The sequence below is a fragment of the Salmonella bongori NCTC 12419 genome, from assembly GCF_000252995.1.
Taxonomy (GTDB): Bacteria; Pseudomonadota; Gammaproteobacteria; order Enterobacterales; family Enterobacteriaceae; genus Salmonella; species Salmonella bongori.
The window spans coordinates 4377014-4433847 of record NC_015761.1; the positions used below are offsets into that span (position 1 = coordinate 4377014).

Consider the following 56834-nt stretch of genomic DNA (forward strand, 5'->3'; position numbering starts at 1 on the left):
AAGCTTATTGCCTACAACCACATCCCGGCGAAACGAGAGCCCGGTGAGACGACAGAGACATATACTGGCGCGGTGACGCTGACCAAGCCTGTCGATGTCGCTACGCCTGAGCTCTATGAGTACTACCGTAACGGGAAGACCGTGAAAGAAGGCATACTGACGTTATGCCGTCGTGATAAGGGGGTAATGCTGCCATTTATTATTTATACGCTCACCAATGTGCGAATTTCGCGCATGAGTAATCATGCCGATGCCGGAGAATGCGCCACGGAAACCGTGGATTTGGTTTATAGCCATATTCGCTGGGATATTCCTGCACTGGTGTCAAAAAGCAAAACACGGTCGCCCCTTCGACGACAGAAGTTGTGGCGATGAGGCAAGCACACTGTGGAGAACCGCGTTTAGTGTAAGCGTCCCGTGTAACCAATCGATTGCTTAAAATCCCCCGGGTGTGTTCCTTGCAAACGTTATGATTTTTACGCATAGCCGCTAATAAAACGGCATTTTTTATAGGCACATCAAGTTGATAGTGTGTTTCTGACCTTGACGTAAATAGGCGGACAAAGCGATGAAACACACCATTGGGATACTGGGGGGGATGGGCCCCGCGGCCACGGCAGATATGCTGGAGAAATTTGTTGCACTGCGACATGCCAGTTGCGATCAACAGCACATCCCGCTCATTGTCAGCTCAATTCCGGATATTCCCGATCGTACAGCATGTTTATTATCCGGCGGACCTTCGCCATACCGGTACCTGGAGCGTTACCTGCATATGCTCGAAGACGCTGGCGCTGAATGTATCGTCATCCCGTGTAACACCGCGCATTACTGGTTTGATGATTTACAGAACGTTGCGAAAGTGCGAATGATCAGTATCCTGGACGCCACTCTGGAAGCGATTCCGCGATCGGCGCGGCGCGTTGGGTTACTGGCGACCGATGCGACGCTGGCGACCGGGTTATACCAAAAGAAAACGCTGGCGCATGGACTGACATTAATTCAGCCTGAAGGCGCGGGGCAAGAGAGGGTAATGCAGGCCATTTATGCGCTTAAACGCGGCGATAAGAGCGCAGCGCAAGCGCTATTGCTGCCGCAAATCGATAGCCTTATCGTCCGCGGCGCTCAGGCGATCATTATGGGTTGCACTGAAATTCCGCTTATCGTGGCCGGACATGAAAGCGCGATAGCGTGCCCGATAATTGATTCTACGGCGTCGCTGGTGCGGGCGGCGATTCGCTGGTATGAATCCTGGCCGGACACACGCTCCTCTTTACCCAGGGAACAGCGTCTTTCTGCCTGAAAATCTATAGCGCGGCCTGAAGTCCACGCAGGTTGCGCCAAAACGTTTCGGCTACCTGACTCATGCGGGTATTCATGCGATAGGCATAAGCCTGAATGGGAATAACCAGTTTGTCGGCATCAAGCACCATCAGGCGTCCGTCGATAATCTCCTGACGGATAGCATATTCAGGCAACCAGGCGATCCCGCAGCCGTCCATCGCAACCTGTTTTAACAATTCACTCATCGAAGAGACGAAAAAGGTACTGAAACTCAGCTCGGGATGGCGAGTCAGAGTGCGATTTATCAGCCGCCCCATATAGGAATTTGGGCTGTAATTGAGCAGCGGAAAATGCGGTTGCTCAAGCGTATAGCGCGGCGCGCCCCGGTCATTATTGGCGCAGACGGGAAACAGTCGCGACTCAAACAGTCGGATATTATCAAACGGCGCTTGTTGCAGGTTTTCATCGTGATAAGAAAAGATAAAATCGCTTTGCCCCTCACGTAACATATCTACCGCCTGGTCGACATCTATCGCCTCAACGGCGTAGGTAAACTGCGTCGGCATCTGCTTAACGATGGTCGGTAGCAGACCGAGGGAGAGCGAGTGGGCGGCGGCAATCTTAATTTTACGCAGCGTATAATCGCTGCCGCCGCGCAGTTCAGTCAGATTACTTTCCAGCTGCTGTAATAGGTGGCGAACCTGGGAATGAAAGATTTTACCCTGTTCGGAAAGCTGTAGCGGCGAGACCTGCCGGTTAAACAGTTCCACACCCACGGCATGTTCCAGAGCGCGAATGCGGCGGCTAAAGGCGGGTTGCGATACGTTGCGGATAATGGCGGCCTGAGAAAAATTACGGCACTTTTCCAGCGTCAGAAAATCATACAGCCATTTTGTCTCAATATTGTGCAAACCTGCTCCAGTGACATCCATTTATCGTTATCCTGTCAGCCGTCCGAAGGGGCATTCTACGTCCATTCGGGCGGCTGACAACCGCTTCTCCCGTTCTCTTTCACAATGCTGTGACGAGACAGCCTGAAATTAACGGGGGATCAGGTGGGCTCAAAGGTACCTTTCACGCAGGCCTTACCCTCACTGACCATGCATTTGCCGCGCGCATACACCTGCTCAATGCGTAAATCTGCAGTCAAAACGAGCAGGTCTGCATCATTTCCGGGGCGAATTTCGCCCTTTCCATCCAGACTAAGGAATGCGGCTACGCTGGTCGTCAGCGGGCGCAGCGCGTCGGTCAGGCTGAAGCCGTAGTGGTTAACCAGCGTCTGTAACGTTTCAAGTAAACTTTCGAAGCCAGCAACGCCGATGCCCGTCAGATTACCCGCAGCGTCAAACAACGGCTGACTGCCGTTGCCATCGGAACTGAGCGTAACACGGGATAGGGGAACGCCGGCTTTCACCGCTCTGGCAATACCTTCCGCTGGCGCGACGGGGTCCGGAATACTACTGGTAATGTCGATCACGCCGCCTTTAAGTGCGAACGCCAGTGCCTGTTCGAAAAGAGACTCGCTACGGTTAACATGGGTAGGTAATAGTTTACCGATCGGCACGTCACTGTTTTCCAGGATGTCATACAGCGGCTGTAACCCTTTCTTGCTGCTGCCCATATGAAAAACGCTGACGCCGGGTTTACCGCCCAGCAGGCCGCCAACGCGTGATTCGGCGGCCATGCTGGCAAGCTGATAACCGTCAGGCGCGGCAGAACGATGGTCAGAGACCGCGCATTTCACACCGATGACGCGATCGATAAGCGCCACATCTTTTTCTACCGAACCGGTAATTGTCGGCGACGGGACATGATAAGCCCCTGTTAGCATCCAGGCGGTGATCCCTTCCTCATTTAATGCTCGCGTTTTGGCAAGCAGCGAGGCGGGATGGCGGCTGACGGAGTCGGTACCCAGCAGGCCGATAACCGTTGTGATGCCGGCCTCCGTCAGACGACTCAGGACAACTTCCGGCGTTCGTGTCGTCGGTCCCGCTTCGCCGCCTCCGCCGATCAGATGAACGTGTTGGTCGATAAAACCCGGGCACAATATATAACCGCTAAGATTGATCACCGTACAGTCCGGTACGATATCGCCGGGAATGTCAGCGTCGACGGCAATAATTTTGCCATTCGCGAGCAGAACATCGCAGATGCCCCGGTCTTCTGGCGCAAACAGGTGCGCACCCTGTAACAAGGTAAACGCCGCGGCGGATAAATCAGGCATGATAACTCCTTATTAAACAATAAGCTGCATGACCCAGATCGACAGCAGCGCATTGATGGCGCAGACGGCGATAATATGGGGGTAATATTTGGCGTTGACTTCGGCAGTACCGAGGCAGCGACCGACATTCTGTACCGGGTTCCCCATCAGGTAAATGGCTGGCAGCAGCACGGTAACATCATGGCCGCTCAGCGCGCCGGCGGTAGCCAGACTGGCGGCTACGCCAACTGCGCCGCCCATACTCATCAGCGACGCCAGAAGTACAGTGGCGGCTTCTCCTGGAAGCCCCCATAGCGCCATCACGGGCTGGCAGATATGGCCTACCCAGTCGAGCAGACCGGTAATTTTCAGCGCCTGAATAATGACAAACGCCATGACCACGTTGGGTAACAGGTTGGTTGTGGCGATAGTAAAACCGCGACGCGCGCCATCGATAAACATATCCATGACATTTTTACGTACCTGAGTCGTCATGATTGGGCTCCTTGCGCAGGGTGGCGGCGTTCTTCGAGGTTAATCCAGATGCGCAAAAGGTTTGCGCCGATAAATTTAAATATCAGAATGACAACCAACGGAATGATGACTGACGTCCCCAGAAAGGCGAATACCGCGACGCCAGAGGAGAAATAGTTGGTGATGATAGCGCTGCCGCTGGTCTGCCAGGCGGCAAAAATCACTTTATCACGCTCGGTAATTTCACCTTCCTGCGCCAGCTCTTTCGTCATACCCGCTGCCGCGTCAGTATTTTGCAGATTGGCGATCAGCGCCAGCGAGCAGATACCGGGTATGCCAAGCAACGGTTTCAGGATCGGCGTCATCAATTGCTGTGCCGCCCGTAGACCGCCCAGCCCATCTGTGATCGCGATGATTCCCAATGAAAGAATAACCGACGGTGCCAGTTCTAACGCAAATAGAAAGCCGTCTTTGGCGCCGGCGCCGCCAGCGCCGCGAAAAGTTTGCGTACCGGTAACATGACCGAATGAGCCGTTGAGTACGGTGAAGTCAAAAACGCGCCACCAGCCGTCACTTCCGGAAAACATGCCGGAAAAGAAAATAATAGTGAGGAAAAACGCCAGATACCCCTTTATTCCGACTTTTTCCGTATCAAGCGGCATGGCCGCCGCGTCCACTTGTTGCGCCATAGCGATCCCCGAATTGTTTTGATGGTGTGTTGGTTGTAGCCACAGGCCAAAAAGCCCGAAACAGAAAGACCTTATCAGTCATATGGGTAATGACAAAATGCAAGTATGTATCGTGCTATGCGTTTCGTGCATAGCAGCGCAAAATATCGTCATCTGCGCATTTGCCGTAGCCGTGAGGGAGTCGCTGATGGTACAGACGAAGTGAAAAGCGAAAGGAGACAGACATTGATGCAGATTTGCGCCAGCCTCAGGAAAAAAGGCGACTAATTTGATTTTAATCAATATTACTCACTACATTAACCTCGCTAAAAAAAGAGGTTTTTTTAATCGCAATTTTACCTTTTAACGATGGTTTTCACATCTGACGTTGTATTTTACGCTCGGTCCGTGGCCACGAACTTATCACGTCGCACCGTAAAATCGTACGTTCAGGTGATCAAAAAACCACGCATTGAATTAGTTTCGCTCCGTAATTTATTGATATAATTAATAGTAAATGAAATTGAGTCGGAGGAAATATATAAAATAATATTCAGATTGATAACGCCAAAAACCATAAAGTAATAATGGGTATTAATGGTGTCTTAATATGAAATAACGCTTTGCGTATTTTTTATTAAAACAGGGCGGCATCACGCCGCGAATAGCATTAAAGATATCACCCACTGCTGATAACGCGTGTTTAATAAGCTGCTTATTCGCGAATCACAATCCGTTTTTGTTTTACCTGCTGCGCGGCGCTGATCAGGGCGGCAAAAAAGAGCGCTGCGGCGCCGTAAAGCGTGGCGTTGATCATGGCTGGCGCGCCATTGCCTGACAGACTGGCGGCGAGTGGGCCAAGAATTTGTCCGAGGCCATACATTAGCGTAACCAGGCCTAACAGATTGATATTACCTGGTGCGCTGAGCTGCCGGGCCAGCGGCATCACCAGCGAGGTTGTTCCCATAAACGTGGCGCCAAAACCAATACTGCTGAGTATCAACAGCAACAACGAGCCGCTGGCAAGAGACAGCAGTACACAGGCGCTCTGTATCAACAAATTTGCGGTCAGGCATGGCAGGACGCCCCAGCGTTTTGCCGCCCACAGCCAGCCGAAGCAGCCGGGAATAATCGCCAGGCCGACCAACGACCAAAGGTGCGCTGTGAGTAGCGGCGAACCCGCGCTTTTCGCCATCAGGGGCAAATAGGTAGCGACAATGATGTAGCCGAATCCGGCAAAACCGTAGAGTAGCGCCAGTTGCCACCATGACATCGGCTGATTTTCGATTTTTGCCAGGGGCGCAGGCGGCAGCGCATGAGCGCGGGGCGGAATCAACGTTGCCACGATTAACAGCAGTATACCGGAGAGCGCGCTCGCCCCCAGCCATAGCGAATGGGCCGAAAGCCCATAACGTAAACCACTAATGACATATTCGTTGCCCAATACAATCCCGGCTCCGACGCCGGAAAAGAGCGAGGCGATCACAAACGGATGTCGGGTGTGATGTAATACAATCATCGACCCGAAAATCATCATTCCGGCGCTCGCGATGCCTGCCAGAAAGCGCACTAATATGATGACTACGGGCTGGGTAAATATTGCCATGGCCAGAATAAGGATAGCGGTTGTGATTGCAGAGGCCAGCAGCATGGGGCGTACGCGTGAGGGGAGGTGAAAAACGCCGAAGGAAAACAGTAAGCTTCCGGCCAGGTATCCTGCATAATTCGCGCTGGCAATCCACGAGAGTTGATTAAACGTTAGCTGGTTTTCCGCCAGCATTACCGGCAACATGGGGGTGTACAAAAAGCGCCCAATTCCCATTCCAAGCGTCAATACCATCATACCGAAAAGCGCCGTAAAAAGTGGATGACGAGGTGGAGTGCTTTGATCATGAACCATGGTTTTCTCTCTGCTAAAGTAAGGCAGGAAGCCGGATTATTGTTGTAAATGATAATGAAAAGTAAAATTAATGTTTAAGCTTTGCAAGAAGAGAAAGTGAAGCGTGCAGAGCGAATAACGGATTGAGAAGAGACGCATCCGGGGTAATGGCATTAAATGGATGCTTCTCGCGTGCGGGATTTGGCGGTTAATCTGAACGAGAATTGCGCCTTCCCTCTTTAAATACTGAGCAGGGTGGGTAGTTGTGACAGCAAATATAACGCCAGCCCAATCGCGCCGCCGACCAGCGTGCCGTTCACACGGATAAACTGCAAATCTTTACCGATATTAAGCTCAATCTGCTGCGACATATCGCGCGCATCCCAGCCTTTTACGGTATCGCTGATATGACGGGTCAGGAAAGCAGCGAATTCCGGCGCGACCCGGTGCGCGGCCTGTTCCAGATGACCGTTAAGCGATGCGCGTAACGCATCGTCGGCGATTAGCGTCTCGCCAAACCATTGTCCGGCATGAGCGATGCGTTGCTTCACCTTCGAGTCTTCGGCGTTGATATCTGTCTTTAACCACTGGCGTAGATCCGCCCAGATCTCGCCAAGATAACGGTTAAACGCCTCATCTTCTTTCAGGTAACTTTTAATGTTTTCTGCCCGGGCGGCCATGTCCGGATCATGTTTAAGTTTATCGATCAGCTTATACGTGGCGCGATCGAAAGCATGGCGGATCTGGTGCGTGCGGTCATGACTGATATCATCCAGCAGAGAATTGACCGCGTCGGAGACCAGTTCAGCGCTGTGTTCTCCCAACCATTCGGTCGGTAGTATTTTGGCTTTCAGAGGATGCTCGGTTTCCAGCCAGCGTACGATCTGCCTGGCGATAAACGTCCGGGAACTTTCACGTTGTAACAGAGTAATGAGCTGGGCGATTAGCGTATCAAGCAACACCTGGTGACGATCGTTTTTGGTCATACTTTCCAGCATCAGGGCACTGGTGCCGGAAAGATCCACTTTATCGATCGCTTTATGCACTGCTCGTTTGAGCAGCCGCTGAATACGGGCGTCGTCAGTCAGTTCGAGAAAGCCGCTCATAATTTGCAGCAGATGCTGCCCAACCCGGCTGGCGTTGTCCGGCTGGCTGAACCAGTTTCCGATCAGTAGTGCAGGTTCATGACGGCGGATCAGCGCGATCAGCGACTGTGTATCAAGGAACTTCTCCTGTACGAATTGCCCAAGATTTTCGCCGATTCGATCTTTATTACGGGGAATAATCGCTGTATGTCTGGAAATAAACGGAATAGGAATACGGCGAAATAAGGCCACCACGGCAAACCAGTCCGCCAACGCACCAACCATCGCCGCCTCGGCAATGGCTTTTACGCCCAGCACCCAAAAATTGGGCGGCAGGAAAAGTGTGGTCACAAACGTCGCGGCAGCTATCAGCAACAGTGAGAGCGCCAGTCGTTTGGCGCGTTTGAGTTCAGTGATTTTATTCATAGCGTTAAGGATAGAGCCAGACGGGAAGATCGTGCAAAAAACATCATATTATTGTAAGCCGGATAAGCATCATGAACCGCCCCTCAGAAGTGAGACGGGGTCCAACATTTGGCGCGAGGTTCATCCGCGCTATCCGGCTCATTTCTATTTCTCGGTGGCCAGCTCTGCCGCCTCATGCTGACGTACGCGCTTTAATAATTTTGCCAGGGTAAAGACCACAATGATACCAGCAACGGCGGCCAGCAGGTGAAAGGGCACTCTCCCGCCGTGAAACCACAGCCAGCGACCGATTTCGACCGACACTGCCATCACCGTCAGAATCACCATGTTCAGCGAGGCTGAAACGGTACCTTTTGGCAAATTGTTGGTGAAAAGCGTGAAGCGAAACAGCGTCGGAAAAATCATCCCAATGCCGAACGCGTACAGGCTGGTCCCCAGCACAGACCAAAGCCAGACGTGCGGTAGCAGCAGATTACCAAGGATTAATGTCGCCAGCCCGCTTAACTGGATTGGAACGGCGCGCCAGATAAAGCGCGGGCAGGTCGGATCTTTTACCAGGCGCACCACCATCATATTGGCCACGATCACCGCGCCGAATACGGGCACCTGCGCCCAGGCGAATTGCGACGTACTCATCCCCCCGGCATCGATCAGGATCACTGGCGACACCGCTACCCAGCTCATCATTGGGATGTAACTCAACGACAGCGTCGCTGCCCCGGTGAGAAAAACCGGGTTGCGAAACACATGACGGAAATCGCGCAGGACGCTCACCACGCTGAATGGCGCGGCGCCGCGTTGCACCGTTTCCGGCATCGCCAGCAGCAGGCCGCACAGCGCCAGTAGCCCCATCACTGCAATAATGCCGAACAGCACCTTCCAGTGAACGAAGTGCATCAATGCGGCGCCGGAGAGCGGGCCGATAACCGGGGCGACCAGTACAATGGAAGTAATAATCGCCATCAGCTTAATGGCTTTGGTTTGACCGAAGGCCTCCTGCACCGTGACATAGCCGACCGTCGCGATAAAGCAAATGCTGGTCCCCTGTACAAAGCGGGCAACCAGAAACTGCGTCATTGAGGTCGTCAACAGCGTTGCCGCGCAGGCAAGCGTAAAAATTAACGCGCCTGCAATCAGCACTGGCCGGCGGCCAATCCGGTCAGATAGCGGCCCGAGAAGCCATTGTAACGCCATTCCGCCCGCCAGATAGAGACTGACCGAGGCCGGCGCAAGGCTGACGTCAGCATTAAAATCGCGCACGACGTTAATGATGCCTGGCTGAATCAGATCCGTCGTCAGATAGGCGGCAAAATCGTACAAAATCAGCGCCATCGGGAAAAATAACGTTGTAGCGCGTTGTGAGAAAAACTGAAGAATCCGTTGCATAAAAAATGCGCTCCGTGTCGGAGAAGCCCATGATGGGAACAGTGAAACTCAATACCGTCATCGTGACGTCAGGCAGGCGATGGGAACAGCGGCTGCGGATGTACTGAATTTCATGTAATCAAAAACGCTGCCGGTGAAAACACAGACAGGAAGAGACGCGTTCTGAATCTTGTCAGAACGTGTGGCGATTACAGATAACAATCAGCACATCACACCTCGGGAAATTTACGTTGCACGGAAAATATACACATTAAGTGTAATTAAATTTTGATGTTAATCAAAAGAGTTTACCAGGTTAATAAAGATAAAGGCAGGACGTGCAGGCTACTGTTTTGCGTGTTCAGTTCCGAAAATGCATGTGCATTACAGATAACAGGATTTATCTTCCGTCGCGCCTCGCAATGCTGAAAAGGTACGGATGAGAAAGGAATTTTCAGGAGGTAGAGTCGCAGCATCCTGGTTTGAGGTGACGGAGCGCCATGAAAAAATCGACGACCTCAACACCGCATGATGCGGTGTTTAAAACCTTTTTGCGCCACCCGGAAACCGCCCGCGATTTTATGGAGATTCATCTGCCAGTGTCGTTACGCCTGCTTTGTGACCTGCGGACGTTAAAGCTGGAGCCCGGCAGTTTTATTGAAAAAAATCTGCGAGCCTATTATTCCGATGTGCTTTGGTCGCTGAAAACGCGCGAGGGCGACGGTTATATCTACGTCGTGATTGAACATCAGAGCACGCCGGATGCGCATATGGCGTTTCGGCTGATGCGGTATGCGATGGCGGCAATGCAACAGCATCTGGATGCAGGGCATAAGCATCTTCCGCTGGTGGTGCCGATGCTGTTTTATCACGGTGTTGATAGCCCGTATCCTTTTTCGCTGTGCTGGCTGGATGAGTTTGCGAACCCGGAAGTGGCAAGAAGACTCTATGCCACTGCCTTTCCGCTGGTCGATATTACGGTGGTATCGGATGATGACATTATGCAGCATCGCCGCATTGCGCTGCTGGAGCTCATCCAAAAACATATCCGCCAGCGCGACCTGCTGGGACTGGTTGAACGGATTGCTTCGCTGTTAGTTACTGGTTGCGCTAATGACAGGCAGCTTAAAGCGCTGTTTAATTATCTTATGATTCAGCACGGACACACGCCTCGTTTCACCACGTTTATTCGTGATGTGGTAGGGCATGTCCCGCACACTAAGGAGAGACTGATGACGCTGATAGAGAGGATCCGCGCAGCGGATCGCAGAAAAGGGGAACGGCAAGGAAGACAGGTCGGTCTGGAGGAAGGATTAGAAAAAGGTCTGGAAAAAGGGCAGCACGTTGCCGCATTGCGTATCGCCAGACAGATGCTGGCGGACGGACTTGACTGCGAGACTGTCCAGCGGTTCACCGGCCTTACGGCTGAAGAGCTTCAGGATGTTAGCCATTAACGCGGTTCCAGTCTGAATGTTGCAGGCCCGGTGACCGCCGGGCAACGCTCTCTATAATTATCGCTGATAACCGCACGAATATACCGAACTTTACCGATAGCCCCAGCCATCTCTACTACCCTTAATTGTTCTGAGCGGCATTTACGGCTGCCTTAATGACGATAACAAGGAGACATGTGATATGGCTTACCAGACAGTGAATCCTGCCAACAATCAGCTCATTAAAGAGTATCCTCCGCACACTGACGCGGATATTGAAGCCGCGCTGCAAAAAGCTGACGCGCTCTACCATTCCGACTGGTCCAAAGGAGATATTGACCAACGTCTGCCGGTACTGCATAAGCTGGCTGACTTGATCGACAGCCGTGTCGAGGAACTGGCGAAAATCGCCAGCCAGGAGATGGGCAAGCTCATCGGGCAGAGCCGTGGCGAAGTTAAACTGTGCGCGCAGATCGCTCGCTATTATGCGGATAACGCGAAACAGTTTCTTGCTCCGGTGCCTTATAAGACCGAGTTTGGCGACGCGTGGGTTGAGCATCATCCGATTGGCGTCATCATGGCCGTTGAACCGTGGAACTTTCCGTACTATCAGCTAATGCGCGTGCTGGCGCCGAACCTGGCCGCCGGTAATCCGGTGCTGGCGAAACATGCCAGCATCGTGCCGCACTGCGCCGGGACGTTTGCCCATCTGGTGCGTGAAGCCGGCGCGCCTGAGGGAGCGTGGACCAACCTGTTTATTTCCTCCGATCAGGTGGCGAACATCATCGCCGACCCGCGCGTGCAGGGCGCGGCGCTGACCGGGTCTGAAAACGCGGGGAGCGCCGTGGCGGCACAAGCGGCGAAGCACATTAAAAAAGCGACGCTGGAACTGGGCGGGAACGATGTGTTCATCGTGCTGGACGATGCCGATCTTGAGAAAGCGGTGAAAATTGGCGTGCAGGCACGGCTCACTAATGCGGGGCAGGTATGTACGGCGGCGAAGCGCTTTATCCTGCATGAGAAAATCGCCGATCAATTCCTCAGCCAGTTCACCGAGGCGTTCAGTAAGGTGAAGGTGGGCGATCAGATGGACGCGTCTACCGAACTGGGGCCGCTGTCGTCGAAAGATGCGCTGGAAACATTGACCAGACAGGTCGAGGAAGCGGTGAAAAATGGCGCGACACTGCACGTTGGCGGCAAGCCGCTGGAGCGCGAGGGCAACTTCTTTGAGCCGACCATTCTGACCCACATAACCCGTGACAACCCGGCGTACTTTGAAGAGTTCTTCGGCCCGGTGGCGCAGATTTATGTGGTGAAAGACGATGACGAGGCGGTAAAACTCGCCAACGATTCCCACTACGGCCTGGGCGGCGCGGTGTTCAGTCAGGATATCGAACGCGCTAAACGCATGGCCTCCCGGATTGAAACCGGGATGGTTTATATCAACTGGCTGACCGACACCGCAGCGGAACTGCCGTTTGGCGGCGTTAAGCGTTCAGGCTTCGGACGCGAGCTATCGGATCTGGGGATTAAGGAGTTTGTAAACCAGAAACTGGTGGTGGTGCGCCGCTAATCCCTGTCGCCCCTCTACGGGAGGGGCCTGCTTTTTTGCAGCGAAGGATGTGGATGTTAAATCAAAACAAAATCAGCGAACAAGACACCCTAAATCGCCCTCCTTATTTATCCCCGTTGTACTAACCGTGCTTGTTAACCCGATATTATTTGTGCATACATCATGATGTCCGCATTTTCTGTTCTATGCGGAGGCTGGTATGGAATTTTATGAGAACCGCGCCAGACAACCGTTTATTGGTTTTGTGCAGCTCAGACGAGCGCTAAGAAGATGGTGGCTACGAAGGATTGCCCGCCAGGCGCTGCGAAGAATGAGTGACGAGCAGTTAAACGATATCGGATTGAAAAGGGAGGATGTGGAATAACAAATAAGCGCCAGTAAAACGGGAAAGGCTGGATAATGTTATCCTACACTCTCCAGTAGGCTGATATCTTGTAACGTTAATTTTCCTGATATGCTTTCTCGACCAGCAACTTGGCTTTATCCAGATCGTGCTCGTTACGTACAATTAATTCGACATCGCCGGTTCCCCAGTGGCCAATATGGGTGACGTCCCGACTGAACCCTTCCTCAAACTGGATATGCTGTGGATTGATTTTCAGCCACAGGCGTAGGTGTGGGTCGGTCACGGGATAAACGGCTACGCACAGAAAGTTACGAATGAGGCGGAAGGCGTCATAGAGCTTAAGCTGTTTAAACTGAACCTCATCACTGAGTGAGAGCACATAGCTTTTTAGTTGTTCGTATAATGAAAGTAGCGCGGGAGAGGTCGAGGCGAGCTGTTCACGCTGCGTGCGGATATGGCGTTTACCGTTACCGCTGGCCGGGCCGTCCGCAATGACGTGCTGAGGGCTATTTTCGACCACGGCGTTAACCAGTTCCAGCATTAACAGGTCGTCGGCAAAAAGCTTATAGCGAATCAGGCTGATATTGCGGTTGATTTGCTGAACGGCATGTTCGTCGTATTTATTAAAATCGGCGGCAATACAGATTAACCGTGTGCCGGACCAGTCAATGGCTTTGGCCGCGGTTTTACTTATTGTCTCCATCACCAGCAACTGAAATTCCGCTTTATGGTCGAGCAGCCAATCCAGGTAGAATAATCCCTGATTAATCACGTTTTCATTGCTGTGGCGCTTATATTCAATAATCACCGGGCAGTTATTTTCATCGAGACCGAGGGAATCAATTCGCCCACGGTGCGTTTTGCCCGTGCGGTATTCAGTGTCGAGAAAGCGGACGCCGAGGAAGACTTCCATATGGGATTCGATCAGCGTTTGCAGATCTTTTTCAATGGCCGCCGCTTTGCCCGGCAGCTCTTGTACTTTCCCGGCGCCGAGGCGGAAAAGCTGGATATCGCTCATGGATCCCTCCTGAATTTTTTGCGCACTATCATACGTTATGTGAAAAGAGATAAAAGCGGAAATCGGGCTTTTGGAGGTGAGGAATATTGCAAGCCCGACAGCGGGGAGGCTGCCGGGCGGCGGGCCGTAGGTCGGATAAGCGTTAGCGCCATCCGACACGCTGTTACAGCAGTTTACGCGTCTTACCTGCCATTACGTTAATAAACTCCTGCACCTGCTTTTGCTTGCGTGCCGACAGCTTACTCGCCCGACGCAGCGACTGTAGTAATGCGGGCTCTTCCTGCTCCGGCTGCTTCGCGGTAATCACGATACAGCCTTCCATCACTTTGATATCGATTTTGGTGCCGGTGGCAAAACCGGCGGCTTCCAGCCACTGGCCTTTCATGATAATCGCCGGAATATGCTGGTGATCTTCAAAGCGGCTCGCATAACTGACGGTGCCTTTACGGTTATTTGCCGGGGAGACTTCTGGATCGGTGAATTCTGCAATACAATGCGGGGTAGTCATGATCTCTATTCCTATTCCAATAGGGGTTGTGGTTAGCGATGTCGCCGTGCGCCAACACGACGGCATCGCGCTAAATACCTGTATATATCATCAGTAAATAAAAGAAAAGTCTAGCTGAAAATGAATGAAAATAACGGCGGGGATGTGAGGATGGATTATTTCTGGTGATGGGAATAAAGCGGCTATTTAGCCGCTTTATTGATTTCTGGGGGGCGGGTTAATTGATGGCGGCGTCGGCATTATAAGAAGGAAAGGGTTCGAATGATGTAGACCCTATTCATCTGCCCGGGCAACGTTGACCACCGTATAAAGCTGCCCCTTATCGATTTAACTTGTGATGAACTGCCACACAATCCAGCCGCCAAAGGTGATCAGAATGCCGCCGGCGGCGCGTTCAATTTTCCAGACAAGTTTACCCAGACGACGTTGAATTTGCGGCAGGGCGATAAGCGTTATTAGCAGCAGATCCCAGAGTAACACTACGCTGGTCATCCAGATTCCACATATGGCCTGCTGTGTTACGGTCACGTTTGGGCCCAGCAGGGCGGTCATTAGCGCCAGATAAAACAGCGCATTTTTCGGATTCAACAGCGATGAACCTAGCCCCAGTAATAGTTGTTTTGCCAGTGACGGACATGCCGATGTGGCGTACCGCCACTCCAGCGGCCCGGCGCGGCTTTTCAACAGTTGATGGCCCACCCATAGCAGGTAGGCGGCACCCAATAGTTCGATGATGGTAAAGAGCAGCGGCGTTTGACGTAATAGCCCTGACCCAAGCACCACCAGCAGAATATAGAGCCCATTTCCCGCCGCAATGCCGAGGCACAGCCCGACGCTGCCGCGCAACCGATAGCGTACGGCGTAACCGACCAGCAAAAAGAAATCCGGACCCGGGCTGAGCAGCGCCATAAAATGCGCCAGCGCCAGTGCGGGAAACGCCGGGGGAAAGAACGCTGTAACCTGTTCCATAGTAACCTCAGTGATGATACTGAGGCCAGCCTATACCCGCGGATGCGCTATTTATTGTTGAATATTGATCTGTTCTGCGCGTACTGACGCGGTGTTGCCGCCGTGAAGCTGACGAAGGTCTTGTGGAAATGACTTTGATCGGCGAAACCGGTCTGATAGGCGACATCGGCAATACCGTCCCCGGCGCGCAATCGGTGCCGGGCATATTCAATACGGGCCATATTGATAAAGCTGACAGGAGTCAGGCCAGTATCCTGCTTAAAGGTGCGAATCAGGGTCTCCTTACGGAGGGCAAACTCCTGCGCCAGCGTGTCCAGCGTCGGCGGTTCCTGAAGGTTGCTGACTAAGCGGGCAACCAACTGGCGGCTGATGGCGCATGGCGGTTCGGTGTCGGCGCTTTGTAGCGGCAGGGCGCGCAACAGGTGGATAATAAGCGCCGGAAGTCCGGCGGTTTGCTGCTGAGTAATAGACGTCACAATCTGTTGATAAAGCTGGAAAAGCTGCGGGTCCTGCAACTGTGGCAGCGTGGTATGCAGGCGGCTATCCGCCGACAAATGGGGAAGCTGCGTCAGGCACCAGTCCGCATCGAGATACAGCATATGATAGCTGCGTGGTTGCTCGTGGAACGGGTTACAACTGTGTGGAGATTGCGGGGGGATCAGGATCAGCTCGCCGGGGCGTAGCAGATACTCTTGCCCGTTACTGATGCAGAGGGTTTCTCCGGCGATGATCGCGCCCAGTGACAGTTGCGGGTGGCTGTGGCGCTTATAGGCCTGACGGCTTTCACTGGTGGTACGTAGCTCCAGCCACGGCAGTTGTGGCAGACGCCAGAAGCGTTGGTGAATATCTCGGATAAGGGACATACAATCTCCTGTGCGGTCCCGGCTTTTCTGCGCCCGTTTATTTCTTCAATCCCGCAAACGCCGCTCTGATCTCGTCTTCCGGCAACTGAATCCCAATAAACACCAGTGTGCTGTGCGGCTTTTCATCTCCCCAGGGTCTGTCCCAGTCGGCGCTATAGAGACGCTGTACGCCCTGGAACAGCAGGCGGTTGGGTTCGCCGTCAATCCACAGCATCCCCTTGTAGCGCAACAGTTTGTCAGCGGACTCCAGCAGCAGATTCTCCATCACCCGCGAAACCTCGCTGATATCTACCGGGTAATCCAGCTCTACCACAATTGACGAAATATCGTTCTGCTTGTCGGCGATAAAATGGAAACGCGGTTTGGCACTGACGACGTTCTCTTCGAGCATAAAGCCGTTGGTGTCAAACAGCAGAGCGAGGTCGATGTCACCGTGGGTCACGGTATAAACTGGCGCGCGGGCGTTGATGCGCGCCAGCCGCTCGCGCAGCTTTTCGCTTTCTCCTGCGACGTCGGTTTTGGTCAGCAGAATACGATCGGCGTAACCTACCTGTGACTGGGCGATGGTGAACTGATTCATCTGTTCATCGGCGTGTACCGCATCGACCAGCGCTATCACGCCGTCCAACAGGTAACGCTGGCAAATCACGTCATGAGAGAAAAAGGTCTGGATAATCGGGCCAGGATCGGCCATGCCGGTGCACTCAATCACCAGGCGATCAAAGCTGATGTTGCCTTTATCCAGATTGTCGAGCAGGTCGAGCAGCGCGTCTTCCAGCTCATTCGAGCGGGTGCAGCAGATACAGCCGTTAGTCAGGGTTTTGATCTGGGTGGCGCGATCGCCAATCAGTTGGTCGTCGACAGACACTTCGCCGAACTCGTTTTCAATCACGGCGATTTTATAGCCGTGTTCTTCATTGAGGATATGGCGCAGCAGGGTGGTTTTGCCCGCACCCAAAAAACCGGTGAGTAGGGTAACTGCAATCGGGGTCATAGTCTCTCCATTAACAACAGCGCATACCGCCTTTGCCATTGCCGCCGTAGCGTGCTTGCTGGCGTTCGCGAAAGAACTCTTCATAGGTCATGTACGGCTTGTCGGGATGGTTGGTTTGCATATGCCCGACGTAATTGTCGTAGTCGGGAATACCAATCAACATCTTCGCCGCCTGACCAAGGTATTTTTTTGCCTGACCTAAGTTACCAAACATTGCCTTCTACCTGTAATGAATAAAGCCGGATGGCGACAAGCGCCTTATCCGGCCTACGAAATGAGAACCTGTAGGCCGGATAAGCCTGGCGCCATCCGGCAAAGGGTTAGTGGTGCGAAGAGGTCTTCACGCCGCCTTCAGGAACCGGCACGTACGGTGTCTCTTTATCGGTGCGTTTATCAACGTTGCGCACCTTCAGCCAGGTTTTAAAGCCGTAGAAGATGATGCTGTACACCACCACCAGGAACAGAATACTCAGACCCGCGTTGGTGTAGTTGTTGATAACAATATGGTTCATGTTGGCAATTTGCTGTGCCGTGAGTTCACCACCGTTGGCGATCTTCTCTTTATACACGTTTGCCATGTAGAAGAAGCCTTCCATCTGCGGGTTGTCGCTGAACAGTTTCAGACCCAGTGCCCAGGTGGTGCAGATCAGCAGCCATACCGCCGGGACTACCGTCACCCAGATGTATTTAGTGCGCTTCATTTTGATCAATACTACGGTGCCCAGAACCAGCGCTACGGCGGCCAGCATCTGGTTAGAGATACCGAACAGCGGCCACAGGCTCTTCACGCCGCCCAGTGGGTCAACCACGCCCTGATAGAGCAGATAACCCCACAGGCCGACACAGCCTGCCGTACCGATAATACCGGCAACCAGAGAGTCGGTTTTTTTCAGGAACGGGACAAAGTTGCCCAGCAGATCTTGCAGCATAAAGCGACCGGAACGGGTACCGGCATCCAGCGCGGTCAGGATGAACAGCGCTTCAAACAGAATACCGAAGTGATACCAGAAGCCCATGTCCGCCATCGGCAGGACTTTGTGGAACACGTGCGCGATACCCACCGCCAGCGTCGGTGCGCCACCTGCGCGGTTCAGTACGGACGGTTCACCGATGTCTTTCGCGGTTTGCAGGATCTGCTCAGGCGAAATCACGAAGCCCCAGGAACTGACGGTCGCCGCCGCATGTGCGGTAACGTCCTTCAGTTGCGCCATAATCAGCGGCGCGTTCTCTCCGCCCATTTCATGCAGGTTCGGCATAGTGATGCCAAGTCCCGCCGGCGGCGTGTTCATTGCGAAGTACAGACCCGGTTCAATGATCGAGGCCGCCACCAGCGCCATAATCGCCACGAAAGACTCCATCAGCATCGCGCCGTAGCCGATGAAACGCGCGTCGGTTTCACAGGCCAGCAGTTTCGGCGTAGTGCCGGAAGAGATGAGCGCGTGGAAGCCAGATACCGCGCCACAGGCGATGGTGATAAACAGGAACGGGAACAGAGCGCCTTTCCACAGTGGACCGGTACCGTCAATATACTGGGTCATGGCCGGCATTTTCAGTTCCGGGTTGAGGATCACAATCCCCAGCGCCAGGCCGACAATAACGCCGATTTTCAGGAAGGTGGCCAGATAGTCGCGCGGGGCGAGGATCAGCCATACCGGCAGCAGCGCGGAAACAAACGCATAGCCAATCAGCGCGAAGGTAATCGTGGTGTCTTTAAAGGTTAGCGCCGGGCCCCAGTAAGGGTCGTGGGCAATCACACCGCCGAAATAAATAGACGCTACCAGCAGCACGATACCAATCACCGACACTTCACCGACCCGGCCCGGGCGGATAAAGCGCATGTAAATACCCATGAACAGCGCAATCGGCACCGTTGAGCAGACGGTAAAGACACCCCACGGACTTTCAGCCAGCGCTTTTACCACGATCAGCGCCAGTACCGCGAGGATGATGATCATGATTAAGAAGCAGCCAAATAGCGCGATGGTACCCGGTACGGTGCCCATCTCTTCTTTGATCATCTCACCGAGAGACGCGCCGTTACGGCGAGATGAGATAAACAGTACCATGAAGTCCTGCACCGCGCCGGCCAGCACCACGCCCGCCAGCAGCCACAGGGTACCCGGCAGGTAACCCATTTGCGCAGCCAGAACCGGCCCTACCAGCGGGCCTGCGCCAGCAATCGCCGCGAAGTGGTGACCAAACAGCACGTAGCGGTTGGTCGGCACATAGTTCAGGCCGTCGTTATTAATGACCGCCGGCGTGGCGCGCGTCGGGTCGAGTTTCATGACCTTTTGCGCGATATACAGACTGTAGTAGCGGTAAGCCACCAGATACACCGACACGGAAGCGACCACGATCCACAGGGCGCTGACGTGCTCACCCCGACGTAGGGCGACGACCGAGAGGCAGAATGCCCCGATGATTCCAAGAATCACCCAGGGTATGTGCTTGAATATCTTTTTCGTATCCATAGTAAAACCTGGTTGTAAGTTTAATTATCAGCCGAAGCTGGGTGGACATTGAGTTCGTGTTTGAGGAGGTGGATTGACTACTATGCTGGAGGGATCTTGCCAGATCGTCGCGCGCGTAAAGTTCGGTAAATCAGTGAGTGGTTGTATGGCGGTTTAAGCGGTCAGCAGCCCCGGTAAGCGGTTTCGCGGCTCGCGGCGTGGGTGATTTTATGTGATTGAGATCACGATATAAAATGAGAGATTCCTCTTGGCGCGGCACGCAATCATCATGCAGCTGAGCTAATAGTGATATTAATGCTGCAAATCCCATAAAGTTTTCCTTTTCCGGGCCGAAAATTCTGTATCTGTCTAGCGGAAAGAGAAAACATGTTAAAGCGAATTAAAATTGTCACCAGCTTACTGCTGGTATTGGCGTTATTTGGCCTTTTACAACTGACATCAGGCGGGTTGTTCTTCAACTCGCTGAAAAACGACAAAGAAAACTTCACTGTACTGCAAACCATTCGCCAGCAGCAGTCTGCCCTGAATGCAACCTGGGTGGAGCTATTGCAAACGCGTAATACCCTGAACCGCGCGGGCATTCGCTGGATGATGGATCAGAGCAATATTGGCAGCGGCGCAACGGTCGCTGAACTGATGCAGGGGGCAAAAAATGCTCTGAAGCTGACGGAAAAAAACTGGGCGCAGTATGAGGCGTTACCGCGCGATCCACGTCAGAGTGAAGCGGCTTTCCTTGAGATCAAACGAACCTATGATATCTATCACGGCGCGTTAGCGGAGCTGATTCAACTGCTGGGTGCGGGTAAGATCAATGAGTTCTTCGATCAGCCAACCCAAAGCTATCAGGACGCTTTTGAGAAACAGTACATGGCTTATATGCAGCAAAACGATCGTCTGTACGATATTGCTGTTGAGGACAATAACAGTTCTTACAACCAGGCCATGTGGGTACTGGTCAGTGTGCTGATAGCGGTTCTGGTCGTTATTGTCGCCGTCTGGTTCGGCATCAAACTGTCGCTTATCGCGCCGATGAATCGTCTGATCGAAAGCATTCGCCATATTGCCAGCGGCGATCTGGTGAAACGCATTGATGTGGAAGGCTCTAACGAAATGGGGCAACTGGCGGACAATCTGCGTCATATGCAGAGCGAACTGGTGCGTACCGTGGGCGATGTGCGCAATGGCGCGAACGCAATTTACAGCGGTGCCAGCGAGATTGCGATGGGCAACAACGATCTCTCTTCCCGTACTGAACAGCAGGCCGCGTCTCTGGAAGAGACCGCCGCCAGCATGGAGCAACTGACCGCGACCGTGAAGCAGAACGCCGAAAACGCGCGTCAGGCCAGTCATCTGGCGTTGAGTGCGTCAGAAACCGCGCAGAAAGGTGGTAAAGTAGTGGATAACGTGGTGCAGACCATGCGTGACATCGCCTCCAGTTCTCAGAAAATCGCGGATATTATCAGTGTTATTGACGGTATTGCTTTCCAGACTAATATCCTGGCGCTCAATGCGGCGGTAGAAGCGGCGCGTGCGGGCGAGCAGGGGCGCGGATTTGCGGTAGTCGCGGGGGAAGTCCGTAACCTGGCCCAACGTAGCGCCCAGGCGGCGCGTGAGATTAAGAGCCTGATCGAAGACTCCGTGAGCCGCGTTGATGTGGGTTCCACGCTGGTCGAAAGCGCCGGTGAAACCATGGATGAAATCGTTAACGCCGTCACCCGCGTGACCGATATCATGGGTGAGATTGCGTCGGCGTCTGACGAGCAGAGCCGTGGTATCGACCAGGTGGGCCTGGCGGTAGCGGAGATGGATCGCGTAACACAGCAGAACGCCTCGCTGGTGGAAGAGTCCGCCGCTGCGGCGGCGGCGCTGGAAGAACAGGCCAGCCGTTTGACCCAGGCCGTCGCGGTGTTCCGTATTCAACAGGAGCAGCAGCGCGCACGTGAGGTTGCCGCGATAAAAACTACGGCAGCCGTACAGCCGCGCAAAGCCGCCGTGGCCGACGGCAGCGATAATTGGGAAACGTTTTAACAGCGTATTGACGAATACCGGCCTACAGGCGATCGTAGGTCGGATAAAACGTTCATGCCGTCATCCGGTGTTGTTTGGCCTGGTGGCGCAGCGCTTATCAGGCCCGGCAGTCCGCGCATGCCGATTTTAAACCAGCGTCAGGCGCATGGCGCAGCGTGATTCATACGCCAGGCCGTGCGTCACTTCTTCCTCTCTTTTCTGATATCGCGCGCTAATCCAACGTTGAGTGAAGGTGTGCGGTGATCCACAAAAAACGAATAAAGCGAGAGATTGCACGACAGGAGAGTCTTGTTTCGCGGCATCATAATTGCTGATGTGATAATCGTGAGAGGATACGATGCGCAAAGAGGCCCTGCTTGCTTTCCTGATGAATCAAACGGATTTTTTTGATCCGGAAAATATCAGCGAGGTGTTTACCGCGCGCTATCTGGCGCAGCGTTTTCATATGCAGCGCAACACCGCCAGCCACTACCTGAACCAATTGGTGGCGCAGGGTGTACTTTGCAAAATCAACACGCGTCCCGTCTATTTCCTGCATAAGCAGGCATTTAGCCAACAGTTTTTTACCCTTTCGCGTAATGAATACGCCAGCGTCGCGGAGTTGTTAGCGCACGGGGAACAGGAGGGCGTGGCGGACGATCACTTTTCTCTGCTGATTGGCCATAACGAAAGCCTGAAACGCCCGATTGAGCAACTGAAAACCGCGTTGTTTTATCCCGATGGCGGGCTGCCTTTGCTAATAACCGGGGAAAGCGGCACCGGGAAAAGTTATCTGGCGCAACTCATGCATGAATATGCCATTACCCAGGCGCTCTTGCCGCCGGATGCGCCGTTTGTCAGTTTTAACTGCGCCCAGTATGCGAGCAACCCTGAACTGCTGGCGGCGAATCTTTTTGGTTATGTGAAGGGCGCGTTTACCGGTGCACAAAGTGACCGGCCGGGCGCGTTCGAGTCGGCTCACGGCGGTATGTTATTTCTGGATGAAGTCCACCGGCTGAGCGCTGAAGGGCAGGAGAAGCTCTTTACCTGGCTCGATCGCGGTGAAATTTATCGCGTGGGCGATACCGCGCAGGGACATCCGGTTTCTGTCCGTCTGGTCTTTGCGACGACCGAAGAGATACACAGTACCTTTTTAACGACCTTTTTGCGGCGCATCCCGATTCAGGTCAACCTGCCGGATCTCCAGCATCGCAGCCGTCAGGAAAAAGAGGCGCTGATCTTATTGTTTTTCTGGACGGAGGCGAAAAAACTCTCGGCCACGCTTAACCTCAGGCCGCGTTTGTTGCAGATCCTCAATCAGTATGTTTATCGCGGCAACATCGGCGAACTGAAAAATGTGGTGAAGTATGCGGTGGCGACGGCCTGGGCGAAAAAGCCTGGGCAGGAGACCGTTATCGTGTCTCTGCACGATCTGCCGGATACCATGCTGTCAGCATTACCGTCGCTGAATGAACCACTGGCGGATGAGGCGCCGGTGAGCATTACACCCGATACGAACCTCACCTGGCTATTACACACCCGCGACGAGATGCAGGGCATGATCCATGATACACAGTGTCATGTGCTGGCGCTGTACGAGTTGGTGCGTAGCGGAAAGGAGGAGTGGGAGACAGTACAAAAAAGAATGGGCGATGATATCGAAACCCTCTTCGATCGCCTGATTTTCACCGGCGACGATAATGTGCATTCACAGCGCTTGCTGCTGATTACAAGTCAGGTGCGTGAAGAATTTTACCGCCTGGAGAAGCGCTTTAATATGCAGCTTAACGGCAATTGCATTTACGCGCTTAGCCATTATTTAATCCATCGCACCGTACAGGCACCTTCTCGTCTCAATAGCGAGCAGATCCGTCAACTGGATGCCTTTCTCGCTCAACAATATCCGTTACTGTACAGTTTTTGTTTACAGATCCTTGAGACGCTGAGCCAGAAGCTGGATCTGGAGCCGAAACGAATCGATATTCTGCTGCTGGTGCTATGGCTGCATAAACAGGGCATTAAAAGCCAAAAACAGGTGACGCATGCGGTGATTCTGGCGCATGGCTATGCCACCGCCAGCAGTATCGCCAACGTCGCGAACCGGTTACTGAAAAATACGATTTTTGAATCGTTCGATATGCCGCTGGACGTCACGCCGGAGGCAATAGCGCAACAGGTGATGCGCTATCTGGAAGGGCATCCACTCGCCTCCGGCCTGATGATTCTGGTGGATATGGGATCGCTCAAGGCCATTCATCAGCATTTTGACCGTGTGCTTTCCACGCCGGTGACGATTATTAACAACGTCTCGACCAGCATGGCGCTGTATGTGGGCGAGCGCATTTTACAGGGGCATTTTATTGAAGAGATTGCCCGCGACATCGCCCGTGACGTGCCGGTTGAGTACCAGCTTTATTGGCCGAAAAGCAACAAACCGCGCGCGATCCTGACCACCTGCGCGACCGGGATCGGCGTGGCGACCAACCTTTGTTCATTGCTGAGCGCCAGTATTCCGCAGGCGCTGGAGATTGACGTTGTCGCTTGTGATTATGCGATGCTGGCGAGCAATAAAATTCAGGAGCCGGTTTTTATTCGCTATGACGTACTGGCGATTGTCGGTACGCTGGACCCGCACATCGCCAGTGTGCCGTGGATTTCGCTCGACTCGCTGATTTCCGGCGAGGGGAACCAGTACCTGATGCGGCTGTTTGGTTCGCTGACTACGCCGGAACAGGTAGCGGAAATCAATAATCTGCTATTAAAAAACTTCTCGTTGCGACGGGTGATCGAATCCGTCACCATCCTCGATACCAACAAAGTTATCAACCACGTTGAGCAATTTCTGTTGTATTACGAACATCTGGCGGGCGTTACTGTCTCGAATGAAAGAAAGGTGGCGCTCTATGTGCATATTAGTTGCCTGATTGAGCGTCTGATCCGTCATGCGTGCATTACGACTTATAGTGGGCAACAGTGTCCGGAACAGGAACTGAATCGGCTACGGCAGGCGTTTAGTGTCATTGAGAGTAACTACAGTGTCAAAATCCCCACAGCCGAGCTCGGCTATATCCATAATATCCTGACCTTCGAAACAGAATTTATCGAACAAGATCAACAGTTTTAGCCGCTTCCCCCTGGTAATCCCTTTCATTTTTCGGCGCGCCACTTTTTCTGGCACGCCGCTTGCTTTCTTTTATCACAGTGGAATGTGGTTTAGAGGTCAGGATGAAGAGACATTATATATTTGCCAGCCACGGCACGCTGGCCAGCGGGATTTTAAACTCTGTGGAACTGATTTTAGGCAAACGGCCACATGTATGGACGCTGTGCGCTTATGTTGAAGAGGGCGTGGATTTAAGCCAGCAGGTGGATACGTTACTCGCGCAGATCCCGCCGGAAGATGAAATTATTGCGCTGACCGATATCTTTGCCGGCAGTGTAAATAATGAATTCATCCGTTATTTATCCCGCGCCAATTTTCATCTGTTGGCGGGTATTAACCTGCCGCTAATTATCGAACTCTTTATGGCGGAAAATGATGGCGCTACAACGCATACCATTATTACGGCGCTGGAGGATTCAAAAGAAAATATTCAGTACTGCAATCGAACTATCACCAGCGCTATGCACAGCGATAAAGATTTTTAAGGGGAGGGAGCGTTATGATTGTTTTTTTACGGGTGGATCACCGTTTATTACATGGCCAGGTCGCCTTTTCCTGGACGCAGTACGTTGGCGCAGACTGTATTTTAATTGCCAACGACAGCGTACCTAATGATGACCTGCGTAAAACCACCATTAAAATGGCGAAGCCGCCCGCGGTAAAGCTGGTTATTAAAAATATTGACGACTCGATTGAAGCAATAAAAAGCGGTGTGACCGATAAGTACAAGCTTTTTATTGTCGTTGAATCCGTGGCGGATGCGTATCGCCTGGCGCGCGAATTACCCGAGATTAAAAGTATTAATTTAGGCGGTACAAAGGTTCGGGAAGGTAGCCAGAATATCGCTAAAGCCATCAATCTGTTAGCAGATGAAATGACTCAACTTCGGGAGCTGGCGGCTGGCGGAGTAGAGATAGAAATTCGGCTGGTGCCTAACGATCGTAAACAACTTTTTGCCTGAGCGGATACCCTCCTGAGGACATATTATGGTAGAGGCGCTTTTACTTGGACTGGTGGCGTTTATCGCCCAGTCTGAATATGCATTAGGGACGTCGCTGATTTCCAGACCTATCGTGACCGGACTCTTAACCGGGTTGGTGTTGGGTGACATGGAAACGGGAATTGTGATGGGCGCGACGCTGGAGCTGGCGTTTATTGGTTCCTTTTCGGTGGGGGCATCACTGCCGCCGGATGTGGTTACCGGCGGTATTTTAGGCGTGGCGTTTGCGATTAATTCCGGTGCCGGGACAGAAACGGCGCTGTTATTAGGTTTGCCTATCGCGACACTGGCGTTAATTGTGAAAAATATCTATAACGGAATGTTTATTCCGTTGCTCTGTCATAAAGCCGATGCTTACGCTGAGGTGGGGGATACCCGGGGCATTGAGCGTATGCATTTAATCTCCGGCATTGGGCTGTCGCTGACGCTGGGGATTATCGTCACGGTCTCTTATTTAGCGGGCGTGAATATGGTTAAAGGTTTTCTGGATGCCATTCCGGAATTTATTAAACATGGATTAAGCGTTGCCACCGGTATTATTCCCGCGCTGGGTTTTGCCATGCTGGCACGCTTATTAATTAATAAAAAGGTCGCCCCCTATTTTTTCCTCGGCTTTGTGTTAATGGCGTATTTAAAAATTCCGGTGACGGGTATTGCGATTCTCGGTGCGATCGTCGCCGTCGTGATGGTCAATATGCCGAAATTTGCGGCTTCGCAACCGGCACCCGCACAAGGAGCGTCTCATGACGATGAAGATGATTTCTGATAAAGACCGCCAGCAGGCGGAAACCACAGGCCAGGTTACGGCGCGTGATTTACGGCGTGTCTTCTGGCGGTCATTTCAGATGGAGTTTTCCTGGAACTATGAGCGGCAAATGAATCTGGCATTCGTCTATACGCTTATCCCGGTACTAAAGAAACTGTATAGCCGAAAAGAAGATCTTGCCGAAGCGTTAAAACGCCATCTGGCTTTCTTTAATACCACGCCGCACATTGTGACGTTGATCCTCGGTATTACCGTGGCGATGGAGGAAAAAAACAGCCAGCAGAAAGAGATGGACGCCAGTTCTATCGATAACGTCAAAGCGTCGTTAATGGGGCCGCTGGCGGGTATTGGCGACTCTTTTTTCTGGGGGACGTTGCGTCTGATCGCCACCGGCATCGGTACCAGCCTGGCGCTGAAAGGCAATATCCTGGGGCCGATTTTATTTCTGCTGGTGTTTAACGTTCCGCATATTCTGGCCCGCTGGTTCTTTACTCGCTGGGGCTATGTGCTGGGAACCGGCGTGCTACAACGCATTCAACAGAGTGGAATGATGGAGAGCTTGACCTATGGCGCATCGATTATCGGTCTGATGGTGGTTGGTGCGATGACTGCCTCGATGATTGATATCACCATTCCCATTACGTTTGGTACGGGAGAGGCGAAAACGCACGTTCAGGACATTATTAACGACATCATGCCTTGTCTGCTGCCGTTAATGAGTTTCGCCATTGTGTACTGGCTGTTAGGGAAAAAAGTGAAACCGTTAACCATTATTGGCGGTATTGCGCTGGTGGGTATTTTCGGCTCCTGGGTAGGGTTATTTTAAGAGGGATAAAGAATGTCACCAACCATGCTGACTTATATCAACGAAGAGTCTGACGTCCTGGCGACGATTATTCGCCGCCATCACCAGTCACTGGAAGCGGTATCCCGATTCGCCAGTCAAAAACCGTTGCGGCGAATCCTGATATTAGCCACCGGCTCGTCGTTAAATGCCGCCTTTTGCGCGCGCTATTTTTTTGAACACTGCGGCATCATTATCAATATTAAAGAGCCATACACTTTTAGCCAGTATGAAAATATCGACCCGCAAGCCGATATGGTGATCGCTATTTCCCAGAGCGGGAAAAGTGCTTCCACCCTGGAGGCGATGCGTAAAGTTCAGGCGCAGGGACGTCCGGTATTTGCTCTGACGTCCGATCCGCAGAGCCCGCTTGGCAAGGCCAGCGATTATCCGCTGGATATCCTGACCGGGATTGAGTCCGTCGGGTTTGTTACCCGTGGATTTAGTGCGACAGTACTCAATCTGTTGCTTATCGCGTTGCTCATTGCCCGCCCGCAGCAGCGACTGACGGAATCGCAGGCCGGGGCGTATTTGACGCAGCTTCAGCGCATTGCGGCGGCACTCCCGCAGGTTATCGAGCGTACGGAAGCGTTTATTCGCCAGCACCAGTCCGTTTTACAAAACGGGACGCGTTTTGTGGCGACAGGCTACGGCGCGCTGGTCGGCGTGGCAAAAGAGTTTGAAACCAAATTTACCGAGACGGTACGCGTTCCCTCAAGCGGATTTGAGCTGGAAGCCTATATGCACGGCCCGTATCTGGAGGCCAGTGCAGAACATGTGATGTTCTTCTTCGAGGACCAGCCCGATGCGCGTTCCAGGGCGCTTCGGGAGTACATGACGCCAGCGGTCGCCAGAACCTTTACCCTCACGCTGGCGAAGGCGGCGCAGGATGACCAGACGCTCGCGCTGGACGTGGCAGTTGATCACCATTTGTCGCCATTGCTGTTGATTGTGCCGGTACAGCTTATGGCGTTTCGCATCGCCTCACTGAAAGGTATCGATCTTTCCGTGCGTATTTTTGACGATTTCGATCGCGTTTTAAAAAGTAAAATCTGAACAATCAGGAGAAAAATATGTTGGGTTTTAATCAGGACGAGTACCTGACGAGTGCTCGTGAGATCATTGCTGCGCGCCAGACGGCAGAACAGGTTGCTGACGAGATTTATCAGGACGGGTTCAGTTCTTTATTTTTCGCCTCTGTTGGCGGTTCACTGGCGCCAATGATGGCAATTAATGAATTTGCCAAAGAATTAACGACGTTGCCGGTTTATGTTGAGCAGGCGGCAGAGCTCATTCATAAAGGAAATAAGCGGCTGAATAAAGACTCCGTGGTTGTTACGCTGTCTAAATCCGGCGATACCAAAGAATCGGTGGCGATCGCCGAGTGGTGTAAAGCGCAGGGAATACGCGTGGTCGCAATGACCAAAAATGCGGATTCTCCGCTGGCGCAGGCGGCGACCTGGCATATTCCGATGCGCCACAAAAATGGCGTGGAATATGAATATATGCTGCTGTACTGGCTGTTTTTCCGCGTGCTGTCGCGCAATAACGAATTTGCCCGGTATGATCATTTTGCCAGCCAGCTGGAAACGCTGCCAGCGAGTCTGCTTAACGCCAAACAAAAATTCGACCCGCACGCGGACGCTATCGCCAGCCGTTATTTCAATAGCGACTATATGATGTGGGTTGGCGGCGCGGAGATGTGGGGTGAAGTCTATCTGTTCTCCATGTGCATTCTGGAAGAAATGCAGTGGAAGCGTACGCGTCCCGTCAGTTCTGCGGAGTTTTTCCACGGCGCTCTGGAGCTGCTGGAAAAAGACGTCCCGCTCATTCTGGTTAAAGGTGAAGGGAGATGCCGCGCGCTGGATGAACGCGTTGAGCGTTTTGCCAGTAAAATTACCGAAAATCTGGTGGTGATAGACCCACAAGCGTACGCGCTGGACGGCGTTGATGAAGAATTCCGCTGGATTATGGCGCCGTGTGTGGTGTCGACGTTGCTCGTTGATCGGCTGGCGGCGCACTTCGAGAAATATACCGGCCATAGTCTGGATATTCGCCGTTACTACCGGCAGTTTGAGTATTAACCACTGTGCCGGATGGCGGCTACGCCTTATCCGGCCTACGTTTGTAGGCATGATAAGATGCGTCAGTGTCGCCATCAGGCGTTGGCACTGGCTTACGCGGTTTAACTTTCCGCGTTCACGACTTTGATTTCCACCATGCCGATACCGAGTTTACGCGGTGAGTGTCCGAGGATGTTACCCTCGTTGGTCGCTATCGGCTCTGGCGGTACTATCACCAGCGTGTCGGCATTGCCGGGGTTTTCGAAGTGCAGTGTGGTGGTACTAACATCATTTCCTAACACCAGCGTTTGCTCCTCGTTACCGACGCGAACGGGGATCGGCTTGTTGGCGTTATCACCGTAGGCTTTGGCGGTGATCACCAGATCAAACTTTTTCGGCAACGGCGCTTTATATTCGATTTTGACTTCATCGCCTAACTGCGCGTTTGACCAGCGTCCCCACGATTCCGGGCGCGATATGCCGCTAAATTGTTTGACCTCTTCCGGCGCGCCTGCCACGTTAAAAATGAAGCTGTCAGCTTTGTAACGGATGTCGTTATCAACAATTTTCAGCGTATCGACGTTGCCTTTGTAGCGCTGCATATCAATTATCGTATCTTTAAACGCGGTTTTGCCTTTCCACTGCGCTTTATCAACGTGCTGAACGATCTGTTGCCCACCAAGCTGCCCCTGTGAAACGCACCAATCGGTGGACAGCGCCAGTGCGGGCGCCCATAGCTGCGCCATCTTATAGCAGCGATCGATCCAGACAAAATTATCGCGCGGGGCGAAATCGGCAAGCTGGAAGCGAAGCGGGGCGGAGTACTCACTTTCCGGCAATGGTTCGACGCGTTTATCCGAAACGCGCAGTAGCAGCGGCAGGCGGAAGTGGCTGCCGGAAAACGCGATCATGTTCTTGTCCCGATCGATAGTGAACGCTTTCATCTCTTTCGGGAAATTCCACAGCCGGATGATATCCGGTTTCATCGCCAGTATCTTCTCTTTGCTGTTCAGGAATACTTCCGACAGCGACTGTCCGGAAAGGCTACTGCGTCCCAGACCGATAAAATTATCGCCGCCGAGGATATCCAGCACTGTTGCGCCGTTATCCATCGTGTTGCGTTTGACCGCCAGCGTCTCCTGCTGCGGTTTATCGCCGCGCAGAATAAAAAAGAGGTTGTTGCGATCCTGCTTATTCAGGTATTTCCAGGCCGTATTATTCATTGCCAGATGGTCGGAAGAGACCACGATGACAGTCTCTTTAAACCACGGCGACGCTTTGATTTTATTGATAAACTCAGCGATGTTTTCCTGGCTACAGCTTACGGCGCTAAAAGACTGGTTAGGCTTGCCGTCGTAATCGTAACGTTTACGGTTGCAGGTGCGCGAGATAAACCCATCCGGATGGTGAGTATCCACGGTTAGCGTAAACAGCGAGAACCGCTGACCGGAGCGGGAAAGTTCTTCAAATTTCTTCCATGCCTCGTTGAGCACCGTATCGTCGTAGAAGCCCCAGTCATTTCGATAAGACGGGTCTGCTACCACCGTTTTTAACTCGTCGGCACCGTAGAGATGATCAAACCCGTGCGATTTCAGGAACACGTCTTTCCCGGCGAACCGCAGATTAGCACCCTGCACGAAATAGTTCTGGTAGCCGGAATTTTTCAGTATGTCACCCAGACAGATATTCTGCGGGAAGAAACTGGACACCGACGCTGAAGCATTGCCTTCAAATGGCGCAAACAACGGAATACCGCACTGGGAAGCCACCATCCCCGCAATGGTATAGTCTGTTCCCGGCAGTTGCATGGTATGGCTGAAATCGAGTCCCGTGTTTTTCAGCGCACCCAATTCCGGCGTGAGATTGGGGAAGGTTTCATTATCAAAATAGGTTCGCTCCAGACTCTCGCCGTAGATATAGACCAGATTGAGCTTCGGATTAGGAATGGTTTTTGCCGGTTCTTTATAATAGGTAGCAAAATCCGGATCGCCATCGCGCGTTTGTGATTTTACCAGCTCTGTTATCTGGCGAAACGCAGGACTGGCATCAACCGAACCTAACGCCAGCAGTAACGCTAGAAGACTATAACCGACATGATGAGGATGGTGACGGCGGCGACGTAGTATCCATCCCAGCGCGCCGAACACGGCGACTAACGCAAGGACAATACCGACTCCCGGCAGAATATATTTGCCGATTCCCGCTCCCGTCAGGCTATTGGTGAGCGTATAAAGCACCGCGTCGTTGATACCGTCCCCGGTAAAATAGTCGCTGGCATAGAGAGTGATATTCAGAATGACAAAAAGCCCCAGCACCGTGAGCGTGGCGGCAAACCACCAGGTGTTACGGCCCGCCTTCCAGGCATATATCAGCACAGAAGCGAGAAACAGAGCGACGGAGAGTAACTCGGACAACTGACGATCCTCAATAAACCAGGTTTATGACTGGCAGGAAAAATTTTTTTAACAATGTAATAGCGATGTCACATTGCTGCAATTCTAATGACATTACACGGGGCTGTGATTCAGAATTAGTTTAGAATGTTGATTTTTTGATCGGCATCACTTCCCGACACAGCGGCTAATAACAGGAAAAAGCGGTGGGAAAAGCCGGATTAATGCCGCGCTGGCTGGCAAAGGGCCAAAACACGGCTTTTATCTGGGCGTCTCGTCGTTGTTCACGGACAGAAAAGCGCCGTCAGGAGAGGAAATTTAGCCCCTGCTGCAACACAAGATCACAGGCTTTGGTTTTCACCTTTTCCGCCAGCGGCGTACTGCCGATATTATTAAGGTTCAACTGCTGGCCGTCTTTCGTTTTGAGCAGCCCTTGCAGGCCGTCCAGGTAGTTAGTGTCCTGCTTCTGTTGCGCGGTATCTAACCCCAGCTTATTCAGAATCTGATCCTTAACATTCTCCGCATTGGTGGCGGACGCCAGTTTTTGTTTGGCGCAGTACTGCAAAATACCCGCAGCATTATTCATATTATCGGCGCTGAGCGACTGGGTGCCGCCGTTAAGCAGGCTGGTTAACGAAGAAAGCGACGTTCCACCCTGCTGAGCGCTTAACTGGCTCGCGGCGCTGGAAAGCGAATCCTGCCAGGAGGCGGCGATGCCGCTGGTGGAAATCAGTGCACTGGCGATTGCCGCGCCGCACAGAAAATATTTTGTTGTTTTCATGGTCATCCACCTGTGTTGTGCCAGTCAATCGCAGTATAGCTATAGCACTGGAATGCGCTGGAATTTAATATTCTTTACCCGTAACCCGACTGCGATAACTTTCCCAGGTAAAATTAACCCATAAGCTGTTACCGAGACGCATACGATCCATCACACGTTCGCCGAGCATTTTCGTCATCTCTTCCATATTGCTGTTCGTCAACATGCCTGTGGGGCGTTTTGACGAAGAACGACGATCGACGATCTGATTGATGATCACTTTTTCATAGCGGGATTCGGTCTGCACGCCGATCTCGTCGATCACCAACAGATCAACGTTACTAAGATCGTTAAGCAACTGCTCTTCGCTGGTTTCCCGGTTGCTGAATGTGTTTTTCATCGCAGACATAATATCCGCCACGGTGATAATCAGCACCGATTTTCCGCGCAGCAGCAGCTCATTACAGATCGCTGCGGCGAGATGATTTTTACCGGTTCCCGGTTTTCCGGAAAAGACAAAACTGGCGATATTCCCGTCAAATTCATCGACATATTGCCGGGCCTTGCTCAACGCGTTCATTTGCCCGTCACACTCAACCCGATAGTTATCAAATGAACAGTTCTGATGTAATGGCCGAATGCCGGAACGGTTAAAGGTGCGCTGCATTTTCATCGCCCGGTTTTCCCGCGCCAGAGCCGCCGCCCGGATCTCACCTTGCTCTTTTTGCCACGCCAACAACTCTTCGCCTGTTTTGAATGCCGGCGTAATATGTGCAGGCATCATTTTTTGCAGACGCTGCATCAGGTCACCAACATTTTTCATTATTACCCCCTGAAACCTGGTGGAATGTGATTGTCAGGTTCGCTGACGCTATTGATGTCGCGTTGCGGCATCCCGCCATTACTGGAACGGCTAATTTGTACGCTGCGTGCAAGCTTTTGCTGCCACTGGATATGGTGAAAAACCTTTCCTTCCGCCTGCCAGTAGGCGATAAACGCCGCCAGCTCTTCCGCAGTGACTGGCTCCCGAAGCGCGACGCCCCAAAGAGCAGCCTGGCGCTGAAAGTCCGCATCGGGTTGCCAGGCGGGATACATGGCGAATTTCCCGCAGGGAATCGCAACAGGGACGGCTTCAGGTTCCTCGTAAAATTGTGCGTCTAGCGCCACATCGCTTCCCGGGCGTGATAACTTTTCTTCAAGCGCCAACAGTTCAGCCATGCGTGCGGGGGTCACGGCATAAAACGCAGGCGTATTGTTAGCGAAAACCGCCACCGCACCACCCGTTGATTTCGCCAGCACGGCATGATGATCGTGTAAAAGAGCGTCAATACCGATGACGTCCGACGTTAAAATTCTGGAAGACATAATATTTCTCAATATGGAACAACAACCGAGAAGAGCGACTGTTTTTATAGTACCACACAGACCAGTAAGAACAGCAGGTGACCTTCAAGGGATGGGCAGAACCAGTGAGCGGGTGTTATCACATTTGTCCCGAAGCAGCTTTATCATCGTCCCTGGCGCTTATTATTGACAATGGCTCCCTGGTCCAGTTCTCCCGGCCAGCTGTAAGCAATGAAGGGCAGGGAAGTGCAGGGAAGTGCAGTTTGCCTTGAGCCCAATGGTGCTATCTGGATACTGTCAGACATCAATGTAGTTCCCCGGAAAAAGCTAATTTTTTGCGTGATACTCAGGCAGATAAAGCCTGAATCGACAGTGACCGTCGAGGGAGAAAGCAGGGGAGAAATAATATCGAATGTAAGCAGGGCACCAAAGTGACCTGCTTGACGGTCTGCTATGTGCCAGCATCTGACCTTGCCGGGTGTTTGCTTTGTTTAAGCAAACAAAACAATAACGTGAGTTGTTTTTTGAAAGTATAATTTTTAATAATTAGCATATCATATCCATTCTGGCTCAATATTGATTTTTACTGGATATAAATTGGAAAATAAATGAAACTCCCCATATCATCAGTTGATCGTAAATTACCAATAACTACTACACATGAAGATAATAAAAAAATAGCCGATGGCGTATTTCCAAATATAAAAAACATATTTAATTCATCAGAAGAAATGGACAGGAAACCAGGCGTATTCAGTCATAATGGTGTAAGCATTAGCCAGACAGGTCATGCGAAACAACTGGTTATTATAGCACATGGTGGCTGGAAAGAACTTGAAAGAAACACAACGCTATTTAGCCGTCAAACCGGAGATGGGTGGACATCAGTTCCTCATGGGACACGTATAGATTTTTATAGCAAAGATCAGGATGTTGTAAAAGGCTTAAGTGTTCTTTCAGAAGTCAATAAACGCCCCCATGAGGCTCTTAATGGGTTAGAACCATGCATAGATTTAAGTGATAGCGACATAGCGTTATTGGCCCAAAGTCGTAATATACCCGCCGCTGACGTTAAAAATGAAATGATGAAATTGGCTATATACAGAAATGAATATATCAGTGGTGGCGATGTAGTTAAAAATTACGCACTGTATTATCATGATCAAACAGATTTTCTGCTAGAAAAGCATCAGAGTGAATCTGATAACAAAGAGATAGATATTGCAGTCGTCACTGACAAAAAACATAAAAAGCATTTATCTGATATTTTCGACGTGATAAAGAGAATGGGAGTAACATACGACGTTATCCACTTTGGTGCTTGTCGGGTTGACCGAAGCGGCCATGCAATCCCAGGTTTAGACAACCATGCTTCTAAAAAATAATCGCTCACCGTTTATTGAACTGATTCTGCCGTAAACTCTCGCCCAGTGCAGGCGGGGATTTACGGCGGTTTTCGCTAAATCAGCGTAGCGTTTGCTGTATAACTACAAACCTGACAGACACATTTACGCTGCGACAGGCGTTTCACTGATTAGACGCGGGGGCGTTTGCGGTATAGCCATAATCCCGGTACAGAGAGACCAATGGAGAGCGCGCCAACGATGGAAGAAGCTTTCAGGAAATTTGTCAGCAGGGTAATCATCATCGGTTCGCTGTAGCCCAGGTGACTGATTTTGACCGCAGAAATCATCGCCGTATAGGCGGAAATACCTGGGAACATCGGGATCACGGCGGCGACGGTAAAAACTTTAGGGTGAGCGAGATACCAACGTGACCATTGAATACCGATACTCCCGACTAACAGCGAGGCCATAAACGTCGACCATTCGATATTAAAACCTGCGCTCATCATGAGCGTACGTGAGCCATGGCCCAGAGCCCCCAGTAGCGCGCACCAGGGAAGCGCCCGGTGAGGAACGTTAAATACCATAGCAAAACCGACGGCAGGGATTGCCGACAGAATCATGTCCTGTATCAGCGCCAGTAAAAAGTCGATTATACCCATCCGCGTAGCCCCCATACGGTCATGGACATCACAACACCTACACAGGTAGCCAGAGTCAGTAAGCTGGCGATAGCCCAACGTGCAAGCCCGGTATTAATATGTCCTTTAAACATATCTGCGACAGAATTAATCAGGGGAAAGCCCGGTACCAGCAGAAGTACACTTGCCGCCATGGCGACTGTCGGTGTCTTGCTAAAGGCAGGAAGAGTGAGCATTAACCCGGAAATTGTCGTGGCGACGAAGGCGGTAATGCAAAAAGTGATCTGTGGATGTAAATGCCGGAGCGCCAGTATCTGACGAATATACATGGCCACCATGCTGGCGAAAAAGGTGATGAGCGCGCCATCCCAGCCGCCATTATTCAGCTTACAAAAACAGGCGCAGGAGAGGCCAACCATAAATGCCACCAGCCAGCGGGGATAACGAAGTGGCCGGAGCTGACTAAAGCGTTTTTCCACACCTTTGTAATCCAGCAGGCGATGTTCCGCGAGGATGACGATATGCTGAACCTCCGTGACGACATGCATATTAATGCCGCGATCCTGGTTTTTACGTGTCGATGTCAGGCATTGACCATTTTTGATGGTGGTCAGCACAATGGCGTTAGAAGAGATCGCGCTTTCAACGCTATCCATGCCGAGCGCTAAACCGAGGCGGGTGGAAAGCTCATCAACCAGTGCGCTTTCCGCGCCGTGTTGCAATAAAAAAAGTCCGCATTGAATACATAACCGTGTTACTGCTCGTTGAATTGACTGTTCTTCTTGCATGACTCGTCCTGTCTGAAAAGACATCTTATGCACCATCAATATGACGGAGGTTTCTTTTTAACACGAAGTACCGACGTGATGGCGTTGGTTAAGATCAAGTTTATGATGATAAAATCGTCAACCGCCAGGGGTTACAGGTCATTGCGGTGAGTTCGCCTCACAGACTGAACACCCACAGCGCCAGCTGTCCTCACAGGTCCGTTTCCAGAATAGAAACATAATGCCAGCCTGCTCGTTCTTTTTCGAATTAATTATCCGGTGAATTTTATCAGCGCCATACATTAATCGTTTAGCAAAGATGGTATGAGTAGTGGGCATAAAAATAGTTATGATATAGTTTAATTTCCAGATATAGCGCGGGTTCCCTGTGGTACTGGCAGTATTGTTGAAGATGTTATTCAGAGATTCTGTAATATCAATAAAGAGTGAATCCATATTTTAAATTTATTAATATGTTCAACTTTGCGTTAGAATTACTAATATACAAATTTAGTTAATTTAATTGTATTGTGCCTGTTTTTATGAGTAACTATGCGATAGGGATTTTATGTTTTTGCACTATGTGAATAGCCGTGCAATCAATAGTTTTTTTCTAAAAGTAAAACAAGGATAAAATTCACCCGACCAATATTTCGTGCTCATTGTTAATGGCATTTCTATTAATAGGGCAATGAATGAGAGGACGCGTGGGTTCGGAGGAATTATGCTGCCAGGATGCTGCAAAAATGGACTTATTATCAGTAAAACGCCTCTTATTCAAGAAGGTCTTAAAGGGGCTATAACGGGTCATTTCCAGGATTATAAACTGGCGTACTGCCGCACGATAGAAGAACTGACGCTGTTACAGCTACGCCGGAGCAATTTAATTATTGCTGATTTAACGGTTAACAATACTTCTCCCCGTGCTATTTGCGACTATTTTTATAGCTTATTGTCGCAATACCGTGAAATACATTGGGTATTCCTGGTTCCTAAACCCTGTTATCCACATGCGGTTGAGCTTTTGATGGGCCCCGGTAGCACATTGCTTTCAGATGAAGAGCCGATCGAGAGCCTTATTAGTGTTATCCGGGCGGGAAATACGCATTCTGAAAGAATAAGCAAAACGTTATTATCGCCTCAGGTGCCGTCTGAAATTCAGGAGCCTGTTAGTAGGCCTATTGTTCTTACGTTGTCTGAGCGAAAAGTATTACGCCTTTTAGGAAAAGGCTGGGGCATTAACCAAATTGCGGCCTTGCTTAAAAAAAGTAATAAAACAATCAGCGCCCAAAAAAATAGCGCCATGCGACGCTTATCAATACACAGTAATGCAGAGATGTATGCATGGATAAACAGTTCTCAGGGAGCCAGAGAATTGAACTTACCTTCGGTATATGGAGAAACCATGGAATGGAAAACAGAATCAGTAAGAGAAATGTTGCGCTCGTAGAAAAATGTGCGATGAGCAATATTGGTATTAAAGAATTATTTGATGCAACACCAGATTGCCAGCATACGCTGCATATTTTTTCAAAACCATCCGTGTTTCATAAAGCTGCGCTAAAGACGTCTTTTTCTGCCGTTATTTTTTCTCTTTCAGCCTTACGGACTGAACGCCGGACTGGATTAACCTGTCTGATGGAGATGGCGATAAATTATCCTCATATACGGCGTCTGGTGATTGCCGATGATGATGTTGAAGCTCGTTTAATCAGTGCGCTATCGCCTCTGCCACTGGATGGGGTGATCAGTAAGTCATCGCCGTTGGATGTCTTGCAGGATGCCTTATTCACGGCGCTTAATGGCACCCGGCGGATGCCAGAACGCACAGATAATCTTTGGGAACTTCACCAGAACTGTATGCTGAGTCCAACTGAGCGGGAGATCCTGCGTTTTATGTCGAACGGCTATTCGATGCCGCAAATCGCTGTCCAGTTAGAACGTAATATTAAGACTATCCGGGCGCACAAGTTTAATGTGATGTCCAAACTTGGCGTAAGTTCTGATGCGGGGTTACTCGATGCGGCGGATATTCTGTTATATCTTCGCGCCGGAGATTCTACCACGCTCCAGCATAGCGCATAGCGTATACCCGATGTGTCATGCTTGTCCGGGGCTCCGGGCATAAAGGCACATTATTGGCACACGTCTACCCAGGTCGCAGATGTCAGTTCAGCCATTCTTTCCGGAGTGATACGCACCGCGCTATGCGTGGCGCCAGCGGCAGGCAATACCTCGCTATATTCTTTCAGAGAGACATCGCAGTAAACGGGCAGTGGGTGTTCCAGCCCGAAAGGGCATACGCCGCCGACAGGATGTCCGGTTGCATTAACCACTTCATCGCTGCTCAGCATACGGGCTTTCGCGCCGAAGGTGGCTTTGAGCTTCTTATTATCCAGTCGGGCATCGCCTTTAGCGACCACCAGGATGATGGTATCTTTTACTTTAAGCGAGAGCGTCTTAGCTATCTGTCCTGGCTCAACATTATGCGCTTTTGCTGCCAGTTCGACGGTTGCGGTACTTTGATTTAATTCAATAATTTCAATATCGGGAGCATGCCCGGCCAGAAATTGCCGTACAGATTGCAGACTCATTTTCTCTCCTGAGACCCTGTTGATAATTACGGTAGATCCAAAAATAACAAAACGTAATTTGTCATAAGGAGAGCGTTGCTGTAAATATAATAGTGTTACAGGTCAGCAACAATAATCGGTGGCAGGAATAGCCGCGATCGTTGAGGGTAGAGTAATGCGGTTTACTTCAGTGTACAGTCGCCGCACTGCTGGACGTCAGGTAAGCGGTAACGCTGGCAACAGGTCCTGCGTACCAGAAGACCATCGCGCATTACGACGGTACGCCATAGCGGGTTATCCTGTCCGCCGGACAGCTGTTTTTCAAAAAAACAGCGCTGGCGTAACGCTGTAACCAGGGCTTCGCCAAGCAGGGGCTTCATCTCCGTCAGATACCAGCTGATCAAATAACCGGTATTGCTCCAGATAAGTTTAGCGTTAATGTCACCGGTTGCTTCCAGCGCCTGAACCACTGGCTGCAGTGCGGAGACGATTAACGTTTCTATCCGTTCTTCCGGAGAACGCATTGTCGCCAGATTATCCTGATAAACCTCAAGCCAGAAACACGCTGCGCGCCCGGTTTCATGAAATTCTACATGGAGATGTTCTGCAGACACGTTGATTGCACGCGCTTGCGTCAATAATGCCAGCATCAACGGCGGCGTCATCAGCCCGATATACCATTGCGCCCACAGAGAGAGTAATGGTTTATTTTCACGTGGAAGGCCAGGCTTGTTCCGATAGATATGATCGGAATAGGTGGCCAATAATGAACGGAAGGTCGCGGGGCGTGTCCACTGTGCAAGCGTCATGGCAGCAGGCGGCGGTGTTTCATCCAGCCGGATGAAATCCAACAAGTGCTCACGGGTATTGGCGATCGTTGCGCGCACCGCTTCGGCCAGCGAGGCGTCTTCCGGTTGGACGGCGGCTCGCCAGATAATATCGTCAGCAATCGGTGCGGAACGGTAGGCCATAGCGCAATTTAATGATGTTAATCTAAATGATAATGATTGCTAATCCTATCGATAGAGATAAACGATGGCAAGCGGTTTATGGTTAACGTGGTTGGCGTAGCACGATAATACCAACGCAATTCACACTGCACGCAGGTCGTCGCTGACCAGAATATGGTTACGTCCAAGATGCTTGGCTTCGTAAAGTGCTTTATCCGCTTTTTCGATTGCATCCCCGATACTCCGATCCGCCAAAGGCGCGATGCCGATACTGACGGTGACATTGGTCGCGACATTTTCGTTAAACATATGCGGGATTTTAAGATCGTATACTTTCTGGCGGATATGTTCTGCGGTAGCGCAGGCTTGCTGTGGTTCCGCTGCGGTCAGCAACACCAGAAACTCTTCACCACCAAAACGGCAGACAATATCACGCGATCGCACCGCGTCCCGGATCGCCGCTGAGACGCGGATTAACGCCTGATCGCCCATCATATGACCGTAGTGATCGTTATACGCTTTGAAATAATCGATATCCAACAACAGAACGTAATGCTTATGGCTGTCCAACGCCTGTAACGTATCCAGTCGGCTTTGCAGGCCACGGCGGTTATATAAGCCGGTTAATGGATCAAGCATACTCAGGCCATTGAGTGTTTCCCGTTCGGCCAGTAGCGTAAACATCAGTTGCTGGGCAAAGTTATCGTAGCGTTTCTGAATCACATGCTGGATAGCAATTCCCACCATCGGCAAGGCCAACAAATAGACTATTCGTAACCCCTGCTCATGGCCGTTTAGCCACAGACAGACTGCTACTGACGGCAGTGAATAGAGTGTAAACGCGACGATATTGGCGGCAAAGGCAATTGAGCCGATAAACAGTACGCTAAGAAGTGAAATCACTAAAAAAGAAAAATCATAATGGCCTAACGCTGGGTACTTTAGCGCAATATGCGTTGCCCATAGCGCCCCGAAGAGCAGAGAGATAAAGGGAAGACTAACGCTTTTTTCCTGATATTTCCCATGCCATAACAATAGCAATATGCTCAGAACCGCTATTCCTGTTACTGGTGCGCAAAACACATTGATCTGATAAAGAGGAAAAATAAGGGTAAACAACGCCGATACGGCGTTGAGGAACAAAAAAAGACGTAAAGAAAACTGATACTTCTTAATACGAAGCAATCGCCAGGATGGTGTTGTCATGTTTAATTGTCGTTATTTATCGGTGATATACACAGAATCAGGCGCCAGCATGAAAATAACGTGCGAGAAAAGATCGCATAAAGTGAGATTTTTTGTTTTTACGTTAACCGTCGGACAATTTATCACCTTACTGAATGCGTGTCATCAACCGTTAAGTAAAACTCATCTATCCAGGGGGGCTTCTTGGGCTGACAAATGAGAAAATGTATCATATGATATTGGTTATCATTATCAATTCCAGAGGTAAAACCATGTTGCAGCGTACGTTAGGCAGCGGATGGGGCGTATTATTACCTGGATTTATTATCGTCGGGCTGGCATTTAGCGGCCTGTCAGCGGCAGTGCTGAAACTGTTGATCATATCAGGCTTACTACTGTCTGCGTTGATGCTGTATCACAAGCAATTACGGCATTTTGTATTGCTGCCATCATGTACGGCGCTTATTGGGGGCATGATGCTGGCAATGATAAACTGGAATCAGGGATGATCATGAAGTCAAACTGAGAGAGGATAAGATAATTGGTGCGAGGGGGGGGACTTGAACCCCCACGTCCGTAAGGACACTAACACCTGAAGCTAGCGCGTCTACCAATTCCGCCACCTTCGCACAGTTATCTTACTTTTTGATATCGCCTCGTTGGTGCGAGGGGGGGGACTTGAACCCCCACGTCCGTAAGAACACTAACACCTGAAGCTAGCGCGTCTACCAATTCCGCCACCTTCGCCCAGTGCGAGCAATATCAACGTGGTTTTGGTGCGAGGGGGGGGACTTGAACCCCCACGTCCGTAAGGACACTAACACCTGAAGCTAGCGCGTCTACCAATTCCGCCACCTTCGCATACCATCGATTCTTGAAAAGAATCACGACCACGGAGGCGCATTCTAGTGGTTTTCAGCTATTCGTCAATAGTTAATTGCATGGGATAGATTGATTGCTGTAAAAATGGGCGCCAGCCACTGGCCGGATACGTTGTGCCGTATATACTGCCTGATGGCGCTACGCTTGCCCTACCGATACCGCCACGGTAGGGCGGATAAGCGTTGGCGCGTTATTTCTTCGCCTGACGTGTCATGATGGTGCGATATACTTTAAAACGCCCGGTTTGCGCAATCACCTCATGGAAGCCAAACGTTTCATCCAGCACCTGCGGGTAGGGCAGGAAAGCATTCGCCACGATGCGTAATTCACCGCCGCTATTAAGATGGCGCACTGCGCCGCGAATGAGCGTTTGTGCCGCATCAAGGCTGGTTTGCATTCCGTCGTGAAAAGGCGGATTGGAGATGATCATGTCAAAACGGCCTTTAACTTCCGAAAAGACGTTGCTGGCGAACACCTCGCCTTCAAGACCGTTGGCGGCAAGCGTGGCACGGCTGGCCTCTACCGCCGGGGCGCTTACGTCACATAGTGTAAGCCGCACTTTCGGCGAATGGCTGGACAGCACCGCAGAAAGCACGCCAGCACCGCAGCCGACATCCAGCACTTTGCCTTTCGTGTGCGGTGTCAGCGTAGAAAGTAACAGTTGGCTGCCGACATCCAGTCCGTCGCGGCTGAATACGCCCGGCAGCGTTTTAATGGTCAGATCACCGATACTGTATTCGTCCCAATATTTTTCGAGACTGAACAGCGGCTGCTTTTCCAGACGCCCGTGATACAGGCCGCAACGTCGCGCACTGTCCACTTTGTTCAGCGGCGCGTAGTCCGCTAACATCTGCTCGGCGCTACGCACGCCGCTACGGTTTTCCCCCACGACAAAAATATCGCAACCGATCGGCATCAGCGACAAAATATTCATCAACTGGAACTGCGCTTCAGGTTTGTTTTTCGGCCAGTAGTAGATCAGCGTATCGCAATCCACCGCATCGCTGGCTTCCGCTACCAGGCTAAAACGGGCGTTATCACCCATCTGGCGGCTTAAAACCTGCCAGTGGTGAAACTGTTGCGTATGTGCGCGGCTGGCGGCGCATTCAAAGCGCGCGGGCAGGTCATCCTGCAAATCTCCGGCAAACAGAATACGGCTTTGTTCGAAATCATCACTGTGGCGCAGCAAGACTTCACTTGCCGGGGTGAAAGCAGACATGGGGGGCTCCTTTATTCAGACTGGCGGCGATTATAGTAGTTTGATGGCGCAGATTCGACAGATTTGCTATATTTGCGGCCCTGATTACAGGAGCGTTTCGCTATGACATCCCGACGAGACTGGCAGTTACAACAACTGGGCATTACCCAGTGGTCGCTGCGTCGCCCCGGCGCATTACAGGGGGAGATTGCCATTTCCCTGCCGGCGCACGTTCGTCTGGTTGTGGTCGCAGAGGAGTTACCGGCGCTGAGCGAGCCGCTGATGCGCGATGTTTTACGCGCGTTGACCGTGAGTCCCGATCAGGTTTTACCACTGACTCCTGAGCGTGTCGCTATGCTGCCGCAGGGTGGCCGTTGTAACAGCTGGCGGTTAGGAACCGACGCGCCGCTGCAACTTGAAGGCGCCCAGGTCACAACGCCGGCATTTAATGAACTCCGGGCAAACCCGACGGCACTCGCCGCATTATGGCAACAAATCTGCGAACATGAACACGATTTCTTTCCTCAATCCGACTGATTTACCCGCTGCTTTTCTGATTGAAAAACGCGCCCATGCTTTTCCATGGAGTGAAAGCACGTTCGCCAGCAATCAGGGCGAACGCTATTTGAACTATCAGTTGACGGTAGATGGAAGTATGGCCGCGTTTGCCATTACGCAGGTGGTGCTGGATGAAGCGACGCTGTTCAATATTGCCGTTGATCCGGATTTTCAGCGCCGCGGGCTGGGGCGTATGCTGCTTGAGCATCTGATTGATGAACTGGAAAAACGCGACGTCGCGACGCTGTGGCTGGAGGTTCGGGCCTCAAATGTTGCTGCTATCGCCCTGTATGAAAGTCTGGGTTTTAACGAGGCGACGATTCGCCGCAATTACTATCCAACCGCCGATGGACACGAAGACGCTATTATTATGGCGCTCCCCATCAGCATGTAATAAATAAAGGCAAGGTATAATGATGAAGTGGGACTGGATTTTCTTTGACGCCGATGAAACGCTGTTTACGTTTGATTCATTCACCGGCTTACAGCGGATGTTTCTTGACTATAGCGTCACGTTTACCGCTGAGGATTTCCAGGATTACCAGGCCGTCAATAAGCCGCTGTGGGTGGATTACCAGAACGGCGCGATTACCTCATTACAATTGCAGCATGCGCGTTTTCAAAGCTGGGCGGAGCGGCTGAAGGTGCAGCCGGGTCAGCTTAACGACGCTTTTATTAATGCGATGGCGGAGATTTGCTCCCCGCTGCCAGGCGCCGTTTCGCTGCTGAATGCCCTTCGTGGGAAGACTAAAATTGGTATTATTACAAACGGTTTTACCGCGCTGCAGCAAATTCGACTGGAGCGAACCGGACTGCGCGATTACTTTGATCTGTTAGTCATTTCCGAGCAGGTTGGCGTCGCAAAGCCCGATCCAAAGATCTTTAATTATGCCCTGGAGCAGGCGGGCAGTCCTGACCGCTCGCGCGTATTAATGGTTGGTGATACCGCGGAATCCGATATTCTTGGCGGCATTAACGCCGGACTGTCGACCTGCTGGCTCAACGCGCATCATCGCGAGCAGCCCGCAGGTATTCATCCAACCTGGACGGTGGCGTCACTCAGCGAACTGGAGCAACTCCTGTGTAAACACTGATTGCCTCCCCCCTGTTGATGGGTAAAATAGCCGCATTTTCGTATTCAACATGCGTGGCCGAACGCTGCGCTTACTCAAGAAGATTTGACTATGACGTTGTCTCCTTATTTGCAAGAGGTGGCCAAGCGCCGCACGTTTGCCATTATTTCTCACCCGGATGCCGGTAAAACGACCATTACCGAAAAGGTGCTGTTATTCGGACAGGCGATTCAGACCGCTGGTACGGTTAAAGGCCGTGGTTCCAGCCAGCACGCGAAATCGGACTGGATGGAAATGGAAAAACAGCGTGGGATCTCGATTACCACCTCCGTGATGCAGTTCCCGTATCATGACTGCCTGGTTAACCTGCTGGACACCCCTGGGCACGAGGACTTCTCGGAAGACACCTACCGTACCCTGACGGCGGTGGACTGCTGCCTGATGGTTATCGATGCCGCGAAAGGCGTCGAGGACCGGACCCGCAAGCTGATGGAAGTTACCCGTCTGCGCGACACGCCGATCCTGACCTTTATGAACAAACTTGACCGTGACATCCGCGATCCAATGGAGTTGTTGGATGAAGTTGAGAATGAATTAAAAATCGGCTGTGCGCCGATCACCTGGCCGATTGGCTGCGGCAAGCTGTTCAAAGGTGTGTACCACCTTTATAAAGACGAAACCTACCTCTACCAGACCGGTAAGGGCCATACCATTCAGGAAGTGCGCATTGTTAAAGGGCTGAATAACCCGGATCTGGATGCCGCCGTGGGCGAGGATCTGGCGCAGCAGTTGCGTGACGAGCTGGAACTGGTACAGGGCGCGTCTAATGAGTTCGATAAAGATCTGTTCCTGGCGGGGGAAATCACCCCGGTCTTCTTCGGAACCGCGCTGGGTAACTTTGGCGTCGATCATATGCTGGACGGCCTGGTGGAGTGGGCGCCCGCGCCGATGCCGCGTAAAACAGACACCCGCACCGTGGAAGCCTCGGAAGAGAAATTTACCGGTTTTGTCTTTAAAATTCAGGCTAATATGGACCCGAAACACCGCGACCGCGTGGCGTTTATGCGCGTGGTTTCCGGTAAGTATGAGAAGGGCATGAAGCTACGACAGGTACGTACCGGGAAAGACGTGGTGATTTCTGATGCGTTGACCTTTATGGCTGGCGACCGTTCGCACGTTGAAGAAGCATACCCGGGCGATATTCTGGGGCTGCATAACCACGGCACCATTCAGATCGGTGATACCTTCACCCAGGGTGAAATGATGAAGTTTACCGGTATCCCGAATTTTGCGCCGGAACTGTTCCGTCGTATTCGCCTGAAAGATCCCCTCAAGCAGAAACAGCTGCTGAAAGGACTGGTGCAGCTTTCTGAGGAAGGCGCGGTTCAGGTATTCCGCCCTATTTCTAACAACGATCTGATTGTCGGCGCCGTGGGTGTTCTGCAGTTTGATGTCGTCGTTGCTCGCCTGAAAAGCGAATATAACGTGGAAGCGATTTATGAGTCTGTCAACGTAGCGACGGCGCGCTGGGTTGAAAGCGCTGATGCGAAGAAATTCGAAGAGTTTAAGCGTAAGAATGAAACGCAACTGGCGCTGGATGGCGGTGATAATCTCACCTATATCGCCCCCACGATGGTTAACCTGAACCTGACCCAGGAACGCTACCCTGACGTTCAGTTCCGTAAAACGCGCGAACACTGATCCCTTTCCGGGCGCGGCATCCGCCGCGCCTTCGTACTTTCCCTGCCTTTTTAACCGCTTACGGAATGTTCTTAAATCCCGCCTTTTTTCTTTGATCTGCCTGTTTTTTATACGCAACGACAAGCGATTTCAAAATTGTGATCTATATTTAACAAAGTGATGACATAAATGTCGGCTTTAATGCCTGTTCAATGCGTGAATATGAGAGCTTAAAGCTGAGATTTGTTTCAGTCACGATATTAATAACTGAAACGGAAGGGTGTCAGGCGACGCGTCGTTACAAATTTACGAATGTGACGCCAGTCATTGACTTCAGAAACCGGTGAGTTTCACCGCATTCAGCAATGCAACCTCGTGTTGCCTGAGCTCAAATTATGAGCAAACTATACAGGACAAAATCGATGACTACGACAAGACTGAAGATTTCTAAAACTCTGCTGGCCGTAATGTTGACCTCTGCTGTTGCGACAGGTTCTGCCTTTGCAGAAAACGCAACAACGGACAAGGCGCAAAACGGAACTGAAACTGCGGGGCAAAAAGTCGATAACTCTATGAATAAAGTCGGTAACTTCATGGATGACAGCGCTATCACTGCGAAAGTAAAAGCCGCACTGGTGGACCACGACAACATTAAAAGCACCGATATTTCTGTCGAAACTAACAACAAAGTCGTCACCCTGAGCGGCTTTGTAGAAAGCCAGGCGCAGGCTGAAGCTGCTGTAAAAGTGGCGAAAGGCGTAGAAGGCGTTACCTCCGTTAGCGACAAACTTCACGTTCGGGACAGTAAAGAAAGTTCTGTGAAAGGCTATGCTGGTGATACGGCCACCACCAGTGAAGTCAAAGCCAAGTTGCTGGCGGACGATCTCGTCCCTTCCCGTAAAGTGAAAGTGGAAACGACCGATGGCGTCGTACAGCTCTCCGGTACCGTTGAAACTCAGGAACAAAGCAACCGCGCTGAAAGCATCGCGAAAGCCGTTGATGGCGTAAAAAGTGTTAAAAACGATCTGAAAGTTCAGTAATTCGTCGTAATTCGCTCTCCCGGCGTTTGTCGGGAGACGTAATGTGCACCACACTAAAAATATCGCGAATGAGTAGCCTGAGTGCTCATATTTAGCGGTCGACATTAACTATGGTAAAGGAGAGGCTTATGTTTCGTTGGGGCATTATATTTCTGGTTATCGCGTTAATTGCCGCCGCATTGGGTTTTGGTGGACTTGCTGGTACGGCTGCCGGCGCGGCGAAAATCGTTTTCGTCGTCGGGATCGTGCTCTTCCTGGTCAGCCTGTTTATGGGCCGTAAACGACCCTAGCAGGCATCTGTAAAGATATATTGCTACCAAGCCAGTCCAGCGGACTGGCTTTTCCAGTTTTAGCCGCCTACGTTTTGCGTTACCTTGTCCTCCTGAAAAAAATAAAAAACAGGAAGGCAGAGGTGGGACAGCGAATACCCGTTACGCTCGGTAATATTGCGCCGTTATCTTTACGCCCGTTCCGGCCAGGCCGTATGGCACTGGTGTGCGAGGGTGGAGGGCAGCGGGGCATCTTTACCGCAGGCGTGCTGGATGAGTTTATGCGTGCGCAATTTAATCCTTTTGATCTCTACTTCGGCACTTCTGCCGGTGCGCAAAATCTCTCGGCGTATCTCTGCAACCAGCCCGGCTACGGGCGTAAAGTGATTATGCGCTATACCACAAGGCGCGAATTTTTTGATCCACTGCGATTTGTACGCGGTGGAAATCTTATCGATCTTGACTGGCTGGTAGAGTCTACCGCCGCCCGGATGCCGCTACAGATGGATACCGCGGCGCGCCTGTTCGACACCGGAAAAACCTTTTATATGTGCGCCTGTCGTGGCGATAATTACACGCCAGGCTATTTCTCGCCGACCAAACAAAACTGGCTCGATATTATCCGCGCCTCAAGCGCGATACCCGGTTTCTATCGTACCGGCGTTGCGTTAGAGGGCATCAACTATCTGGATGGCGGAATTAGTGACGCCATTCCGGTGCAGGAAGCGGCAAAACGAGGCGCAAAAACCATTGTGGTGATCCGCACCGTACCGTCGCAAATGTATTACACGCCGCAGTGGTTTAAACGAATGGAGCGCTGGCTGGGAGAGAGCAGCTTGCAGCCGCTGGTCAATCTGGTGCAGCATCATGAAACGACCTACAGTGCTATCCAGCAATTTATTGAAAAACCACCGGGTAAGCTGCGGATCATTGAAATTTACCCACCGAAACCGCTGCACAGCATGGCGCTGGGCAGCCGTATTCCGGCGCTGCGTGAAGATTACAAAACCGGGCGATTATGTGGACGCTATTTCCTTGCCACTGTCGGTAAATTACTCGCTGCCACGCCGCCTCTGCTGCGCCATACATCGAGGATTACTGTTCCGGAAACTGTGGTGGTGCCTCCGGCGCCGGTGGCCAATGATGCGCATGTGGCGAAGGTGAGCAGCGCGCCGCAGGCAAACGACACCACCTTTAACGATGAGGATTTGGCATGAGCTGGCGCTTTATCGATACACACTGCCATTTTGACTTCCCGCCTTTTACAGGTGATGAGAGCGCCAGCATTCAGCGCGCCTTTGCTGCAGGCGTTGAAAAAATCATTGTGCCGGCAACCCAGGCGATTCACTTTCCCCGCGTGCTGGCGCTGGCAGCGCGTTTCTCATCACTTTATGCTGCCCTGGGATTGCATCCCATAGTGATTGAACGCCATGCCGATGACGACCCCGATAAGCTGCAACAAGCGCTGGCGCAACAACAGAACGTCGTGGCGGTAGGCGAGATCGGTCTCGATCTTTATCGCGATGAGCCACTGTTCGCCCGGCAAGAGCAATTTCTGGATGCGCAATTGCAACTGGCAAAGCGTTACGATCTACCGGTTATTCTGCATTCGCGGCGCACGCATGACAAACTGGCGATGCACTTAAAACGGCAGGAATTGCCGCGTACTGGCGTGGTACATGGTTTTGCCGGTAGCCTGCAACAGGCTGAACGCTTTGTTCAGTTGGGCTATAAAATTGGCGTCGGCGGGACTATCACCTATCCGCGCGCCAGCAAAACACGTGACGTTATGGCGCGGCTACCGCTGGATGCTCTGTTGCTGGAGACCGATGCGCCGGATATGCCGCTAAAGGGGTTTCAGGGGCAGCCGAATCGTCCGGAGCAGGCGGCGAGAGTGTTTGATGCACTTTGTGAATTACGCCCGGAGCCCGCAGACGTGATAGCCGATGCGCTGTATCGCAATACCATTACCTTGTTTCGGCTCTGATGTTACTACAGCCGCCATCCGGCAAGGGATATCTACAAATACAACGCCGGCAAAATCAGCTTCGCCACCCCGCCTTTTTGTAATCTGTCAGCCAGCTGCTCCACCTCTTGCCGCGTTGCGCCTGGCCAGGCTTTCGCTTCGCCATAGACGCCATGCGCATGAAAGGCGTTCAGGCGTACCACAACATCGCCCAGTGATGTAATAAATGCCGCCAGTGCATCAATATTCTGCAAATAGTCCACCTGGCCTGGGATAACCAGCAACCGCAGTTCCGCCAGTTTTCCTTGCCCGGCAAGAAAGCAGATACTGTGCTTAATACGTGCGTTATCCTGCCCGGTCAGACGGCGATGACGCTCGCTCTCCCAGGCTTTCAGATCGAGCATTACGCCGTCGCAAACCGGCAGCAGTTTTTGCCAACCTGTCTCGCTTAACTGACCATTACTGTCCACCAGGCAGGTCAGTCGTTGTAATTGCGGATCGGCTTTGATCGCCGTAAACAGCGCCACAATAAATGGTAATTGCGTGGTCGCTTCTCCGCCGCTGACGGTAATACCTTCAATAAACAGCGATGCTTTACGGATATGACGCAGCACGTCGTCAATGCTCATGGTCTGCGCCATTGGCGTTGCCTGCTGTGGGCACATTTGCAGACAAGTGTCGCATTGCGCGCAGATGTCCGGCCGCCATACCACTTTCCCGCCGTTAACGCTGAGTGCGTGGTGCGGACACTGGGTTACACATTCCCCGCAGTTATTACAACGTCCCATCGTCCACGGATTATGGCAATTCTTGCAGCGCAGATTACAGCCCTGTAGGAACAGGGCCAGACGACTGCCGGGTCCGTCGACGCAGGAAAAAGGAATAATTTTACTGACTAAAGCGCATCTGTTGTTCATGACTTATTACGCGAGCCTGTCTTTCAAGAATATGCGTATTGCGCGCCGCCTCTTCTCCCAGCCAGGTGGTATTCATACGTGAGCCTTCGGCACGATATTTTTCCAGATCCGACAGACGCACCATATAACCGGTGACACGCACCAGAGAGTTGCCGCTTACATTGGCGGTAAATTCCCGCATTCCGGCCTTAAACGCGCCAAGACAAAGCTGAGCCAGCGCCTGCGGATTACGCTTGATAGTTTCATCCAGCGTCAGAATGTCGCTGATCCCGGCATGATAAAAGGCGTGATGCGGCGCAACGGCTCGCAAATGCGTAATAGGGTCCGGTTCGTCGCCATACGGTAGACGCGCGCCCGGCGTGGTACCGATATCGGAACTGATGCCTGATTGGGCATGAAGTAGCGCCCGCTGATTCCAGCCATACTTCACTGGCGTATTTTCGACGAAATCCGCCAACTGAGCGCTGATGCGGTAGCCCACATCGTTTGCCGTTTTATTTTTACCGTAATGGATGTTCAACCCCGCTTTGTCACACAGCAGGTTAACGGCCTCCGCGAGCCCATACATGCCGAACATTGGCGCAAAACGCGCAGGATCGATCAACTTTTCCCGTACAAGAAAGCTATTCTCAAAGAAATGTGACTTTTCATAAAGGAATTCACATCGTGAATTAATGATGGCGATCTGTTGCTGACAGTAATGCGGTAGCGTGCGTGAAAAGAAGTCATCGACAGACGTGCTGCGTTCTGCCACGGCTTTCAGATTGAGACGGACCAGCGTGCTGCCGCCGCCGGCAAGCGGTAATGAGTTATAACAGCTGACAACGCCATACTGGCCTTTTGTGAAAATTTTATCATTTACAGGGCCATTGGAAATGTGTGGCTTACTGCATTCACAAATATTTTTAGCCACTTCCAGTAGAAGTGTATCCGGCGTGATGTCTGGATCGTAGATAAACGTCAGATTAGGCGCTACCTGCTTTAATTCGGCATCGGCGCGCAAAATCGCCCGTGTGATGGGGGTATCGGCAGGCCCAATATTGGCATGCATAAATGCGTCTGGCAGGGTTCTGTCGAGATAACGCCAGAAACGTTTTATTCGAATATCGATCGCATCTTGTGTTAGAATTCTAACATACGGTTGTAGCAGCGTATCAAGCTGGCCGAGATAAACCGGCATGGACGTCACGGAAGGGACATGATGATACAAAATAGTCAGTAAGGATAACGCGTCATCCAGATCTTTCGCGCCTTCCAGCTCCAGCCACTGTGAACCGTTAGCCAGAAAACGGGCGTAATCGGGCAAGACGTAGCGTGGCTTGAAGGGCGCATGGCCCTCAAACATATCGCAAATGACACCTTCATCCAGTGCACGGCGAGCCTCTTCCGGCAGGGTAGGATAAAGCAGGGCGTTTTCCGCTTCCAGAGCCAGAAAATGGCGTTTTTGCGCAGGGCTAAGCACCGGGCTGGTTACAATTTGCTGGCAACGCTGTTGTAGCGCAGTTTCGCATGAGGTTGGCATTTTCGTTTCCTTTTTATGCCGGGACGATGCGCTATTGTAGAAAATGGCGTCGGACTGACTTTGATCCTGATGCGCCTGCCATACGGAGAACGGGCAAGAAGGGATGAATAACTTGATTCAGATCTCATTATAGTAATGCAAATTTGTATGTAGTTTTCATTAACTGTGATGTATATCGAAGTGTAATCGCGAGTGAATGTTAGAATACTAACAGACTCGCAAGGTGAAATTTTATACGGCAATGCCGTTGGAGAATGTCATGACTGATTTAAAAGCAAGCAGCCTGCGTGCGCTCAAACTGATGGATCTGACCACTCTGAACGATGATGACACGAATGAAAAAGTGGTAGCGTTGTGTCATCAGGCAAAAACCCCGGTCGGCAACACCGCCGCTGTCTGTATCTATCCGCGTTTTATTCCGATTGCGCGTAAGACCCTGAAAGAGCAGGGCACGCCGGAAATCCGTATTGCAACGGTGACGAACTTCCCGCATGGCAATGACGATATCGATATTGCGCTGGCGGAAACCCGCGCGGCCATCGCTTATGGCGCTGACGAAGTTGACGTGGTTTTCCCGTACCGTGCGTTGATGGCGGGTAATGAACAGGTCGGCTTTGATCTGGTTAAAGCCTGTAAAGACGCGTGTGCCGCGGCGAATGTGTTACTGAAAGTGATCATTGAAACCGGTGAGCTGAAAGAAGAGGCGCTGATTCGTAAAGCCTCCGAAATTTCAATCAAAGCAGGTGCTGATTTCATCAAAACGTCTACCGGTAAAGTGCCGGTCAACGCCACCCCGGAAAGCGCCCGCATCATGATGGAAGTGATCCGCGATATGGGTGTGGAAAAAACCGTAGGTTTCAAACCGGCAGGTGGTGTTCGTACGGCGGAAGACGCGCAGAAATTCCTCGCGATTGCCGACGAACTGTTTGGCGCTGACTGGGCAGATTCTCGTCACTACCGCTTTGGCGCATCCAGCCTGTTGGCGAGCCTGCTGAAAGCTCTGGGGCACGGGGACGGTAAGAGCGCCAGCAGCTACTAAGCTCTGATTTGCCGGATGGCGCTGCGCTTATCCGGCCTACAAATCCAGGCCTGTAGGCCGGATAAGGCGGTAGCCGCCATCCGGCGATGTAAGCTTGATGGCGCTTCGCTTATCAGGCCTACGGCCAGCCTTCTACTCTTTTCCCTCAGGAGGGTACCGTGTTTCTCGCACAAGAAATTATTCGTAAAAAGCGTGATGGTCATGCGTTGAGTGACGAAGAAATTCGTTTCTTTATCAATGGCATTCGTGACAATACTATCTCAGAAGGACAGATTGCCGCCCTGGCGATGACCATTTTCTTCCACGATATGACCATGCCGGAGCGTGTTTCGCTGACCATGGCGATGCGGGATTCCGGTACTGTTCTTGACTGGAAAAGCCTGAATCTCAATGGCCCGATTGTCGATAAGCATTCGACCGGCGGCGTGGGGGACGTGACGTCTCTGATGTTGGGGCCAATGGTAGCCGCCTGCGGCGGTTATGTGCCGATGATCTCCGGTCGTGGCCTCGGTCACACCGGTGGTACGCTCGATAAACTGGAGGCGATCCCGGGGTTTGATATCTTCCCGGACGACAACCGTTTCCGCGAAATTATTAAAGACGTAGGTGTGGCGATTATTGGGCAAACCAGTTCGCTTGCACCGGCAGATAAACGTTTTTACGCCACCCGTGATATTACCGCGACGGTGGACTCTATCCCGCTGATTACCGGCTCCATCCTCGCCAAAAAACTGGCCGAAGGGCTGGATGCGCTGGTGATGGACGTAAAAGTCGGCAGCGGCGCGTTTATGCCGACCTATGAACTTTCTGAAGCCCTTGCTGAAGCCATTGTCGGCGTGGCAAACGGCGCGGGAGTTCGCACTACGGCGTTGTTAACCGATATGAACCAGGTGCTGGCTTCGAGCGCCGGTAACGCGGTGGAAGTGCGTGAAGCCGTGCAGTTCCTGACCGGTGAATACCGCAATCCGCGCCTGTTTGACGTCACCATGGCCCTGTGTGTGGAGATGCTGATCTCCGGCAATCTGGCGAAAGATGACGCCGAAGCCCGCGCGAAATTGCAGGCGGTGCTGGATAACGGTAAAGCGGCAGAAGTCTTTGGTCGTATGGTGGCCGCGCAGAAAGGGCCGAGCGATTTCGTTGAGAACTACGATAAATACCTGCCGACCGCCATGTTGAGCAAAGCAGTATATGCTGATACTGAAGGGTTTATCAGCGCAATGGATACCCGTGCGTTAGGCATGGCTGTTGTGTCGATGGGCGGCGGTCGTCGTCAGGCGTCGGACACTATTGATTACAGCGTCGGCTTTACCGATATGGCGCGTCTGGGCGACAGCATTGATGGACAGCGTCCGCTGGCGGTGATCCACGCTAAAGACGAAGCCAGCTGGCAGGAGGCGGCGAAAGCTGTTAAAGCGGCAATTATCCTTGACGATAAAGCACCAGCAAGCACACCTTCGGTCTATCGTCGTATTACTGAATAGTTGTATACTGATCTGATCAATTATTTTTGAAGCACTAAGTACGGAGAAGATATGAAACGTGCATTTATTATGGTGCTGGACTCATTCGGCATCGGCGCTACTGAAGATGCGGATCGTTTTGGCGACGTGGGTGCGGATACCCTCGGCCATATCGCGGAAGCCTGTGCGAAAGGCGAAGCTGACAACGGTCGTAAAGGCCCGCTGAATCTGCCTAACCTGACTCGTCTGGGGTTGGTGAAAGCCCACGAAGGTTCTACCGGGAAAATTGCTGCCGGTATGGACGGCAACGCGGAAGTGATTGGCGCATACGCCTGGGCGCACGAGCTTTCTTCCGGTAAAGACACGCCGTCTGGTCACTGGGAAATCGCCGGTGTGCCGGTGCTGTTCGACTGGGGCTATTTCTCCGATCACGAAAACAGCTTCCCGCAGGAACTGCTGGACAAGCTGGTGAAACGCGCCAACCTGCCGGGTTACCTCGGTAACTGCCACTCTTCCGGGACCGTGATTCTGGATCAACTGGGCGAAGAGCATATGAAGACGGGTAAGCCGATTTTCTATACCTCCGCGGATTCCGTGTTCCAGATTGCCTGCCACGAAGAGACGTTTGGTCTGGACAAACTTTATGAGCTGTGTGAAATCGCCCGTGAAGAACTGACCGAAGGCGGCTACAACATTGGTCGCGTTATCGCGCGTCCGTTCATCGGCGATAAAGCCGGTAACTTCCAGCGTACTGGCAACCGTCACGATCTGGCTGTTGAACCGCCAGCACCGACCATTCTGCAGAAATTGGTTGATGAAAAAGACGGCCATGTGGTTTCCGTGGGTAAGATTGCGGACATCTATGCCAACTGCGGCATCACTAAAAAAGTGAAAGCCACCGGCCTGGACGCGCTGTTTGACGCCACCCTCAAAGAGATGAAAGAGGCGGGCGATAAGACCATCGTGTTCACTAACTTTGTTGATTTTGACTCCTCCTGGGGCCACCGTCGCGATGTGGCAGGTTATGCAGCGGGTCTGGAACTGTTTGACCGCCGTCTGCCGGAGTTGATGGAACAGGTGGGAGAGGATGACATTCTGATCCTGACCGCCGACCACGGCTGCGACCCGACCTGGACCGGTACTGACCACACCCGTGAGCATATTCCGGTGCTGATCTATGGCCCGAAAGTGAAACCGGGCTCGCTGGGGCACCGTGAAACGTTTGCCGATATCGGCCAGACGTTAGCGACGTACTTCGGTACGTCGCCGATGGAATACGGCAAAAATATGCTGTGATACCCGTTGTCTTTCGCGCTGTAGATGCGTTGACTTCATTCGCTCACCCCGGTCACATAGTTAATCGGGGATTCACGAATTCGTCGCCTTCCTACAACGCGAAATCCTTAGGGTATTTCACTGTTTTTTGAATTCGTTTTGTCGGTCGGGTGAGGCATCATCGCTACCCGGCAATAACAACAAATTTAAAGGGAACTGAAGATGGCAACTCCACACATTAACGCAGAAATGGGCGATTTCGCTGACGTTGTTTTGATGCCGGGCGACCCGCTGCGTGCGAAGCACATTGCTGAAACTTTCCTCGAAGACGTGCGTGAAGTGAACAATGTTCGCGGCATGCTCGGTTTTACCGGTACTTACAAAGGCCGTAAGATCTCTGTGATGGGCCACGGTATGGGGATCCCATCCTGCTCCATCTACACCAAAGAGCTGATCACCGATTTCGGCGTGAAGAAAATCATCCGTGTAGGTTCCTGCGGCGCGGTGCGCATGGACGTTAAACTGCGCGACGTGGTGATCGGTATGGGCGCCTGCACCGACTCCAAGGTGAACCGTATTCGTTTTAAAGATCAT

Annotated in this window: 55 protein-coding genes, 3 tRNA genes and 1 pseudogene (2 of these 59 running past the window's edge); 29 read left to right on the forward strand and 30 right to left on the reverse strand. The window is 51.8% G+C overall.

What is annotated here, in order from left to right:
• Positions 1 to 375: the 3' portion of an Hcp family type VI secretion system effector gene (locus tag SBG_RS20580; protein WP_015703122.1), read on the forward strand. It extends 156 nt beyond the left edge of the window; only the last 375 of its 531 coding nucleotides appear in the window; its start codon lies off the left edge, out of view; its stop codon occupies positions 373 to 375.
• A gap of 193 nt (positions 376 to 568) precedes the next feature.
• The gene (cuyB, locus tag SBG_RS20585; RefSeq protein WP_000683242.1) at positions 569 to 1303 is read left to right on the forward strand and encodes a cysteate racemase; all 735 of its coding nucleotides are present in this window, start codon (positions 569 to 571) and stop codon (positions 1301 to 1303) included.
• Between the two features lie 4 nt (positions 1304 to 1307).
• Here the strand turns inward: cuyB and hypT are convergent, their stop codons facing one another.
• From hypT to mdtM, 7 genes are all read right to left on the reverse strand, one after another.
• A complete protein-coding gene (gene hypT, locus SBG_RS20590) occupies positions 1308 to 2216 on the reverse strand; it encodes a hypochlorite stress DNA-binding transcriptional regulator HypT (protein WP_000383506.1) in 909 nt (302 codons plus the stop codon).
• 119 nt (positions 2217 to 2335) lie between these two features.
• Positions 2336 to 3508, reverse strand: coding sequence for a beta-aspartyl-peptidase (gene iadA / locus SBG_RS20595; protein WP_001113045.1), 1173 nt, complete (start codon positions 3506 to 3508; stop codon positions 2336 to 2338).
• Positions 3509 to 3520: 12 nt separating this feature from the next.
• Complete coding sequence (locus SBG_RS20600; protein ID WP_000211979.1) at positions 3521 to 3982, reverse strand: YjiG family protein; 462 nt, start codon at positions 3980 to 3982, stop codon at positions 3521 to 3523.
• The gene (locus SBG_RS20605; RefSeq protein ID WP_000068745.1) at positions 3979 to 4650 is read right to left on the reverse strand and encodes a nucleoside recognition domain-containing protein; all 672 of its coding nucleotides are present in this window, start codon (positions 4648 to 4650) and stop codon (positions 3979 to 3981) included. Before SBG_RS20605 ends, SBG_RS20600 begins: the two co-directional genes overlap by 4 nt.
• 694 nt (positions 4651 to 5344) lie before the next feature.
• Complete coding sequence (locus SBG_RS20610; RefSeq protein WP_000233297.1) at positions 5345 to 6529, reverse strand: MFS transporter; 1185 nt, start codon at positions 6527 to 6529, stop codon at positions 5345 to 5347.
• A gap of 218 nt (positions 6530 to 6747) precedes the next feature.
• Positions 6748 to 8019 (reverse strand): DUF445 domain-containing protein, encoded by a 1272-nt coding sequence (locus tag SBG_RS20615; protein ID WP_001033928.1) that lies wholly within the window; start codon positions 8017 to 8019, stop codon positions 6748 to 6750.
• A gap of 144 nt (positions 8020 to 8163) precedes the next feature.
• Entirely contained in the window at positions 8164 to 9405 is a 1242-nt protein-coding gene (gene mdtM, locus SBG_RS20620; RefSeq protein ID WP_001188947.1) for a multidrug efflux MFS transporter MdtM, read from the reverse strand.
• A gap of 479 nt (positions 9406 to 9884) precedes the next feature.
• On the opposite strand from mdtM, the gene SBG_RS20625 reads away from it, so the two are divergent.
• Together SBG_RS20625 and SBG_RS20630 are read left to right on the forward strand one after the other, a co-directional pair.
• Positions 9885 to 10838: an Rpn family recombination-promoting nuclease/putative transposase gene (locus SBG_RS20625; protein ID WP_000749980.1), complete on the forward strand. Its 954-nt coding sequence runs from the start codon at positions 9885 to 9887 to the stop codon at positions 10836 to 10838.
• A 181-nt stretch (positions 10839 to 11019) separates the two neighbouring features.
• A complete protein-coding gene (locus SBG_RS20630) occupies positions 11020 to 12390 on the forward strand; it encodes an NAD-dependent succinate-semialdehyde dehydrogenase (RefSeq protein ID WP_000331409.1) in 1371 nt (456 codons plus the stop codon).
• Positions 12391 to 12462: 72 nt separating this feature from the next.
• On the opposite strand, the pseudogene SBG_RS20635 reads toward SBG_RS20630, so the two are convergent.
• A pseudogene (locus tag SBG_RS20635) lies at positions 12463 to 12596 on the reverse strand (hypothetical protein).
• On the opposite strand from SBG_RS20635, the gene yjiS reads away from it, so the two are divergent.
• On the forward strand, positions 12590 to 12754 hold the full coding sequence (gene yjiS, locus SBG_RS20640) for a DUF1127 domain-containing protein YjiS (protein ID WP_000397913.1): 165 nt from the start codon (positions 12590 to 12592) through the stop codon (positions 12752 to 12754). The pseudogene SBG_RS20635 and the gene yjiS sit on opposite strands and share 7 nt — an antisense overlap.
• 76 nt (positions 12755 to 12830) lie before the next feature.
• Here the strand turns inward: yjiS and SBG_RS20645 are convergent, their stop codons facing one another.
• The 7 genes from SBG_RS20645 to btsT form a co-directional block, all read right to left on the reverse strand.
• A complete protein-coding gene (locus tag SBG_RS20645) occupies positions 12831 to 13754 on the reverse strand; it encodes a DUF5655 domain-containing protein (protein ID WP_001280237.1) in 924 nt (307 codons plus the stop codon).
• A gap of 163 nt (positions 13755 to 13917) precedes the next feature.
• On the reverse strand, positions 13918 to 14262 hold the full coding sequence (symE, locus tag SBG_RS20650; protein ID WP_015703123.1) for an endoribonuclease SymE: 345 nt from the start codon (positions 14260 to 14262) through the stop codon (positions 13918 to 13920).
• A 327-nt stretch (positions 14263 to 14589) separates the two neighbouring features.
• Positions 14590 to 15231: a LysE family translocator gene (locus SBG_RS20655; RefSeq protein ID WP_000438683.1), complete on the reverse strand. Its 642-nt coding sequence runs from the start codon at positions 15229 to 15231 to the stop codon at positions 14590 to 14592.
• Positions 15232 to 15278: 47 nt separating this feature from the next.
• Positions 15279 to 16094 carry an AraC family transcriptional regulator gene (locus SBG_RS20660; protein WP_000052855.1) on the reverse strand — a complete coding sequence of 272 codons (816 nt, stop codon included), beginning with the start codon at positions 16092 to 16094 and terminating at the stop codon, positions 15279 to 15281.
• 37 nt (positions 16095 to 16131) lie between these two features.
• The gene (gene yjiA, locus SBG_RS20665; RefSeq protein WP_000187831.1) at positions 16132 to 17088 is read right to left on the reverse strand and encodes a GTPase; all 957 of its coding nucleotides are present in this window, start codon (positions 17086 to 17088) and stop codon (positions 16132 to 16134) included.
• Positions 17089 to 17098: 10 nt separating this feature from the next.
• A complete protein-coding gene (locus SBG_RS20670; RefSeq protein WP_000467862.1) occupies positions 17099 to 17302 on the reverse strand; it encodes a YbdD/YjiX family protein in 204 nt (67 codons plus the stop codon).
• Positions 17303 to 17408: 106 nt separating this feature from the next.
• Positions 17409 to 19559, reverse strand: coding sequence for a pyruvate/proton symporter BtsT (btsT, locus tag SBG_RS20675; protein WP_000379925.1), 2151 nt, complete (start codon positions 19557 to 19559; stop codon positions 17409 to 17411).
• Between the two features lie 366 nt (positions 19560 to 19925).
• Here btsT and tsr point away from each other — a divergent pair, with 366 nt between their 5' ends.
• The 8 genes from tsr (at position 19926) to SBG_RS20715 (ending at position 29423) form a co-directional block, all read left to right on the forward strand.
• Positions 19926 to 21587: a methyl-accepting chemotaxis protein gene (tsr, locus tag SBG_RS20680; protein ID WP_000919504.1), complete on the forward strand. Its 1662-nt coding sequence runs from the start codon at positions 19926 to 19928 to the stop codon at positions 21585 to 21587.
• Positions 21588 to 21924: 337 nt separating this feature from the next.
• Entirely contained in the window at positions 21925 to 24690 is a 2766-nt protein-coding gene (locus SBG_RS20685; RefSeq protein WP_001224312.1) for a sigma 54-interacting transcriptional regulator, read from the forward strand.
• 101 nt (positions 24691 to 24791) lie between these two features.
• Positions 24792 to 25214 carry a PTS sugar transporter subunit IIA gene (locus SBG_RS20690; RefSeq protein ID WP_000820686.1) on the forward strand — a complete coding sequence of 141 codons (423 nt, stop codon included), beginning with the start codon at positions 24792 to 24794 and terminating at the stop codon, positions 25212 to 25214.
• Positions 25215 to 25228: 14 nt separating this feature from the next.
• Complete coding sequence (locus SBG_RS20695) at positions 25229 to 25690, forward strand: PTS sugar transporter subunit IIB (RefSeq protein WP_000634731.1); 462 nt, start codon at positions 25229 to 25231, stop codon at positions 25688 to 25690.
• A 25-nt stretch (positions 25691 to 25715) separates the two neighbouring features.
• On the forward strand, positions 25716 to 26495 hold the full coding sequence (locus tag SBG_RS20700) for a PTS mannose/fructose/sorbose/N-acetylgalactosamine transporter subunit IIC (protein WP_000228868.1): 780 nt from the start codon (positions 25716 to 25718) through the stop codon (positions 26493 to 26495).
• The gene (locus SBG_RS20705; RefSeq protein WP_000178068.1) at positions 26473 to 27321 is read left to right on the forward strand and encodes a PTS system mannose/fructose/sorbose family transporter subunit IID; all 849 of its coding nucleotides are present in this window, start codon (positions 26473 to 26475) and stop codon (positions 27319 to 27321) included. The genes SBG_RS20700 and SBG_RS20705 overlap by 23 nt, the downstream gene beginning before the upstream one ends.
• Positions 27322 to 27333: 12 nt before the next feature.
• Positions 27334 to 28395: an SIS domain-containing protein gene (locus SBG_RS20710; RefSeq protein WP_000075432.1), complete on the forward strand. Its 1062-nt coding sequence runs from the start codon at positions 27334 to 27336 to the stop codon at positions 28393 to 28395.
• A 17-nt stretch (positions 28396 to 28412) separates the two neighbouring features.
• Positions 28413 to 29423, forward strand: coding sequence for an SIS domain-containing protein (locus SBG_RS20715; protein WP_000900321.1), 1011 nt, complete (start codon positions 28413 to 28415; stop codon positions 29421 to 29423).
• Between the two features lie 101 nt (positions 29424 to 29524).
• On the opposite strand, the gene opgB is transcribed toward SBG_RS20715, so the two are convergent.
• From opgB to dnaT, 4 genes are all read right to left on the reverse strand, one after another.
• A complete protein-coding gene (opgB, locus tag SBG_RS20720) occupies positions 29525 to 31816 on the reverse strand; it encodes a phosphatidylglycerol--membrane-oligosaccharide glycerophosphotransferase (RefSeq protein ID WP_001292704.1) in 2292 nt (763 codons plus the stop codon).
• 283 nt (positions 31817 to 32099) lie between these two features.
• Positions 32100 to 32576 (reverse strand): DUF2501 domain-containing protein, encoded by a 477-nt coding sequence (locus SBG_RS20725; RefSeq protein WP_000858931.1) that lies wholly within the window; start codon positions 32574 to 32576, stop codon positions 32100 to 32102.
• A 64-nt stretch (positions 32577 to 32640) separates the two neighbouring features.
• Entirely contained in the window at positions 32641 to 33378 is a 738-nt protein-coding gene (dnaC, locus tag SBG_RS20730; RefSeq protein ID WP_000799926.1) for a DNA replication protein DnaC, read from the reverse strand.
• A 2-nt stretch (positions 33379 to 33380) separates the two neighbouring features.
• Positions 33381 to 33920: a primosomal protein DnaT gene (dnaT, locus tag SBG_RS20735; protein WP_000098576.1), complete on the reverse strand. Its 540-nt coding sequence runs from the start codon at positions 33918 to 33920 to the stop codon at positions 33381 to 33383.
• Positions 33921 to 34507: 587 nt separating this feature from the next.
• On the opposite strand from dnaT, the gene SBG_RS20740 reads away from it, so the two are divergent.
• Positions 34508 to 35284 carry a putative adhesin gene (locus SBG_RS20740; protein ID WP_000775243.1) on the forward strand — a complete coding sequence of 259 codons (777 nt, stop codon included), beginning with the start codon at positions 34508 to 34510 and terminating at the stop codon, positions 35282 to 35284.
• A gap of 149 nt (positions 35285 to 35433) precedes the next feature.
• Here SBG_RS20740 and SBG_RS20745 read toward each other — a convergent pair whose 3' ends face one another.
• A complete protein-coding gene (locus SBG_RS20745; RefSeq protein ID WP_000511325.1) occupies positions 35434 to 35907 on the reverse strand; it encodes a threonine/serine exporter in 474 nt (157 codons plus the stop codon).
• A complete protein-coding gene (locus tag SBG_RS20750; protein ID WP_001154815.1) occupies positions 35898 to 36674 on the reverse strand; it encodes a threonine/serine exporter family protein in 777 nt (258 codons plus the stop codon). The genes SBG_RS20745 and SBG_RS20750 overlap by 10 nt, the downstream gene beginning before the upstream one ends.
• A gap of 703 nt (positions 36675 to 37377) precedes the next feature.
• On the opposite strand from SBG_RS20750, the gene SBG_RS20760 reads away from it, so the two are divergent.
• Both SBG_RS20760 and bglJ read left to right on the forward strand, forming a co-directional pair.
• Positions 37378 to 38103: a response regulator transcription factor gene (locus SBG_RS20760; RefSeq protein ID WP_015703125.1), complete on the forward strand. Its 726-nt coding sequence runs from the start codon at positions 37378 to 37380 to the stop codon at positions 38101 to 38103.
• Positions 38064 to 38738, forward strand: coding sequence for a DNA-binding transcriptional activator BglJ (gene bglJ, locus SBG_RS20765; protein ID WP_024135188.1), 675 nt, complete (start codon positions 38064 to 38066; stop codon positions 38736 to 38738). The genes SBG_RS20760 and bglJ overlap by 40 nt, the downstream gene beginning before the upstream one ends.
• Positions 38739 to 38788: 50 nt before the next feature.
• Here bglJ and SBG_RS20770 read toward each other — a convergent pair whose 3' ends face one another.
• The 3 genes from SBG_RS20770 to SBG_RS20780 all read right to left on the reverse strand — a co-directional run bounded on the left by SBG_RS20770 (position 38789) and on the right by SBG_RS20780 (position 41382).
• The gene (locus SBG_RS20770; RefSeq protein WP_000058281.1) at positions 38789 to 39247 is read right to left on the reverse strand and encodes a YbaK/EbsC family protein; all 459 of its coding nucleotides are present in this window, start codon (positions 39245 to 39247) and stop codon (positions 38789 to 38791) included.
• 161 nt (positions 39248 to 39408) lie between these two features.
• The gene (fhuF, locus tag SBG_RS20775) at positions 39409 to 40197 is read right to left on the reverse strand and encodes a siderophore-iron reductase FhuF (RefSeq protein WP_000331547.1); all 789 of its coding nucleotides are present in this window, start codon (positions 40195 to 40197) and stop codon (positions 39409 to 39411) included.
• Positions 40198 to 40317: 120 nt separating this feature from the next.
• Complete coding sequence (locus tag SBG_RS20780) at positions 40318 to 41382, reverse strand: GGDEF domain-containing protein (RefSeq protein ID WP_000211199.1); 1065 nt, start codon at positions 41380 to 41382, stop codon at positions 40318 to 40320.
• A gap of 251 nt (positions 41383 to 41633) precedes the next feature.
• Here SBG_RS20780 and SBG_RS20785 point away from each other — a divergent pair, with 251 nt between their 5' ends.
• A complete protein-coding gene (locus SBG_RS20785; protein ID WP_079775217.1) occupies positions 41634 to 41870 on the forward strand; it encodes a DUF1435 domain-containing protein in 237 nt (78 codons plus the stop codon).
• Positions 41871 to 41903: 33 nt separating this feature from the next.
• Here SBG_RS20785 and SBG_RS20790 read toward each other — a convergent pair.
• The 4 genes from SBG_RS20790 to rsmC form a co-directional block, all read right to left on the reverse strand.
• Positions 41904 to 41990: transfer RNA gene (locus tag SBG_RS20790), tRNA-Leu, on the reverse strand.
• A gap of 31 nt (positions 41991 to 42021) precedes the next feature.
• Positions 42022 to 42108: transfer RNA gene (locus tag SBG_RS20795), tRNA-Leu, on the reverse strand.
• Between the two features lie 27 nt (positions 42109 to 42135).
• Positions 42136 to 42222, reverse strand: a tRNA-Leu gene (locus SBG_RS20800).
• A 211-nt stretch (positions 42223 to 42433) separates the two neighbouring features.
• Positions 42434 to 43462 carry a 16S rRNA (guanine(1207)-N(2))-methyltransferase RsmC gene (rsmC, locus tag SBG_RS20805; RefSeq protein WP_001272269.1) on the reverse strand — a complete coding sequence of 343 codons (1029 nt, stop codon included), beginning with the start codon at positions 43460 to 43462 and terminating at the stop codon, positions 42434 to 42436.
• A 102-nt stretch (positions 43463 to 43564) separates the two neighbouring features.
• Here rsmC and SBG_RS20810 point away from each other — a divergent pair, with 102 nt between their 5' ends.
• The 8 genes from SBG_RS20810 to SBG_RS20845 all read left to right on the forward strand — a co-directional run bounded on the left by SBG_RS20810 (position 43565) and on the right by SBG_RS20845 (position 50048).
• Positions 43565 to 43978 (forward strand): DNA polymerase III subunit psi, encoded by a 414-nt coding sequence (locus tag SBG_RS20810; RefSeq protein ID WP_000204033.1) that lies wholly within the window; start codon positions 43565 to 43567, stop codon positions 43976 to 43978.
• Positions 43947 to 44393 (forward strand): ribosomal protein S18-alanine N-acetyltransferase, encoded by a 447-nt coding sequence (gene rimI, locus SBG_RS20815; RefSeq protein WP_001092430.1) that lies wholly within the window; start codon positions 43947 to 43949, stop codon positions 44391 to 44393. Before SBG_RS20810 ends, rimI begins: the two co-directional genes overlap by 32 nt.
• A gap of 22 nt (positions 44394 to 44415) precedes the next feature.
• Positions 44416 to 45093 carry a pyrimidine 5'-nucleotidase gene (yjjG, locus tag SBG_RS20820; RefSeq protein WP_020846077.1) on the forward strand — a complete coding sequence of 226 codons (678 nt, stop codon included), beginning with the start codon at positions 44416 to 44418 and terminating at the stop codon, positions 45091 to 45093.
• A gap of 90 nt (positions 45094 to 45183) precedes the next feature.
• Positions 45184 to 46773 (forward strand): peptide chain release factor 3, encoded by a 1590-nt coding sequence (gene prfC, locus SBG_RS20825; protein ID WP_000175970.1) that lies wholly within the window; start codon positions 45184 to 45186, stop codon positions 46771 to 46773.
• A 401-nt stretch (positions 46774 to 47174) separates the two neighbouring features.
• Positions 47175 to 47792 carry a molecular chaperone OsmY gene (gene osmY / locus SBG_RS20830; RefSeq protein ID WP_000214115.1) on the forward strand — a complete coding sequence of 206 codons (618 nt, stop codon included), beginning with the start codon at positions 47175 to 47177 and terminating at the stop codon, positions 47790 to 47792.
• 128 nt (positions 47793 to 47920) lie between these two features.
• The gene (locus tag SBG_RS20835; RefSeq protein WP_000490276.1) at positions 47921 to 48082 is read left to right on the forward strand and encodes a DUF1328 domain-containing protein; all 162 of its coding nucleotides are present in this window, start codon (positions 47921 to 47923) and stop codon (positions 48080 to 48082) included.
• A 122-nt stretch (positions 48083 to 48204) separates the two neighbouring features.
• On the forward strand, positions 48205 to 49278 hold the full coding sequence (locus tag SBG_RS20840; RefSeq protein WP_000531531.1) for a patatin-like phospholipase family protein: 1074 nt from the start codon (positions 48205 to 48207) through the stop codon (positions 49276 to 49278).
• The gene (locus SBG_RS20845) at positions 49275 to 50048 is read left to right on the forward strand and encodes a metal-dependent hydrolase (RefSeq protein WP_000119024.1); all 774 of its coding nucleotides are present in this window, start codon (positions 49275 to 49277) and stop codon (positions 50046 to 50048) included. Before SBG_RS20840 ends, SBG_RS20845 begins: the two co-directional genes overlap by 4 nt.
• Before the next feature lie 32 nt (positions 50049 to 50080).
• Here SBG_RS20845 and SBG_RS20850 read toward each other — a convergent pair whose 3' ends face one another.
• Positions 50081 to 50944 carry a YjjW family glycine radical enzyme activase gene (locus SBG_RS20850; RefSeq protein ID WP_001064955.1) on the reverse strand — a complete coding sequence of 288 codons (864 nt, stop codon included), beginning with the start codon at positions 50942 to 50944 and terminating at the stop codon, positions 50081 to 50083.
• On the reverse strand, positions 50916 to 52466 hold the full coding sequence (locus SBG_RS20855) for a YjjI family glycine radical enzyme (protein ID WP_001143191.1): 1551 nt from the start codon (positions 52464 to 52466) through the stop codon (positions 50916 to 50918). The genes SBG_RS20850 and SBG_RS20855 overlap by 29 nt, the downstream gene beginning before the upstream one ends.
• A 259-nt stretch (positions 52467 to 52725) precedes the next feature.
• Here SBG_RS20855 and deoC point away from each other — a divergent pair, with 259 nt between their 5' ends.
• From deoC to deoD, 4 genes are all read left to right on the forward strand, one after another.
• On the forward strand, positions 52726 to 53505 hold the full coding sequence (gene deoC / locus SBG_RS20860) for a deoxyribose-phosphate aldolase (RefSeq protein WP_024135189.1): 780 nt from the start codon (positions 52726 to 52728) through the stop codon (positions 53503 to 53505).
• 158 nt (positions 53506 to 53663) lie between these two features.
• Positions 53664 to 54986, forward strand: coding sequence for a thymidine phosphorylase (deoA, locus tag SBG_RS20865; RefSeq protein WP_000477834.1), 1323 nt, complete (start codon positions 53664 to 53666; stop codon positions 54984 to 54986).
• A 51-nt stretch (positions 54987 to 55037) separates the two neighbouring features.
• Complete coding sequence (gene deoB / locus SBG_RS20870) at positions 55038 to 56261, forward strand: phosphopentomutase (RefSeq protein WP_000816449.1); 1224 nt, start codon at positions 55038 to 55040, stop codon at positions 56259 to 56261.
• A gap of 201 nt (positions 56262 to 56462) precedes the next feature.
• Positions 56463 to 56834 carry the 5' portion of a purine-nucleoside phosphorylase gene (deoD, locus tag SBG_RS20875; RefSeq protein ID WP_000224867.1) on the forward strand. It continues 348 nt past the right edge of the window, so the window shows 372 of its 720 coding nt (coding positions 1-372); the start codon lies at positions 56463 to 56465; its stop codon lies off the right edge, out of view.

What these genes read in the sequence shown, in the direction of transcription:
- cuyB (WP_000683242.1), top strand. Translation starts at nt 569, where the DNA reads ATGAAACACACCATTGGGATACTGGGGGGGATGGGCCCCGCGGCCACG.
- hypT (WP_000383506.1), bottom strand. Translation starts at nt 2,216, where the DNA reads ATGGATGTCACTGGAGCAGGTTTGCACAATATTGAGACAAAATGGCTG.
- iadA (WP_001113045.1), bottom strand. Translation starts at nt 3,508, where the DNA reads ATGCCTGATTTATCCGCCGCGGCGTTTACCTTGTTACAGGGTGCGCAC.
- SBG_RS20600 (WP_000211979.1), bottom strand. Translation starts at nt 3,982, where the DNA reads ATGACGACTCAGGTACGTAAAAATGTCATGGATATGTTTATCGATGGC.
- SBG_RS20605 (WP_000068745.1), bottom strand. Translation starts at nt 4,650, where the DNA reads ATGGCGCAACAAGTGGACGCGGCGGCCATGCCGCTTGATACGGAAAAA.
- SBG_RS20610 (WP_000233297.1), bottom strand. Translation starts at nt 6,529, where the DNA reads ATGGTTCATGATCAAAGCACTCCACCTCGTCATCCACTTTTTACGGCG.
- SBG_RS20615 (WP_001033928.1), bottom strand. Translation starts at nt 8,019, where the DNA reads ATGAATAAAATCACTGAACTCAAACGCGCCAAACGACTGGCGCTCTCA.
- mdtM (WP_001188947.1), bottom strand. Translation starts at nt 9,405, where the DNA reads ATGCAACGGATTCTTCAGTTTTTCTCACAACGCGCTACAACGTTATTT.
- SBG_RS20625 (WP_000749980.1), top strand. Translation starts at nt 9,885, where the DNA reads ATGAAAAAATCGACGACCTCAACACCGCATGATGCGGTGTTTAAAACC.
- SBG_RS20630 (WP_000331409.1), top strand. Translation starts at nt 11,020, where the DNA reads ATGGCTTACCAGACAGTGAATCCTGCCAACAATCAGCTCATTAAAGAG.
- yjiS (WP_000397913.1), top strand. Translation starts at nt 12,590, where the DNA reads ATGGAATTTTATGAGAACCGCGCCAGACAACCGTTTATTGGTTTTGTG.
- SBG_RS20645 (WP_001280237.1), bottom strand. Translation starts at nt 13,754, where the DNA reads ATGAGCGATATCCAGCTTTTCCGCCTCGGCGCCGGGAAAGTACAAGAG.
- symE (WP_015703123.1), bottom strand. Translation starts at nt 14,262, where the DNA reads ATGACTACCCCGCATTGTATTGCAGAATTCACCGATCCAGAAGTCTCC.
- SBG_RS20655 (WP_000438683.1), bottom strand. Translation starts at nt 15,231, where the DNA reads ATGGAACAGGTTACAGCGTTCTTTCCCCCGGCGTTTCCCGCACTGGCG.
- SBG_RS20660 (WP_000052855.1), bottom strand. Translation starts at nt 16,094, where the DNA reads ATGTCCCTTATCCGAGATATTCACCAACGCTTCTGGCGTCTGCCACAA.
- yjiA (WP_000187831.1), bottom strand. Translation starts at nt 17,088, where the DNA reads ATGACCCCGATTGCAGTTACCCTACTCACCGGTTTTTTGGGTGCGGGC.
- SBG_RS20670 (WP_000467862.1), bottom strand. Translation starts at nt 17,302, where the DNA reads ATGTTTGGTAACTTAGGTCAGGCAAAAAAATACCTTGGTCAGGCGGCG.
- btsT (WP_000379925.1), bottom strand. Translation starts at nt 19,559, where the DNA reads ATGGATACGAAAAAGATATTCAAGCACATACCCTGGGTGATTCTTGGA.
- tsr (WP_000919504.1), top strand. Translation starts at nt 19,926, where the DNA reads ATGTTAAAGCGAATTAAAATTGTCACCAGCTTACTGCTGGTATTGGCG.
- SBG_RS20685 (WP_001224312.1), top strand. Translation starts at nt 21,925, where the DNA reads ATGCGCAAAGAGGCCCTGCTTGCTTTCCTGATGAATCAAACGGATTTT.
- SBG_RS20690 (WP_000820686.1), top strand. Translation starts at nt 24,792, where the DNA reads ATGAAGAGACATTATATATTTGCCAGCCACGGCACGCTGGCCAGCGGG.
- SBG_RS20695 (WP_000634731.1), top strand. Translation starts at nt 25,229, where the DNA reads ATGATTGTTTTTTTACGGGTGGATCACCGTTTATTACATGGCCAGGTC.
- SBG_RS20700 (WP_000228868.1), top strand. Translation starts at nt 25,716, where the DNA reads ATGGTAGAGGCGCTTTTACTTGGACTGGTGGCGTTTATCGCCCAGTCT.
- SBG_RS20705 (WP_000178068.1), top strand. Translation starts at nt 26,473, where the DNA reads ATGACGATGAAGATGATTTCTGATAAAGACCGCCAGCAGGCGGAAACC.
- SBG_RS20710 (WP_000075432.1), top strand. Translation starts at nt 27,334, where the DNA reads ATGTCACCAACCATGCTGACTTATATCAACGAAGAGTCTGACGTCCTG.
- SBG_RS20715 (WP_000900321.1), top strand. Translation starts at nt 28,413, where the DNA reads ATGTTGGGTTTTAATCAGGACGAGTACCTGACGAGTGCTCGTGAGATC.
- SBG_RS20725 (WP_000858931.1), bottom strand. Translation starts at nt 32,576, where the DNA reads ATGAAAACAACAAAATATTTTCTGTGCGGCGCGGCAATCGCCAGTGCA.
- dnaC (WP_000799926.1), bottom strand. Translation starts at nt 33,378, where the DNA reads ATGAAAAATGTTGGTGACCTGATGCAGCGTCTGCAAAAAATGATGCCT.
- dnaT (WP_000098576.1), bottom strand. Translation starts at nt 33,920, where the DNA reads ATGTCTTCCAGAATTTTAACGTCGGACGTCATCGGTATTGACGCTCTT.
- SBG_RS20740 (WP_000775243.1), top strand. Translation starts at nt 34,508, where the DNA reads ATGAAACTCCCCATATCATCAGTTGATCGTAAATTACCAATAACTACT.
- SBG_RS20745 (WP_000511325.1), bottom strand. Translation starts at nt 35,907, where the DNA reads ATGGGTATAATCGACTTTTTACTGGCGCTGATACAGGACATGATTCTG.
- SBG_RS20750 (WP_001154815.1), bottom strand. Translation starts at nt 36,674, where the DNA reads ATGCAAGAAGAACAGTCAATTCAACGAGCAGTAACACGGTTATGTATT.
- SBG_RS20760 (WP_015703125.1), top strand. Translation starts at nt 37,378, where the DNA reads ATGCTGCCAGGATGCTGCAAAAATGGACTTATTATCAGTAAAACGCCT.
- bglJ (WP_024135188.1), top strand. Translation starts at nt 38,064, where the DNA reads ATGGAAAACAGAATCAGTAAGAGAAATGTTGCGCTCGTAGAAAAATGT.
- SBG_RS20770 (WP_000058281.1), bottom strand. Translation starts at nt 39,247, where the DNA reads ATGAGTCTGCAATCTGTACGGCAATTTCTGGCCGGGCATGCTCCCGAT.
- fhuF (WP_000331547.1), bottom strand. Translation starts at nt 40,197, where the DNA reads ATGGCCTACCGTTCCGCACCGATTGCTGACGATATTATCTGGCGAGCC.
- SBG_RS20780 (WP_000211199.1), bottom strand. Translation starts at nt 41,382, where the DNA reads ATGACAACACCATCCTGGCGATTGCTTCGTATTAAGAAGTATCAGTTT.
- SBG_RS20785 (WP_079775217.1), top strand. Translation starts at nt 41,634, where the DNA reads ATGTTGCAGCGTACGTTAGGCAGCGGATGGGGCGTATTATTACCTGGA.
- rsmC (WP_001272269.1), bottom strand. Translation starts at nt 43,462, where the DNA reads ATGTCTGCTTTCACCCCGGCAAGTGAAGTCTTGCTGCGCCACAGTGAT.
- SBG_RS20810 (WP_000204033.1), top strand. Translation starts at nt 43,565, where the DNA reads ATGACATCCCGACGAGACTGGCAGTTACAACAACTGGGCATTACCCAG.
- rimI (WP_001092430.1), top strand. Translation starts at nt 43,947, where the DNA reads ATGAACACGATTTCTTTCCTCAATCCGACTGATTTACCCGCTGCTTTT.
- yjjG (WP_020846077.1), top strand. Translation starts at nt 44,416, where the DNA reads ATGAAGTGGGACTGGATTTTCTTTGACGCCGATGAAACGCTGTTTACG.
- prfC (WP_000175970.1), top strand. Translation starts at nt 45,184, where the DNA reads ATGACGTTGTCTCCTTATTTGCAAGAGGTGGCCAAGCGCCGCACGTTT.
- osmY (WP_000214115.1), top strand. Translation starts at nt 47,175, where the DNA reads ATGACTACGACAAGACTGAAGATTTCTAAAACTCTGCTGGCCGTAATG.
- SBG_RS20835 (WP_000490276.1), top strand. Translation starts at nt 47,921, where the DNA reads ATGTTTCGTTGGGGCATTATATTTCTGGTTATCGCGTTAATTGCCGCC.
- SBG_RS20845 (WP_000119024.1), top strand. Translation starts at nt 49,275, where the DNA reads ATGAGCTGGCGCTTTATCGATACACACTGCCATTTTGACTTCCCGCCT.
- SBG_RS20850 (WP_001064955.1), bottom strand. Translation starts at nt 50,944, where the DNA reads ATGAACAACAGATGCGCTTTAGTCAGTAAAATTATTCCTTTTTCCTGC.
- SBG_RS20855 (WP_001143191.1), bottom strand. Translation starts at nt 52,466, where the DNA reads ATGCCAACCTCATGCGAAACTGCGCTACAACAGCGTTGCCAGCAAATT.
- deoC (WP_024135189.1), top strand. Translation starts at nt 52,726, where the DNA reads ATGACTGATTTAAAAGCAAGCAGCCTGCGTGCGCTCAAACTGATGGAT.
- deoB (WP_000816449.1), top strand. Translation starts at nt 55,038, where the DNA reads ATGAAACGTGCATTTATTATGGTGCTGGACTCATTCGGCATCGGCGCT.